At 65.9% G+C, this 55,278-nt stretch carries 54 protein-coding genes (2 of these 54 cut by a window edge); 25 read left to right on the top strand and 29 right to left on the bottom strand.

The genetic code is table 11. The features are described from left to right. Both BIWAKO_RS10760 and BIWAKO_RS37315 read right to left on the bottom strand, forming a co-directional pair. Positions 1-277 carry the 5' end (the start) of a MaoC family dehydratase gene (locus BIWAKO_RS10760; RefSeq protein ID WP_069878684.1) on the bottom strand. It extends 797 nt beyond the left edge of the window, so the window shows 277 of its 1,074 coding nt (coding positions 1-277); it begins with the start codon at positions 275-277; its stop codon lies beyond the left edge, outside the window. Positions 278-454: 177 nt separating this feature from the next. Beyond that, a complete protein-coding gene (locus BIWAKO_RS37315) occupies positions 455-2,167 on the bottom strand; it encodes a serine/threonine dehydratase (RefSeq protein ID WP_084651251.1) in 1,713 nt (570 codons plus the stop codon). A 100-nt stretch (positions 2,168-2,267) separates the two neighbouring features. On the opposite strand from BIWAKO_RS37315, the gene BIWAKO_RS10750 reads away from it, so the two are divergent. Continuing rightward, the gene (locus tag BIWAKO_RS10750) at positions 2,268-3,143 is read left to right on the top strand and encodes an HpcH/HpaI aldolase/citrate lyase family protein (RefSeq protein ID WP_069878683.1); all 876 of its coding nucleotides are present in this window, start codon (positions 2,268-2,270) and stop codon (positions 3,141-3,143) included. A gap of 104 nt (positions 3,144-3,247) precedes the next feature. Here BIWAKO_RS10750 and ppa read toward each other — a convergent pair whose 3' ends face one another. Further along, positions 3,248-3,784: an inorganic diphosphatase gene (ppa, locus tag BIWAKO_RS10745; RefSeq protein ID WP_069878682.1), complete on the bottom strand. Its 537-nt coding sequence runs from the start codon at positions 3,782-3,784 to the stop codon at positions 3,248-3,250. A 154-nt stretch (positions 3,785-3,938) separates the two neighbouring features. On the opposite strand from ppa, the gene BIWAKO_RS10740 reads away from it, so the two are divergent. Continuing rightward, the gene (locus BIWAKO_RS10740; RefSeq protein ID WP_371331922.1) at positions 3,939-4,661 is read left to right on the top strand and encodes a fused DSP-PTPase phosphatase/NAD kinase-like protein; all 723 of its coding nucleotides are present in this window, start codon (positions 3,939-3,941) and stop codon (positions 4,659-4,661) included. A 6-nt stretch (positions 4,662-4,667) separates the two neighbouring features. Here the strand turns inward: BIWAKO_RS10740 and BIWAKO_RS10735 are convergent, their stop codons facing one another. Then, positions 4,668-6,110 carry a lipopolysaccharide biosynthesis protein gene (locus BIWAKO_RS10735; RefSeq protein ID WP_069878681.1) on the bottom strand — a complete coding sequence of 481 codons (1,443 nt, stop codon included), beginning with the start codon at positions 6,108-6,110 and terminating at the stop codon, positions 4,668-4,670. 219 nt (positions 6,111-6,329) lie between these two features. Here BIWAKO_RS10735 and BIWAKO_RS10730 point away from each other — a divergent pair, with 219 nt between their 5' ends. Continuing rightward, on the top strand, positions 6,330-7,337 hold the full coding sequence (locus BIWAKO_RS10730; RefSeq protein WP_069882356.1) for an ornithine cyclodeaminase family protein: 1,008 nt from the start codon (positions 6,330-6,332) through the stop codon (positions 7,335-7,337). A 38-nt stretch (positions 7,338-7,375) separates the two neighbouring features. Beyond that, positions 7,376-8,158: a phosphate/phosphite/phosphonate ABC transporter substrate-binding protein gene (locus BIWAKO_RS10725; protein ID WP_069882355.1), complete on the top strand. Its 783-nt coding sequence runs from the start codon at positions 7,376-7,378 to the stop codon at positions 8,156-8,158. Here the strand turns inward: BIWAKO_RS10725 and BIWAKO_RS10720 are convergent. The 9 genes from BIWAKO_RS10720 to BIWAKO_RS10680 form a co-directional block, all read right to left on the bottom strand. Continuing rightward, a complete protein-coding gene (locus BIWAKO_RS10720; RefSeq protein ID WP_069878680.1) occupies positions 8,155-9,111 on the bottom strand; it encodes an ABC transporter ATP-binding protein in 957 nt (318 codons plus the stop codon). The two genes, BIWAKO_RS10725 and BIWAKO_RS10720, sit on opposite strands and share 4 nt — an antisense overlap. Further along, positions 9,111-9,743 (bottom strand): ABC transporter permease, encoded by a 633-nt coding sequence (locus BIWAKO_RS10715; protein ID WP_069878679.1) that lies wholly within the window; start codon positions 9,741-9,743, stop codon positions 9,111-9,113. The genes BIWAKO_RS10720 and BIWAKO_RS10715 overlap by 1 nt, the downstream gene beginning before the upstream one ends. After that, entirely contained in the window at positions 9,743-10,372 is a 630-nt protein-coding gene (locus tag BIWAKO_RS10710; protein WP_069878678.1) for an ABC transporter permease, read from the bottom strand. Before BIWAKO_RS10710 ends, BIWAKO_RS10715 begins: the two co-directional genes overlap by 1 nt. After that, a complete protein-coding gene (locus BIWAKO_RS10705) occupies positions 10,369-11,901 on the bottom strand; it encodes an HAL/PAL/TAL family ammonia-lyase (protein WP_069878677.1) in 1,533 nt (510 codons plus the stop codon). Before BIWAKO_RS10705 ends, BIWAKO_RS10710 begins: the two co-directional genes overlap by 4 nt. Before the next feature lie 16 nt (positions 11,902-11,917). Continuing rightward, positions 11,918-12,817 (bottom strand): glycine betaine ABC transporter substrate-binding protein, encoded by a 900-nt coding sequence (locus tag BIWAKO_RS10700; protein ID WP_371331920.1) that lies wholly within the window; start codon positions 12,815-12,817, stop codon positions 11,918-11,920. A gap of 129 nt (positions 12,818-12,946) precedes the next feature. Continuing rightward, positions 12,947-13,630, bottom strand: a complete 684-nt coding sequence (locus BIWAKO_RS10695) for a DUF1684 domain-containing protein (protein ID WP_244523409.1) — start codon at positions 13,628-13,630, stop codon at positions 12,947-12,949. A 251-nt stretch (positions 13,631-13,881) separates the two neighbouring features. Then, the gene (hutX, locus tag BIWAKO_RS10690) at positions 13,882-14,424 is read right to left on the bottom strand and encodes a heme utilization cystosolic carrier protein HutX (protein WP_371331918.1); all 543 of its coding nucleotides are present in this window, start codon (positions 14,422-14,424) and stop codon (positions 13,882-13,884) included. Between the two features lie 11 nt (positions 14,425-14,435). Then, entirely contained in the window at positions 14,436-14,783 is a 348-nt protein-coding gene (hmuQ, locus tag BIWAKO_RS10685; protein ID WP_069878676.1) for a heme-degrading protein HmuQ, read from the bottom strand. Between the two features lie 78 nt (positions 14,784-14,861). Further along, complete coding sequence (locus BIWAKO_RS10680; RefSeq protein ID WP_069878675.1) at positions 14,862-16,934, bottom strand: TonB-dependent hemoglobin/transferrin/lactoferrin family receptor; 2,073 nt, start codon at positions 16,932-16,934, stop codon at positions 14,862-14,864. A 300-nt stretch (positions 16,935-17,234) separates the two neighbouring features. Between BIWAKO_RS10680 and BIWAKO_RS10675 the strand changes: the two genes are divergently transcribed. The 6 genes from BIWAKO_RS10675 to BIWAKO_RS10650 all read left to right on the top strand — a co-directional run bounded on the left by BIWAKO_RS10675 (position 17,235) and on the right by BIWAKO_RS10650 (position 23,095). Further along, a complete protein-coding gene (locus BIWAKO_RS10675; protein ID WP_084652201.1) occupies positions 17,235-18,191 on the top strand; it encodes a heme/hemin ABC transporter substrate-binding protein in 957 nt (318 codons plus the stop codon). Beyond that, positions 18,188-19,297 (top strand): FecCD family ABC transporter permease, encoded by a 1,110-nt coding sequence (locus tag BIWAKO_RS10670; protein WP_069878674.1) that lies wholly within the window; start codon positions 18,188-18,190, stop codon positions 19,295-19,297. Before BIWAKO_RS10675 ends, BIWAKO_RS10670 begins: the two co-directional genes overlap by 4 nt. Beyond that, positions 19,290-20,123: a heme ABC transporter ATP-binding protein gene (locus BIWAKO_RS10665; protein WP_069882350.1), complete on the top strand. Its 834-nt coding sequence runs from the start codon at positions 19,290-19,292 to the stop codon at positions 20,121-20,123. Before BIWAKO_RS10670 ends, BIWAKO_RS10665 begins: the two co-directional genes overlap by 8 nt. Positions 20,124-20,181: 58 nt before the next feature. Beyond that, entirely contained in the window at positions 20,182-21,258 is a 1,077-nt protein-coding gene (locus BIWAKO_RS10660) for a tryptophan 2,3-dioxygenase family protein (RefSeq protein ID WP_069878673.1), read from the top strand. Then, positions 21,258-22,436, top strand: coding sequence for an aminotransferase class V-fold PLP-dependent enzyme (locus tag BIWAKO_RS10655; RefSeq protein WP_069878672.1), 1,179 nt, complete (start codon positions 21,258-21,260; stop codon positions 22,434-22,436). The genes BIWAKO_RS10660 and BIWAKO_RS10655 overlap by 1 nt, the downstream gene beginning before the upstream one ends. A gap of 173 nt (positions 22,437-22,609) precedes the next feature. Next, positions 22,610-23,095: a L,D-transpeptidase gene (locus tag BIWAKO_RS10650; RefSeq protein WP_069882349.1), complete on the top strand. Its 486-nt coding sequence runs from the start codon at positions 22,610-22,612 to the stop codon at positions 23,093-23,095. Between the two features lie 64 nt (positions 23,096-23,159). On the opposite strand, the gene BIWAKO_RS10645 is transcribed toward BIWAKO_RS10650, so the two are convergent. Continuing rightward, entirely contained in the window at positions 23,160-24,107 is a 948-nt protein-coding gene (locus BIWAKO_RS10645) for a 2-hydroxyacid dehydrogenase (protein ID WP_069882348.1), read from the bottom strand. Positions 24,108-24,345: 238 nt separating this feature from the next. Here BIWAKO_RS10645 and BIWAKO_RS10640 point away from each other — a divergent pair, with 238 nt between their 5' ends. Next, entirely contained in the window at positions 24,346-24,663 is a 318-nt protein-coding gene (locus tag BIWAKO_RS10640) for a DUF2853 family protein (protein WP_069878671.1), read from the top strand. Positions 24,664-24,778: 115 nt separating this feature from the next. Here the strand turns inward: BIWAKO_RS10640 and BIWAKO_RS10635 are convergent, their stop codons facing one another. Next, positions 24,779-26,080: a class I SAM-dependent methyltransferase gene (locus tag BIWAKO_RS10635; protein WP_069878670.1), complete on the bottom strand. Its 1,302-nt coding sequence runs from the start codon at positions 26,078-26,080 to the stop codon at positions 24,779-24,781. A 64-nt stretch (positions 26,081-26,144) separates the two neighbouring features. Beyond that, positions 26,145-26,396 carry a DUF1674 domain-containing protein gene (locus BIWAKO_RS10630; protein WP_084652199.1) on the bottom strand — a complete coding sequence of 84 codons (252 nt, stop codon included), beginning with the start codon at positions 26,394-26,396 and terminating at the stop codon, positions 26,145-26,147. 113 nt (positions 26,397-26,509) lie between these two features. Here BIWAKO_RS10630 and htpX point away from each other — a divergent pair, with 113 nt between their 5' ends. The 7 genes from htpX (at position 26,510) to BIWAKO_RS10595 (ending at position 34,293) form a co-directional block, all read left to right on the top strand. Further along, positions 26,510-27,433, top strand: coding sequence for a zinc metalloprotease HtpX (htpX, locus tag BIWAKO_RS10625; protein WP_069878669.1), 924 nt, complete (start codon positions 26,510-26,512; stop codon positions 27,431-27,433). A gap of 1 nt (position 27,434) precedes the next feature. Further along, the gene (locus BIWAKO_RS10620; RefSeq protein WP_084651249.1) at positions 27,435-28,796 is read left to right on the top strand and encodes an RsmB/NOP family class I SAM-dependent RNA methyltransferase; all 1,362 of its coding nucleotides are present in this window, start codon (positions 27,435-27,437) and stop codon (positions 28,794-28,796) included. Between the two features lie 72 nt (positions 28,797-28,868). Then, on the top strand, positions 28,869-30,596 hold the full coding sequence (locus BIWAKO_RS10615) for a heparinase II/III family protein (RefSeq protein WP_084651248.1): 1,728 nt from the start codon (positions 28,869-28,871) through the stop codon (positions 30,594-30,596). A 100-nt stretch (positions 30,597-30,696) separates the two neighbouring features. Continuing rightward, on the top strand, positions 30,697-32,289 hold the full coding sequence (purH, locus tag BIWAKO_RS10610) for a bifunctional phosphoribosylaminoimidazolecarboxamide formyltransferase/IMP cyclohydrolase (protein WP_069878668.1): 1,593 nt from the start codon (positions 30,697-30,699) through the stop codon (positions 32,287-32,289). 79 nt (positions 32,290-32,368) lie between these two features. After that, on the top strand, positions 32,369-33,547 hold the full coding sequence (locus BIWAKO_RS10605) for a low temperature requirement protein A (RefSeq protein WP_069878667.1): 1,179 nt from the start codon (positions 32,369-32,371) through the stop codon (positions 33,545-33,547). A 3-nt stretch (positions 33,548-33,550) separates the two neighbouring features. Beyond that, positions 33,551-33,829 (top strand): hypothetical protein, encoded by a 279-nt coding sequence (locus BIWAKO_RS10600; RefSeq protein ID WP_043242153.1) that lies wholly within the window; start codon positions 33,551-33,553, stop codon positions 33,827-33,829. After that, entirely contained in the window at positions 33,826-34,293 is a 468-nt protein-coding gene (locus BIWAKO_RS10595) for a YbaK/EbsC family protein (protein WP_069878666.1), read from the top strand. The genes BIWAKO_RS10600 and BIWAKO_RS10595 overlap by 4 nt, the downstream gene beginning before the upstream one ends. 6 nt (positions 34,294-34,299) lie before the next feature. Here BIWAKO_RS10595 and BIWAKO_RS10590 read toward each other — a convergent pair whose 3' ends face one another. The 4 genes from BIWAKO_RS10590 to BIWAKO_RS10575 form a co-directional block, all read right to left on the bottom strand. Further along, complete coding sequence (locus BIWAKO_RS10590) at positions 34,300-35,115, bottom strand: DUF72 domain-containing protein (protein WP_069882344.1); 816 nt, start codon at positions 35,113-35,115, stop codon at positions 34,300-34,302. Between the two features lie 150 nt (positions 35,116-35,265). Beyond that, a complete protein-coding gene (locus tag BIWAKO_RS10585; protein ID WP_069878665.1) occupies positions 35,266-36,333 on the bottom strand; it encodes an NAD/NADP-dependent octopine/nopaline dehydrogenase family protein in 1,068 nt (355 codons plus the stop codon). A 29-nt stretch (positions 36,334-36,362) separates the two neighbouring features. Then, entirely contained in the window at positions 36,363-36,938 is a 576-nt protein-coding gene (locus BIWAKO_RS10580; RefSeq protein WP_069878664.1) for a peroxidase-related enzyme, read from the bottom strand. Next, on the bottom strand, positions 36,935-37,438 hold the full coding sequence (locus BIWAKO_RS10575) for a CMD domain protein (RefSeq protein WP_244523408.1): 504 nt from the start codon (positions 37,436-37,438) through the stop codon (positions 36,935-36,937). The genes BIWAKO_RS10580 and BIWAKO_RS10575 overlap by 4 nt, the downstream gene beginning before the upstream one ends. Positions 37,439-37,540: 102 nt before the next feature. On the opposite strand from BIWAKO_RS10575, the gene BIWAKO_RS10570 reads away from it, so the two are divergent. The 7 genes from BIWAKO_RS10570 to BIWAKO_RS10540 all read left to right on the top strand — a co-directional run bounded on the left by BIWAKO_RS10570 (position 37,541) and on the right by BIWAKO_RS10540 (position 48,117). Further along, a complete protein-coding gene (locus tag BIWAKO_RS10570; protein ID WP_069878662.1) occupies positions 37,541-38,914 on the top strand; it encodes an ABC transporter substrate-binding protein in 1,374 nt (457 codons plus the stop codon). Continuing rightward, the gene (locus BIWAKO_RS10565; protein ID WP_069878661.1) at positions 38,911-40,854 is read left to right on the top strand and encodes an ATP-binding protein; all 1,944 of its coding nucleotides are present in this window, start codon (positions 38,911-38,913) and stop codon (positions 40,852-40,854) included. Before BIWAKO_RS10570 ends, BIWAKO_RS10565 begins: the two co-directional genes overlap by 4 nt. After that, complete coding sequence (locus BIWAKO_RS10560; protein WP_069878660.1) at positions 40,851-42,203, top strand: sigma-54-dependent transcriptional regulator; 1,353 nt, start codon at positions 40,851-40,853, stop codon at positions 42,201-42,203. The genes BIWAKO_RS10565 and BIWAKO_RS10560 overlap by 4 nt, the downstream gene beginning before the upstream one ends. 194 nt (positions 42,204-42,397) lie before the next feature. Then, complete coding sequence (locus BIWAKO_RS10555) at positions 42,398-43,735, top strand: ABC transporter substrate-binding protein (protein ID WP_069878659.1); 1,338 nt, start codon at positions 42,398-42,400, stop codon at positions 43,733-43,735. A 159-nt stretch (positions 43,736-43,894) separates the two neighbouring features. After that, positions 43,895-45,607 carry an ABC transporter permease gene (locus BIWAKO_RS10550; RefSeq protein ID WP_069878658.1) on the top strand — a complete coding sequence of 571 codons (1,713 nt, stop codon included), beginning with the start codon at positions 43,895-43,897 and terminating at the stop codon, positions 45,605-45,607. A 2-nt stretch (positions 45,608-45,609) separates the two neighbouring features. Beyond that, a complete protein-coding gene (locus tag BIWAKO_RS10545; RefSeq protein ID WP_069878657.1) occupies positions 45,610-46,707 on the top strand; it encodes an ABC transporter ATP-binding protein in 1,098 nt (365 codons plus the stop codon). A gap of 165 nt (positions 46,708-46,872) precedes the next feature. Next, positions 46,873-48,117: a Zn-dependent hydrolase gene (locus BIWAKO_RS10540; protein ID WP_069878656.1), complete on the top strand. Its 1,245-nt coding sequence runs from the start codon at positions 46,873-46,875 to the stop codon at positions 48,115-48,117. Between the two features lie 30 nt (positions 48,118-48,147). Here BIWAKO_RS10540 and BIWAKO_RS10535 read toward each other — a convergent pair whose 3' ends face one another. The 9 genes from BIWAKO_RS10535 to BIWAKO_RS10495 all read right to left on the bottom strand — a co-directional run. Further along, complete coding sequence (locus BIWAKO_RS10535) at positions 48,148-48,618, bottom strand: aminoacyl-tRNA deacylase (protein WP_069878655.1); 471 nt, start codon at positions 48,616-48,618, stop codon at positions 48,148-48,150. 202 nt (positions 48,619-48,820) lie between these two features. Beyond that, positions 48,821-50,056, bottom strand: a complete 1,236-nt coding sequence (locus BIWAKO_RS10530; protein ID WP_069878654.1) for a metal-dependent hydrolase family protein — start codon at positions 50,054-50,056, stop codon at positions 48,821-48,823. Positions 50,057-50,083: 27 nt separating this feature from the next. Beyond that, complete coding sequence (locus BIWAKO_RS10525; RefSeq protein ID WP_069878653.1) at positions 50,084-50,572, bottom strand: GAF domain-containing protein; 489 nt, start codon at positions 50,570-50,572, stop codon at positions 50,084-50,086. A gap of 15 nt (positions 50,573-50,587) precedes the next feature. Beyond that, positions 50,588-51,502 (bottom strand): branched-chain amino acid ABC transporter permease, encoded by a 915-nt coding sequence (locus BIWAKO_RS10520; protein ID WP_069878652.1) that lies wholly within the window; start codon positions 51,500-51,502, stop codon positions 50,588-50,590. After that, positions 51,502-52,365 carry a branched-chain amino acid ABC transporter permease gene (locus tag BIWAKO_RS10515; protein WP_244523407.1) on the bottom strand — a complete coding sequence of 288 codons (864 nt, stop codon included), beginning with the start codon at positions 52,363-52,365 and terminating at the stop codon, positions 51,502-51,504. The genes BIWAKO_RS10520 and BIWAKO_RS10515 overlap by 1 nt, the downstream gene beginning before the upstream one ends. A 17-nt stretch (positions 52,366-52,382) precedes the next feature. Further along, positions 52,383-53,588 (bottom strand): ABC transporter substrate-binding protein, encoded by a 1,206-nt coding sequence (locus BIWAKO_RS10510; RefSeq protein WP_069878651.1) that lies wholly within the window; start codon positions 53,586-53,588, stop codon positions 52,383-52,385. 41 nt (positions 53,589-53,629) lie between these two features. Beyond that, positions 53,630-54,355 carry an ABC transporter ATP-binding protein gene (locus BIWAKO_RS10505; protein WP_244523406.1) on the bottom strand — a complete coding sequence of 242 codons (726 nt, stop codon included), beginning with the start codon at positions 54,353-54,355 and terminating at the stop codon, positions 53,630-53,632. Continuing rightward, a complete protein-coding gene (locus BIWAKO_RS10500; protein WP_069878650.1) occupies positions 54,352-55,116 on the bottom strand; it encodes an ABC transporter ATP-binding protein in 765 nt (254 codons plus the stop codon). The genes BIWAKO_RS10505 and BIWAKO_RS10500 overlap by 4 nt, the downstream gene beginning before the upstream one ends. Next, a protein-coding gene (locus BIWAKO_RS10495) for a TetR/AcrR family transcriptional regulator (RefSeq protein ID WP_084652197.1) crosses the window boundary here: on the bottom strand, positions 55,113-55,278 show its 3' end. It continues 425 nt past the right edge of the window; the window shows 166 of its 591 coding nt (coding positions 426-591); the start codon falls outside the window, past its right edge; it ends in the stop codon at positions 55,113-55,115. The genes BIWAKO_RS10500 and BIWAKO_RS10495 overlap by 4 nt, the downstream gene beginning before the upstream one ends.

The following is a 55,278-nucleotide window of genomic DNA, read 5'->3' as shown; positions in this document are numbered from 1 at the left end:
CGACGGCGTTCAGCGAAACGTCCGGCACCGTCTTGCCGAAGACGATATGGAAGACCAGCAGATCGTCGACCGGCGCCGCGGGGTAACCGACCGCGCGTGCAAAGCTGTCCGACGACTGCACGGCGAAACGCGACCCATAGAGCGCCGTATAGAGCGAGACATCACCACTGGTCACGGTCCGTGGCGTGGCATGGACGATCGTCTCGCCCAGCCGGAAATCCTCGAAAAAGCGGCCGGGGCTGGTCTTGGAAGCGGGCAGCGTCGCGGTCTGGGACATCGGCGTCTCGCGTCTGGTCAGGCAGGCGATTGTGCGCTGCCGTGAGACCCTGCGTCCAGCCCCGCGCCGCTGCGACGATGGGGTAAGGCGCAGGCCCGGAAGGGCCGGCCGAGCGCCGACCAGACTTCGAATGAGCCTCGGCTCTCCGCCGCGCCGCGACAGGAAGAGGCGCGAAGGCTAAGCTACAATCGCCTGCAGCTTGGCGAGATCGACATTCGCGCCGCAGACCAGAACGCCCAGGCGCTCGCCCGGCGCCGGCTTGTAGGCTCCCGAGATCAGCGCGCCGAAAGCGGCCGCGCCACCGGGCTCGACGGCCAGACGGAAATCGCGCCAGAGCTGCGCCTGCGCCTCGGTAATGGCGGCATCCGGCACGAGCGCAACGTGATCGACCGTGTCCTTGCAGGCGTCATAGACCAGTTGGCCGACATTGCGGGCGCCGAGCGAATCCGCGGCCACCGAGGCGACATCGACCGCGACCGGTCCCTTGGCTTCGAGCGCCGCCTGCAAGGCGCGCGAGCCCGCGGGTTCGACGCCGACCACCTTGACCTTCGATCCCGCAAACCACGAGGCGATTCCCGAGATCAACCCGCCGCCACCGACCGCGACCAGCACGGTATCGAGATCGGGCTCCTGCAAATCCCATTCGCGTCCGAGCGTGCCCTGACCGGCGATGGTCTCGACCGCGGCGAAGGGATGGATTTTGAGCGCGCCGGTTTCCGCGACGAAGCGATCGCAGGCAGCCTGCGCATCGTCATATTGCGCGCCGCCGACCACGGCCTCCGCGCCGAAGCGCCGGATCGCCTCGATCTTGGCCGCGGGCGAAATCTCCGGCACGAAGATCGTCGCCTTCACGCCGCGTTCGCGCGCCGCATAGGCCACCGCTGCGCCGTGGTTGCCCCCGGATGCCGCAGAAACCCCGGCAGCAGGCACCGGCAGGGACAGCAGGTTGTTGAAGGCGCCGCGCGTCTTGAACGAGCCCGCATGTTGCAGGCATTCGAGCTTGAGCGAAATGTCCCCCGCGGATCCGAGCGCCCCCTTGCCCAAGCGCATGATCGGCGTCACGCGAGCATGGCCGGCTATGCGCGCGGCAGCCGCCTCGATCATGGAATGGGACACCGGACGGTCGGACATGGCGCGATCCTGATAGGCTGGGCGATCCGGCGCGAAGGTCCAGATCGCGATGGGAAGCCCGTGGCTATCGCGTCCCGGCGGATCGGGGAAGGGCTTTCCACGCCCGCCCCGGATGTGTCCGGCGACGATCAGCGCCGCCAGCGCATCCAGCATGTCGTCTGCTGCAGCTCCCCGCGGCGGCCGTGCGTGGACGCTCTCGGCTGGCAGGCCTGCCGCGACCAGCAGGACCCGTCGTTCGGCCATACCATCGGGATTGATCGCGCCCCTGACCTTCTTCGGGCTCAGAAGAGGAGCCCCGCGCATCGTCCGAAAGGCAAGTTCGGGATGGGTTTCATAGACGCGCTCGCGCCACAGCGGCTGATGCCGCAACAAGCCGTCGATCTCCCGGATCTTCGGGAACAGAAAGAAGCCCTGCTTGGAGACCTTGCGGGGCGGCTGGGAGGTCGCGGCGGCGACGCCGCAGGCCTCCCGATACTCCGCAGCCTGGACGGCGGAGCGCGAAGGAATGGAAAACACCGAGGATTGGCGCTCACCGAGCAGGCCGCGCACCGCCTGCTCGGGACCGCGTCCGGAGCCGACGATCCGGTCCGGCAGGCCGATCGGCATGTCGACTGCCACGAGATCAGGCGGTTCAGGTTCGTCGAAGAGCGCGGAGAAATGCGTGACCACGCGCAATTGCGGGCGCGCGGGCGCAGCGTCGTCGAGGATCGCAACGATCCAGCCCGCCTTGCAGCCGTCGACGCCGGCGATCCAGCCCATCTGTCCCCCTCTTCACCTTTCGATGAACTGTCGTTGCATTGCGGTCGCGTCTAGTGTGCATTGCAGCGAAGTCAGATCAGCCTTCGTCAAGGAGTATCCCATGACAGCGATCCGCCCACGCCGCAGTGTCCTTTATATGCCCGGTTCGAACGCCCGTGCGCTCGAAAAAGCCCGTGAGATTGCCGCCGATGCGCTGATTCTCGATCTGGAAGACGCGGTGGCCCCAGATTCAAAGGACATGGCGCGCGAGCAGGTCTGCGCCGCGGTGAAGGCCGGTGGCTACGGTCGGCGCGAACTGGTCATTCGCGTCAACGGCGTCGAGACGCCCTGGTTCGAAGCGGATCTTGCCGCAGCGACCGAGGCCAAGCCCGATGCGATCTTGATCCCGAAAGTGTCGGCCCCTGAAACCCTGATCGAGATCGGCCACAAACTGACCGGCCTCTGGGCCGATCCGGCGGTTCGAATCTGGGCGATGATCGAGACACCGCTCGCCATCCTGGACGCCGCGCGCATTGCCGCGGCGGCGAAGGACCCCTCGACGCGGCTCGCCTGCTTCGTGATGGGCACGAATGACCTCGCCAAGGAAACCCGCGCCCGCTTCGTGCCGGGCCGTGCGCCGATGCTGCCTTGGCTGGTGACGGCCATCCTCGCGGCTCGTGCCCATGGCATCGACATCGTCGACGGCGTCTACAACGATCTCAAGAACGAGGATGGTTTTGCGGCCGAATGCGAGCAGGGCCGCGATCTCGGTTTCGACGGCAAGACCCTGATCCACCCCGCCCAGGTCGCCGCGGCCAATGCCGCTTTCGCGCCGGACGATCATGAGCTTGCCCGCGCCAAGGCGATCATCACCGCCTTCGAGCAGCCGGAGAATGCCGACAAGGGCGCGATCCAGCTCGACGGCCGCATGGTCGAGCGGCTTCATGCCGAGATGGCGAGGCGCGTCGTGGCGCTGAGCGAGGCAATCGCGGCGTAACCTGCGCGATGCCCGGCCTGGCGCCGAGGGCCCGTCTTGATCGGGGTAACGGGACGAGATCATGGCCGGAAAGGGCCCGGCCATGATGGTGCTGAGCGCTGGCCTCAGTCCTTGGCCTTCTTCGCCCGCTCCATGGCCTCGACGATGAGCTGCTTTGCCTTTGTGGCGTCACCCCAGCCGGTGAGCTTCACCCATTTGCCGGGCTCGAGATCCTTGTAGTGCTCGAAAAAGTGCTGGATCTGATCGAGTGTGATCTGCGGCAGGTCGGTGTAGTTGTGGACGTTCTCGTAGCGCTTGGTGAGCTTGGGCACCGGGACTGCGATGATCTTCTCGTCGCCGCCGCCCTCGTCCTCCATCATCATCACGCCGATCGGGCGGACCGCGATGTACGAGCCCGGAATCAGGGGGCGTGTATTGGCGACCAGCACATCGCAGGGGTCGCCATCTTCCGACAGCGTATGCGGAATGAAACCGTAGTTCCCGGGATAACGCATCGGAGTGTAGAGAAAGCGATCGACGAAGAGCGTGCCGGCTTCCTTGTCCATCTCGTACTTGATCGGCTCGCCACCGATGGCCACCTCGATGACCACATTGACTTCGTCAGGCGGATTCTTGCCGATGGAGATGGCATCTAAGCGCATGGTTCTTACCTGTTGAGACAAAAAACTGGCGCGCCTTATGCGCGCTGTAGCGCAAAAGTCCAAGCCCGACCTTTAGGCGGACGTGGCCTGTGGGTTTGCGCGGAGCCTTCGCCACTGATATCGGGCTGCAGATGATCAAGCATGGAATTTTGTGGTGTTGAACCTGCTGCGCCGCAACGATCAGCGTTATGCGCGGCGAATGGCCCGCATCGCGCGCTGGGACCGACCGCTTTCCGGCCGGGCCGACCGACTGCGCGCCTGGGCCAATATGCTGCTGGTCGATCACGGCATCTTCCGCCTGGCCTATCTCAACGCCCACCGGGTCACGCCGCGCCTCTGGCGCGCCGCCCAGCCCGCGCCCACCGACATCGCCTGGTTCGCGCGTCAGGGCGTCAAGACGATCGTCAATCTGCGCGGTGGCCGCGAGCACGGCGCCTGGCCGCTGCAGCGCGAAGCCTGCGAACGCCACGGCATCGCACTGGTCGAGTTCGTCCTGCGTTCGCGCGGCGCACCTGACCGCGAGACGATCCTCGGCTCCAGGGCCTTCTTCGAAGGCCTGAAGGAACCGGCGCTGGTGCATTGCAAATCGGGCGCGGACAGGGCCGGGTTTTTCTCGGCGCTCTATCTGCTGGTGCATGAGAACCGCCCGCTCGACGAAGCCATGAAACAGCTTTCGTTGCGGTATGGCCATTTCCGCTTCGCCAAGACCGGGATTCTCGACGCGTTCTTCGAAACCTATGCCCGCGAGGGCGAGGCCAAGGGCATCGCCTTCCTCGACTGGGTCGAGCGCAGCTACGATCCCGAGGCGCTCGAGAGAGACTTCAAGACCGGTTTTCTGTCGTCGCTGATCGCCGACCGGCTGATCCGGCGCGAATAGACACGCTCAACGCGCAGCGCGCGGCAGTTCTGGCGGGGTACCCATCCGCGTCCAGGCAAACTGGATATGCGCCAGCATGCGCGCGAAGGAAACGCAGCCGGTCGCGGTGAGCAGCGCCAGGGACAACGTCCCGAACCACCACACCACCAGCACCGCGCCGGCAAGCGCAACCGCATTCGTCATCATCTGCCGACGCGGATACAGCGACAATGAGCCGATCTCGTGCAGCGGTCCGACCAGGGTGCTGCAGCCATAGAACAGCGAGAGCAGCGCCATGATCTCGCCGACGCCTTCCCATTGCGTGCCTTCGAGCACGTAGTCGGCCCCGAACGCGGCGATGGCGACTCCGGTGAAGAGCACGACGACGATCGCCACCATGCCCATGGTGATCCGACGGGCCCAATGTTGCCGATCGGCGCCCTCGCGCTTGCGCAGATCATTCATCGCCAGCGGAGTGACCGCTGCGTTGAACAATTGCATCGGCATTTCCAGAAGGCGCATGGCGAGCGCGACATGCGCCGCCAGAAGAGCGTTCCCGGCAAAGGGCAAAGCCAGCAGCGGCGCCACCATGAAACCGAAGGACAGCAGCGCCGAGGGCAGCAGATAGGTCGGCGCCGTGCGCCAGCGTATCGCCGATTCGACCAGTTCTCGCTGCGACCAGTAAACCAGCCTCACGAAGCCGATCAGCGCCTTGCGACGGCGCCAGAACAGATAGCTTGCAGCCACCGCATGGCCGAAGGCATCGGCAGCGAACAGCGCGAGCGCCGTTGGGCCGAGCGGCCAGATCAGCAGGATCATCATGATAGGCTGGACGATCGCCTGAACGACATTGCTGTTGCCGATCGTCGCGAAATCGCCTTCGGCAGTCGCCTCGGCGGTGATCAGCCTGATAGCCGCGCGGCTGGCCAGCGAAATCAGGAAGAGCGCACCAAAGCCACGCAGCACCCAGCCCGCGGATGCTGCGAACAGGATCGCAGCAGTCATGCCGGCCAGGAAAACCGTCCCCACAGCGAGGGCCAGTCGAAACGCCCGGCCGAGACGCACCCTGTCATTGCTTTGAAAGAACACGGCCTCGAAGCGCAGCAGAACCGCAATCGAGACGAAATTGGCCAGCGCCGAAAAGATCGCGAAATCCGCGAAAACCTTGGGCGGGCACAGGGCCGCTGCGAAAAGCAGGCCCCATACCGAGAGAATCCGCGCTTGAACGAAGCGCAGCGCCAGCATCAAGCCGTTGCGAAGACCTGTGCGCCTGACGGGGGAGCCATCGGCCGCGATCGGCTCGGCCGGAACGGGCGCCGAGGCGGCCGCGGCAAAGCCGCCCCTGTCCAGTGCGAGTTGCGCAGCCATATCCACGTCCCCGGTCGGGATGTCGGGCAGATCGTCTTCGCTCGACCCGGGGCCGTGGCGCTCGCCTGCCGGAGCTCGCTCGCGATCAACCCCTTCGATCACGTCGCTTCACTCCGCAAGCTGCACGCTGCGCCGGTATGATTAACGCAAGGTAAATTTGCAGCACTTTCGCTGGTCGCGCCGGGGAGGGTTCTCGCTACCACGCAGGCTGTGGCGGAAAAGTGGCAAAATCCGGCATTTATCAGCGTTCTAACTGAGCTCCATTGTCATCTGCGGACGTCCCGGTCAGTGTTTCCCTCGCAGATCGAGAGGCTTGATCCCATGACGCGCGCCCCCATCCACCTCGATTTCCTGAATGCGCTGGACGTCGAGGCCCTTCGGTTGACCGACCCGGAGATCATTTCGGCAGTGGAGGCCGGATTGGCGGCGCAGGGACGCGGGGAAACCGTGATCGAACCACGCATGCACCTCATTCCAGGCGGCAGCAGCGGTCATTTCAACGTGCTGAGGGGCGCATTTCGTGCGCCGATCAACCTGGCTGGCGTCAAGGTGATCGGGGACTTCGTCGACAACTACAAGGAGGGCCTGCCCTCGGAGCTCGGCCTGCTCCTGTTGATGGACCCGTCCAATGGCGTGCCCAGGGCCATTATCGACGGAAGCCATCTCACCGATATGCGCACCGGCGCGGTCACCGCGATCGGCGCGAAATACCTTGCGCGCAAGGGTGCCAGGGTGCTCGGGCATATCGGCGCACGCGGCACGGCCTACTGGAACGTACGCCTGCTCGACTCGCTGTTCGACTTCGACGAAATCCGGGTGCATTCCCGCCGGAGGGAAAGCCGCGAGGCTTTCGGAACACGGCTCACAGCTGATCTCGGCAAGCCCGTCACCGTGACCCAGGACTGGCGTTCCTGCGTCGAGGGCGCCGATATCATTGTCGAGGCCTCGCGCCTCGATGCTCCCGAGCCGCTGCTGAGGACGGACTGGATCAAGCCGGGCGCCTTCGTCGTGCCTTATGGCACGATGAGCGCCGTCGAGCTTTCGCTGACCGATATCATGAGCAAGCTCGTCGTCGACGACTGGGGCCAGTGCCGATCGGGCCAGTTCGGGGCGCTCCGTGCCCATGTCGAGGCCGGCAAGCTCTCGGAGGCGACCCTTCATGCCGAGATGGGCGAAATCGTCGCCGGCCTGAAACCCGGTCGCGAGAGCGACGACGAGACGATCCTGTTCTGGCATCGCGGGCTCTCGCTCTCCGACATCGCTCTTGGCCATTTCATGCTGGAGAAGGCCCGCCACATGGGGATTGGCCAGAGGCTGCGTTACGCGTGACGAACCCTGCCAGGCCGCACCTTGTCGCGAATGCGCGGATGTATGCCGTCAACGCGGCGGTTCGGGCTGCCTGGGCCGATCTGTTCGCCTGGATCTCCAACCACTCGGGGGTTCCGCTGACAGTCGTCGACCACGCCGCACCGGCTCCATTGGAGGACCTCTGGCAACGCGGCGATCTCGGCCTCGCCTTCATCTGCGGCTACCCCTTCGCTAGCGGTCGCTTTCCCGTGCAGCCGATCGCGGCCCCGATCCGGGCCGCGGCGCTCGCGGGCGGACGGCCCTTCTACGCAACTCATCTCGTCACCCGTGCCGAAAGCCCGATCGCCACGCTCGCCGGGAGCTTCGGCCAGCGCCTTGGCTGGACGGTCGAGCACTCCCAGTCCGGCTTCAACGCGTTGCGCAGCCACCTGCTCCCCCATTGGAAGGCCGGGCCACTGTACCGGCAAAGCATCGGCCCGCTTCTGACGCCGCGCCGGGTCATTGCCGCGCTGCTGAACGACGAAATCGATATTGGTCCGCTCGACTCGTATTTTCACGACCTGTTGCTCGCGCATGAGCCTGAAACCGCTGCACGGCTGCGGATCATCGAGACCACGCTCCCAAGGCCGATGCCGCTCCTGGTCGCCTCGGACACGCTGGAAGCGGCTCCACTTGCAAACCTTCGCGATGCGCTGCTCGACGCTGCAGTCCAGCCGCGGGCGCAGGTTTTGCTGGCTCGCCTGAAGCTCTCCGGTTTCGCAGCCATAGAACGCGGCACCTATGACGTGCTGCTCGAGGATGCACGCAGGGCGGAAGCCGCCGGGTATGGGCAGCCAGGCTAGGATTCGGCCGGGCGCCCGGCACTGCGCGCCCGGATCGCCGCAAGCGTGATGCGCCCCAGCGGCCGGCTGTCGCCATCGACGATGGTCGCCCCGTCTCGCCCCTCGGTCAGAAGCGCAGAGAGCACGTTGCGCAGATTGGCCGATGCCGGAAGCCGCAGGTCGGAAACCTGTGGCGCTCCCTCTTCGACCGCATCTGCAGCGCTGACCAGAGAGAGACGCCGCAACGCGGCGTCAGCACCGACAAAATCGGCGACGAATGCGTCGGCCGGAGCCGCCAGCAGGCGGTCGGGTGTGTCATACTGCACCAGGCGGCCGTCCTTCATGATGGCGACGATGTCGCCCATCCGGATCGCTTCATCGATGTCATGGGTGACGAAGATCACTGTCTTCTTCAGCCGGCGCAGGATCGCGACGAACTCCTCCTGCAAGCGTCCTCGCACCACCGGATCGACCGCACCGAACGGCTCGTCCATGAGCATAACAGGCGGGTCGGCGGCCAAGGCGCGCGCCACCCCGACACGCTGGCGCTGCCCGCCGGAAAGATGGCGCGGGTAACGCGAAAGGAACTGCGCGGGCTCCAATCCGACCAGGGCCAGCATCTCCTCCGAGCGCGACTTGATCTTCTCGGCCGGCCAGCCCAGCAGTTTGGGCACCGTCGCGACATTCTCGGCGATGGTCATGTGCGGGAACAGGCCGACCTGCTGAATGACATAGCCGATGCGGCGACGAAGCAGCACGGGATCGGCCTGGGTTACATCCTCGCCCTCGACGATAATCCGGCCGGAACTCGGCTCGATCAGCCGGTTCACCATCCGCATTGTCGTGGTCTTGCCGCAGCCGGACGGGCCGATCAGCACGCAGGTCCGGCCTTCGGGCACCGAAAGATCGAGGCTGTCGACGGCCGGGCGCGCGATGCCCGCGAACAGCTTGCTGACATTCTCGAGACGGATCATCAGGCCCCCATTCGCGCGGAACGCGTCATGGCGTGCTCGACGCTCGCAAAACCGATCTCGACCAGCAGCGCGAGCAAGGCCACCGCCACCGCTCCGGCAATCAGCTGCGGAAAATTGAAATTCGCCATTCCGGCAGTGATCAGCTCGCCGAGACCGCCGCCACCGATGAAGGCCGCGAGCGTCGCCGCCGAAACGACCTGCACCGCAGCCGTGCGGATGCCCGCAAAGATCACCGGGAGCGCCAGCGGGATCTCGATCCGCGTCATCACCTGCGCATCCGAAAGTCCCTGCCCGCGCGCCGCCTCGACGATGTCGCGGTCGACTTCACTCAGGCCCGTATAGGTGTTGAGCAGCAGAGCCGGCAGGCCATAGAGTGTCAGCGCCACCACTGACGGCAGGAAGCCGGTGCCGAGCAGGGGCAGCATGATGACGAGCAAGGCGAGGCTCGGCACGGTGCGCAGGATGTTGACGATCGCGATCGTCGAATTGGCGAGGCTGCGATGACGCGTCAGCGCAAGCCCGAGCGGCAGCGCGATCAGCACCACGGCGAGAAGTGCGACGCCCGAAAGCCAGAGGTGGTTCTCGACCGCTGTCCAGAAGATGCGGGGATTGGCGGTGATCCAGCCAAGCATCAGGCGCCCTCCGCCTGGGCCGCCCGCAGGCCGAGCTCGAGCCGGCGCAAGCTCTCGTCGCAGGCGATGGCAAGCAGCGAAGTCATGATCGCACCGACCACGACCTTCTCACCGAAATCCTGGGTGATGCCCTGGAAAATGATGTCGCCAAGACCGCCGGCATTGATGAAGGCGGCCACGGTCGCGACCGAGACCATCGTGACGACCGTGATGCGGATGCCAGCGATGATCACCGGCAGCGCCAGCGGGAGCTCGATCGCGAAAAGCCGGCGCCAACGGCCATAGCCCATGCCGTCGGCAGCATCCAGGATCTCGGGCGCGATCTCGCGCAGACCCGTTGCCGTGTTCCGGATGATGATCAGCAAGGCATACATCACCAGCGCAACGATCGCCGGACCGAAGCCGAGCCCGAGGATGGGAATCAACAGCGCAAAGATCGCCAGTGCCGGCACCGTGTAGAGGGCGCCCGAAATCAACAGCACGACGAGGTAGAAGCTCGGCCGCCGCGCCGAGATGATCCCGAGCGGCAGGCCGATGACGAGCGAGATCGCGAGCCCGATGCCGACGAGCTGGATATGCTCCCAGAGCGCGATCAGCAGGCGGTCGTAATTCTCAATGATCCAGGTCATGCTGGCGGGTCCGAAAGCGTTGCAGCAAGCTCTCCCGCCGCCAGGCGTTCGGCCAGCACCTCGAACTCGCGCCCCATCGGCCGGTCATCGTCGAGCCGGGCGACATGGGCGCGGACGAAGCCATGCGCGAGCATGGTGCCGACGCCGAGCCTGATGCCGTCACGCTGATCGGCGGCCTCGGCCGCCACGACGAGTTCGATCGCAGCAAGCCGCGCCAGGTGCTCGGCGATCACGGCTGTCTTTGCGACAATGCGCGGCGTCATCGGCGCGTAATCCTCGACACCATCGGCAACCGGCATGGTCGTCGGGCCGAGTGGCAGGGCGAGATGGCGGATCTCCGCTTCCAGGGCTGCTGTCGTCTTCTGCGTGGTCGCAAACCCCGCATGCGTGCCACCATGGCGGGTCAGGAAGCGCGGCAGCCCGCTGGACGCAGGCGACATCAGCTTGATGATACGGAACGCCGAGATCGTCGCGGCGTGGGCGACTGCCAGCCCGAGCCCCTCGAGCGCAAGTGCAAGCGCCGTCGTGTCGAAATTGACGGTCGAACGCAGGACATCCTCCGTGATGAGCACCGCCGGGCTGTCGCCGGCCCCGTTGAGCTCGACTTCAACGAGCGCGCGCGCCGTATCGAGCGCGGCGCATGCGGCGCCGTTCACGGGCGCCAGGCAGCGAAAGGACAGTGGGTCCTGCACGCGGCTGGCAGCGCCTTCATCAAGGAGATCGCTCCCAGCCAGGAGTTCGCGCAACTTTGCCGCGCCAGTGACATGGCTCGGCACCGGCCGAAGCGCGACCAGATTGCTGGCGATGGGCGAGAGATTGGCGCGGTAAGCCTCCAGCGAGAGTGCACCTGCTGCCGTCAGCGCCTGCAGCGCCAGTGCCATGGTGCGAAGCGCGAGCGCAGCCAGGCCGGCGCTCTCGGCATTGGCATTGAGCAATGCGAGCCCATCCTTCGGCCCAAGGGCCGGAAGCGCTATGCCGGCCAAGCACATGGCCTCGCGACCGGGGCGAATCTTTCCGTCGAATTCGGCCTCACCCTCTCCTGTCAGCGGCAAGAAGAGCTGGGCCAGCGAGCTGAGATCGGCCTCCCCCAGCGAGCCGATGCGTCGCACGACAGGATGAAGCCCGGAATTCAGCATCGCAGCGAGCGTCCCGACAAGGCCCGGCGAGATGCCCGACGCGCCCTGCGCAAGACCGGCAAGCCGCGCCAGCAGCATGGCCCGCACCTCGCCCCGCGACAGGCAAGGCCCGACGCCGACAGCCCGGGCCTGAACGGCCCGCTGTTGGAAGGCAGCGATCTGATCCGCCGCCAGTCGCGTGTCCACAGCAGCCCCGAGGCCGGTCGTCAAACCATAGACGGCCTCGCCACGTTCGAGACTGCGCTCGACCACCGCGCGAGCCCCGCTCAGCCGCTCCAGCAGTGCGGGAACCAGCACGACCCGCACAGACCCATGCGCGACGGCATGGACCTGTTCGATCGAAAGCAGCCCCGCTCCGATGACGACGGCAGGGGCCGGTTGCACCAGCTCCATTCGCAGATCGCCCGCCTTAGCGGACAAGACCCTTGGCTTTCAGGAAGGCGGCGGCGACGACACGCGGCTCCTTCTTGTCAACCTCGACCTGTCGGTTCAGCTCCTGCATCGTCGCATTGTCGAGCACTGCCCCGACCTTCTCGAGGATCTCGACGACCTTGGCGTTGCCGGCAATCTCCTGACGCACGACCGGGGCGAGGAAATAGGGCGGGAACAGCGACTTGTCGTCGTCCAGCGCCACGAACTTCTCCGCCGCAATCTGCCAGTCGGTGGAGAAGCCGTTGGCGATGTCGACCTGCTTCTGGTTCAGCGCCTCGTAGCGCAGCCGCAGCGCCGCGAACTGCTTGAACTCGGCAAACTCGGCGCCATAGACCTCCTTGAGGCCCGCGATGCCATCACGGCGATCGACGAACTCGGTGCCGGCGCCGAGCCGAAGCTTGGACGAGACCTTGCCGAGATCGGTCAGGGTCTTGAGGTTGTATTCCTTCGCGGTCTCCGGCCGCACCACGATGGCATAGCCGTTATTGATACCGGAGGGCTTCAGCCAGGTCAGGTTGAATTCCTTCTCGTAGAAGGCCTTGACCATGCCGCGCACCTTCTCCGGGTCGGTCTCGGTCACACCCTGCGCCTTCATCACGGCGTTGAGGCCAGTCCCGGTATATTCCGGATAAAGGTCGATCGCGCCGCTTTTCAGCGCCTCATGCGCCACCAGCGTGCCGCCGAGATTGATCTTGCGTTCGACCTTGAAGCCCGCGCCCTCCAGGGCAGCGGCATAAAGCTCGGCAACGATGAACTGCTCGGTGAAATTCTTGGAACCGATCTTGATCGTCTGGGCCGCTGCCGCCGACAGCCCGACCACGATCATCGCGGCAACAGTACAGACCGTCTTCGCGAAGCGCATGCTGATGAGTTTCATGGCCGCCTCCTGTGATGGCTCAAGGGGTTAGCTAACGAGGGATCGAACAACGATGCAAGTTTTGGGCGCACGAAGGAAAAACGCGCCGTCGCAATTCCGGTGCGGGGAACGAACGCGCCGGGCAAGCGCTCAACTGAGGGGATTTCGTTCGCCCGCACGGATCGCGGCGGGCAGGCGATTCTCGATGGGCGACAATGGGCAGACCCAGGCCTCGGAATAGGCGCAGGACGGGTAATAGGCGAAATTGAAGTCGAGGATCGTCCGCCCCTCCGATGTCACGCCGAGATCGGCGCTTTTGATCGTATCGAGCAGGTAGCGGCTGCCGGCAAAGGTCTCCTCGCCATTGCTCGCATCGCCAAAGGGCAGGAAGGTCCCGCCACCATAACCCTCGATCCAGTAAAGCGTCAGCTCCCGACCGAGCGCGCCCTCCAGCCCGTCGGTCAGTGCGTAGGGCCTGAGCACCATGGCGCCGTCCTTTCCGGCTTCGACCCGGATGGTTTCGCGCCCGACGGCCGGCCGCAAGCCGACCTCGAAGCGCAGCGCCGGATCATAGGAGAAATAGCGGATGCCCCGGAAGCTTTGCCGCCGGGCGGCCGCAAGCGGCGACTGCCGGTGCTCGCGAAACAGCCGGTCGCGCACATCGCGCCACTGTCCCCAGCCCGCTTCCGCCGGCATGGCCCGGACCGCCGCGTAGAGATCGGCCACCTGCCGACGCCAGTCCTGGAGCGAGGCCGCGTTCTCGAGCATCGCATTCGCAGACAGACGAGCCCCTGGTCTGGTGGATGCGGCCCCGGCAATGATCTGGTTCTTCATGGTGCGCAGCCTTCGGTTCGACTGAACGAGATCGCCTCGGCGTGAGAACCACCGCCGCCGGTCAACGCATCGGCGACGCAGGCGTTCCCCCATCGCTCATTGTGCCGATCATGCTGTCAGGCCGTGTCAGCGTTCGCAGCAACACCGGCGAAAATCATCGCGTCCGGGCCCAAAGCCAAGGCAAATGAAGAACGCCGCCGTCACGAGATCGCGACGACGGCGTTGAACTCGTGGATCTGAGCCCCGAGCTGTCAGGAAAATTGCGTCTTCAGGCCTTCGAAATGCGCCACCTGCTCGGCAATCAGCTCCCGCTTCTCGTCGCGCCGTACGAAGACCTTGAACATCGCTTCGCCAGCAGCATTGAAGAACTGGACCGAGCACGAGCGGCGGCCATGGAACTGCCGATCGACCAGATAGATCGCCGTGCAGTTGCCAGCCTTGATATGTCCGCCGATCGGGCTGTCGCCATGGATGTTGTAATAGCCGTGGCCGAAGGAGCCGACGGGCAGCGAGCCTTCACATTCCAGCACGATATCGGCGGTGTGGACGATGAAGAGCACATCGCCCCAGGTCGAGAGCGCCTGCCACAGCGCCTCGAAGCGCTCGGCTGCAATGAAATGGCGTTGATCGGCCGGTGCTGCCTCCAGCACCGCGAGCGTCGGCACGCCGACCTCGCGGGCGATGGCCTCGATCACGCCATCCGGCTTGGCTGCCAGCGCCTGCCTGACGCGCTCCATCGGGTCTACCGTTGACGGGTCCTGGACCGCCGCGGCACTCGCCTGCGAGATCGACATACCGTCCTCCCTCACTCTGCCGCCTGGCGGGGCAAATGCGGATTGGCCTCGCTCAGCACCGTCTCGAAGCCCTCGAACTCGGGATGGCCGAGATACATCGGCGTCGCGCGGGGCTGACCGGCATTGCGGTGCGATTCACGGAACTGGTCGGACTTCGTCCAGGCCGTGAAATCCTCCTTCGAGGCCCAGGTCGTGTGCGAGGAATAGAGGGTATGGTCCTCCTTCTCCGGCCCCTTGAGCAAACGGAAGGCGATGAAGCCGTTCATCTCGTCGAGGCGGGTCTTGCGCGAGGACCAGACCGTCTCAAACGCGGCCTCCTCTCCCTTGACGACCTTGAAGCGATTCATGGCGATGAACATGGTGTTTTCCTCAGTTGGCTGGCTGTTGGCTGGCTTGGTTGAACGGGAAATGGGCAATGCCGGACGGCATTGCCGTCCTCATGTGCCGAAGCGCGTCGAGAAGCCGATCTTGCCGACGAAGCCCGGGCTGTTGTCACCGTCGCGGTAGCGGCGATAGCGAACGTCGCCGACATTCTCGAGCGTGACATAGGCGCGGGCATCGGGCGTGATCTTGTAGTCGGCGTAAAGATCGACCAGCGCATAGGCCTTGCTCGCGATCACCTGCGCACCAGGCGGCAGGCGCTTCTGATCGTCGACCAGCGTCAGCCTCGCGCCGACCGTGAGCTTCTCCTCGAAGAAGCGCAATCCGCTGCTGAGGATCAGCTTGTCCGGATAGATCGACTGCAGCGGCTGGTTCAGCGTCCTGTTGTCCCCGCGAGTGGTCGAGCCGGCAAGGGTCATGAACCAGCGCTTCGCGTCGTAGCCGAGTTCGGCTTCGAAGCCGGTGATGCGCGCCTTGGCGACGTTTTCATAGGTGAAGAACGCGTCGTTGCAGGCGCCGGGGACCGGTGCGCCGCAGGGTGCGCCGGGATCGACGAAGACGCCGTCGATATAGTTCTTCACGTCGTTCCTGTAGACCGCGAGCTTGCCGCGGAAGCGGTCGCCTTCGCTCAGGATGTTGTCGTATTTCAGATTGACGCCGGCCTCGAGCGTCTTGCCGACTTCCGGCTTCAGGTTCGGGTTCGGCCGGAAGATGAAGCTGGCCGGTGCCGGATGCGGTCCGTCGACCAGGGTTTCGGTCACCGACGGCGCCCGATAGCCCTCGGCATAGGTGCCGTAGACCTGCAAGCCCTGCAGCGGCGTGACGCCGAGCGTCAGCTTGGGCGAGATGCGGTTGCCATCCGAAGAGGTCCGGCCGCCGCTGAGTTCATAGGCGTCGTAGCGCAGCGCACCGATCAGATCGAAGATCGAATACTTGACGTGGCTCTGCACGAACCCGCCATAGACGCTGCGCTTGCCGGACGGCGTCGTCTCGTCGCCATTGCCGACCGGGTCGCTGGTCCGGACACGATCCTCGAACCAGTCGGCGCCATAGCTCAGGTTCAGCGCCGCCGCGCCAAGATCGAACTTCATCGTGTTGTGGATGTCGAACCCGTTGGTCTCGACCTTGAAATAGCGCTTCGCGCCAAGAGCCGCGCCCGTACCGGAAATCTGGGTCTGGTCGGTGTCCGTCGAGGTCGAATAGGCGCTGATGTTCAGGTTCAGCCACGGGATATCGGGTCGCGAGAAGCTGTAGCGTGCCGTGTAATTCTGCGTCGTGACCTCGTTGTCGCGGCGCGGTGCCGTCGAGGTGCCGACGCCATTGGAGAAATCGTAACGCTGGTACTGGCCACCGAGCTTGAGTTCCTGGCCTTCGCCGGGCGTGATCACAATCTTGCCGAGACCTGAAACCAGGTCCTGCCCGCTATCGGCAATCTTCGTACCGCCGCCGTCGCGATAGGGATTGAGCGAGCGGAATGAAAGCCCGACGAGGCCTTCGACGACATCATTGGGCCGGAAAGCCCCGATGGCATTGCCGAAGGCGCCGGACTGGCGGGCGAACACGCCGGTCCCACCGATCTCGACCGCGGCGCGCTCGCCGGGCCGGAGAATATCCTTGGGGTCGACCGTCTCGAAGGACACGACACCGCCGATCGCGCCTGAACCGTAGACGTTGGCAACCGGGCCGCGCGTCACGTCGATGACGCGCACGAAGGAGGGATCGAGGAAGAAGGCGCCATTGGCATTATGGCCGGAACGCTGGAAATTCTGGCGCGCCCCGTCGATCGTCACCGCGACGCGGCCAAAGTCCTGCAGACCGCGAATATTGATCGCGGTTGCCGGATCGTTCGGGTTTTCCTGCGTCGAAACGCTGGGCATCTGGTTGAGGAGGGTGCCGAGCCTTTGCGGCTGCTGCGACCGGATCTCGTTGCGCGTCATCACCGAGACCGAGGCGAGCGCATCGATCGCGCGCTCTTCCTGCTTGCTCGCCGTCACCGTGATCTCGTCCAATGCGATCGGCGTAGCAGCGGAGGCTGGCGCCGGCTGGGATTGAGCATGAGCGCCAAGCGACCATAGCGCGATGGCAGCCACGGAAACGGAAGCGCGCAACAGCGCGGCGTGAGAATTCATACGTCCAGCCCCGAACCTGACCTGAAGATTTTGCAGCGACTGGCTGGCTGGACGCGGGCTGCGTGTGGCTGGCTGGCGCGGGCAGTCGCACCGTCTCGGCGCGCCGCTCTTGACCCTTTGTAGTAAAGCTGAATATCACCGTCAACAACGCTTAAGCTTTATCCTTCTTAGAATAATTAAAAACTGACATCTGCTTTAGATCACCTTCAGACGACGAGATGTCGCGCGCTCTTGGCTAGACGAGATCGATTCCGATCCCATCTTCCATTGGCGCGCAACCCGGGAAGCGGAGAGACCATCATGCCAAGCCCCCTTGCGCCTTCGAGGCCGCTCGGCGCACGGCCGCATCGACGCGAGCTGGGTGCCGCGATCGGACTGACCTTTCTGGCCGCCGCCGGCCTCCTTGCCCCGTCCATGCTCCCGGGCCCGGCCCAGGCACAGACTCCGGATCGCATCGTTGCTGTCGGCGGCGTGATCACCGAAGTGCTCTACGCTCTGGGCCTGCAGGACCGGATCGTCGGTGTCGACACCACCAGCCAGTTCCCGCCCGAAGCCCTGCGCGACAAGGCCAGCGTCGGCTATGTCCGTGCACTTTCGGCCGAAGGCGTGCTCTCCCTGAAGCCCTCGCTGGTCATTGCCCTCGAGGGCGCAGGGCCTCCCGGGGCGGTCTCGCTGCTCAACGAAGCCGGGCTGCGCCTCGCCAGCATCCCGGAAGACAACTCGCCCGATGGCGTCGTCACCAAGATCCAGGCGATTGGCGCCGTTGCAGGTGCCGCCGAACCCGCGGCACGCCTTGCGCAGCAGACGAAGCTGCGTTTCGACGAACTTCAGGCGCTACGCTCCAGCCTGCCGGCCAAGAAACGCGTGCTCTTCGTCCTGTCGCTCCAGAACGGCCGCGTGCTGGTCGGCGGTCGCAACAGCTCTGCCGATGCGATCATCCAGATGGCCGGCGGCGTCAACGCCGCGACCGCGGTCGAGGGCTTCAAGCCCCTGAACGACGAGGCCATCATCGCCGCCGCGCCCGACGTGATCCTGATGATGCGCAACAGCAACAGCCACAATGCATCGCCTGACGATGTGTTCGCCATGCCGACCTTCTCGCAGACTCCGGCCGCGGCGAAGATGGCGCTCATCAGGATGGATGGCCTCTACCTGCTCGGTTTCGGGCCGCGCACACCGGCAGCAGCCCGCGACCTGATGGCCGCGCTCTACCCCGAGGCCGCGATCCCGCCGCTCAAGACCGCCGCTGCGCCATGACGCTCGCCGTCCGTCCGGCCGGCGCAATGGCCACGACCGCGCTCGCCAGCTTCGCGGCCAGACAACGGCGGCAGGCCGCTCTGGTCATTGCCGGCCTTGTTCTGCTGTGCGGCCTGCTGATGCTTGTGGCCGTAGGGCAAGGCGCGTTCTCGATTCCGCCCGGCCGGGTCGCCGAGATCCTCTGGGCCAGGCTGACGGGCGAGACCGCCCTGCTGGACGGGCGAGACGCGCTCGTCGTCCTCAATATCCGCCTGCCGCGCGTGCTGCTCGGGGCACTCGTCGGGGCTGCACTCGCGATTTCCGGAGCTCTGATGCAAGGGCTCTTCCGCAATCCGCTTGCAGATCCCGGCCTCGTCGGCGTCTCGGCGGGCTCCGGCCTGGCAGCGGCTGCGACCATCGTGCTCGGTGACCGGCTCCTCGCCGGCCTGACGATGAAGCTGCCCTTTGCAGCGCTTCCGTTCGGCGCCTTCTGCGGTGGCCTGATCTCGACCCTGACCCTCTATCTGATTGCGACCCGTCAGGGCCGCACTTCGGTCGCAACCATGCTGCTCGCCGGTGTCGCGCTCGGTGCGCTCGCCGGCGCGCTGACCGGCGTCCTCGCCTTCATTTCCGATGACCGGCAGCTGCGCGACCTGACCTTCTGGTCGCTCGGCAGCCTTGGGGGCGCGAGCTGGACGAAGCTCGTGGTCATCGCGCCCATCGTCCTGCCGCTTCTCCTGGCCGTGCCGCTGCTGGCACGCGGACTGAACGCCTTGATGCTCGGAGAGGCGGAAGCCTATCATCTCGGCATCCCGGTCCAGCGCATCAAGGCGCTGGCGATCCTGTTGGTGGCCCTTGCCGTCGGCGCCAGTGTCGCCTCGGCCGGCGTGATCGGCTTCGTCGGTATCGTCGTGCCGCATCTGATCCGCCTCGCCATCGGCCCCGACCACCGGTTGCTGCTCCCCCTCTCGGCGCTCGGCGGCGCAACGCTTCTCGTCGCCGCCGACATCGTCGCCCGCCTGATCGTCGCCCCGGCCGAATTGCCGATCGGTATCGTCACCGCAGCACTCGGCGCCCCGTTCTTCCTCTGGCTCCTGCTGCGCCGCGCGGATGGTCTCGATGTCTGACCCAATCAATGGCGAGCCGATCCTGTCGGGCCGTTCCCTGAGCTTCATGGTCGGCGGGCGGGCGTTGGTCAGCGAGGCTTCGTTCGATCTCAAGCCGGGCAAGACCACAATCCTGATCGGCCCCAACGGCGCCGGCAAATCGACCCTGCTCAAGCTGGTCACCGGCGAATTGAAGCCTGCCAATGGCGAGGTCCTGCTCGACGGCGAGCGCCTCTCCGGCATCCCGTCCTGGCGCCTGGCCTGCCAGCGCGCTGTGATGGCGCAGCACACGCGGCTCGCCTTTCCCTTCAGCGTTTACGAGGTCGCGCGCCTCGGCGTGGACGGTGTCGGGCGCGCCTTGTCGCGTCAGCGCCGCGAAGCCCTCGTCGGCGAATGCCTGGCCTCGGCCGGCGTCGCCGAGCTCGCAGCGCGCCGCTATCAGACCTTGTCGGGTGGCGAGCAGCAGCGCGTGCAGTTCGCGCGCGTGCTCTGTCAGCTCGAGGCCGGTCGCAGCGTCGCTGCGCGGCAGACCCTCTTCCTCGACGAGCCGATCGCCAGCCTCGATCTCTGCCATCAACTCGCCCTGCTCGATATGGCCCGCGCGATTGCGGCGCGCGGCGTGGCGGTGCTGATCGTGCTCCACGATATCAATCTCGCCGTGACCTATGCCGACCACCTCGTCGTGATGGACCGCGGCCACATCGTCGCCCAGGGGGCGCCCGCAGCAACGCTGGATGACGCCTTGCTGCGCAATGTCTTCAAGGTCGACCTCAGTTTCAGCCGCGCGCCCGCCGCCGGCCTGCCCTTCCTCCTGCCCCAGCAGCACCGCCCCAACGCAGCCGCTTGATCCCCCGGATCAGTTATTTTAAGCTTGAAATAACTGCTCCGAACCGGGGTCCGCGATCATGGCCGCTTCACCGCGCAGATTGTCCTACGGACGTTATCTTCAGGTCGACGATCTGCTGGCCTGCCAGACCCTGGAGAGCGTGAAGGCCGGCACTCCGGCCCATGACGAGATGCTCTTCATCATCGTCCATCAGGCCTATGAGCTCTGGTTCAAGCAGATCCTGCATGAGCTCGACCGCATCCAGCTCGATTTCTCGGCGAGCCCGGTCGCCGACGAGAATCTTGGCCGCATCGTCGCGGGCCTCGGCCGCATTCACGAGATCCTGAAGCTTCTGGTCGGCCAGCTCGACGTCCTGGAGACGATGACGCCTGCCGGCTTCCTCGAATTCCGCGACCTGCTGACTCCGGCCTCGGGCTTCCAGTCCGTGCAGTTCCGGCTGATCGAGAGCCGTCTCGGCCTAGCGGACACGCTGCGCCTCCGGATCGACGATCAAAGCATGCGCGAACGCCTGGCGCCCGAGGATCGCGCCAGGCTCGACGCCGAGCATAAACCGTCCCTGCTGTCCCAGCTTGACGTCTGGCTCGCACGCACGCCCTTCGTCGCCCTTGGCGACTACAATTTCCGCGAGAGCTATCGTGCCGCCGTGACCGCGGCCCTTCAGCGCGATGCGCGCAGCGTCGGCGCCGACCCGTCCTTGCCGGAAGCGCAGCGCCAGGCCGATGCCACCGCGATCGAAAAGGCGCTTGCCCGCTTCCAGGCCCTGTTCGAGCCGGATGCCACCGGCACGACCTGGCACATGTCGGCGCGCGCGATCGAAGCAGCCCTGTTCATCGCGCTCTATCGCGACATGCCGGTGCTGCAGCTGCCCTTCCGGCTCCTGCAGAACCTGATGGACATCGACGAAAGCCTGACGCTCTGGCGCCTGCGCCATGCGCTGATGGTCGAGCGCATGATCGGCGTCCGGCCCGGCACCGGCGGCTCCTCGGGCTCGGGTTATTTGCGCGCCACGGCCGAGAAACACCGCATCTTCATCGACCTCTTCCATCTCTCCAGCTATCTGCTGGCCGCCCGGGACCTGCCGGCTCTGCCCGAGGGGGTACGCCGGCGCATGGGCTTCAGCTACGGGGCGGCCTGATGCACGGCGACTGGACAGCTCATTTCAGCCGTTTCCGCAACGCGGCACCGGAGCGGATCAACCTCGCGGCGCATAGCCATCACGACTGGCCCGATGTCAGTTTCGCGGCGCAGGAGCAGGCCTGGACCGACGCCGCCCGCCTCGCAGGCCATAAATGGAGCCTCGTCTTCGGCGAGCTGATTCCGGCCGTTCAGGCCGGCATCGCCCGTGAGCTCCGGCTTCCCGATCCGTCGAGCATCGCCTTTGCGCCGAACACCCACGAATTCCTGCGCCGCCTCCTCTCCTGCCTGCCAACCGACCGCACCCCTCGCGTACTGACGACGAGCGCCGAATTCCACACAGCTCGGCGGCAGCTCGCGCGACTGGCGGAAGAGCGGCTGATCCGGCTCGATGAAATCGCCGCAGAGCCCTTCGCAACATTTCACGAGCGCCTCCGGACGGCGATCATCGCCGGTGGCCACGACCTGATCTATGTCAGCCAGGTCCTGTTCAATTCGGGAGCGACCTCAGGCGATCTCGCAACGCTTGCCGGCGCAGTACCGTCCGAGGAAACCCTGGTCGCGATCGACGGCTATCACGGCTACCTCGCCCTGCCGACCGACCTTTCCGCGATTGCGGACCGCGCCTTCTACATCGCGGGAGGCTATAAATACGCGATGGCCGGCGAGGGCTGCTGCTTCATGCACTGCCCGCCAGGTTATGGCCCGCGCCCGCGCGATACCGGCTGGTTTGCAGCCTTCGGCGCGCTCGCGGCTCCACCCGGCAGCAATGTCGGCTACTCCGCCGATGGCGGCCGCTTCCTCGGCGCCACCTTCGATCCCAGCGGGCTCTATCGCATGCGAGCCGTGCTGGCATGGCTGCAGGTCAACGGCCTCGCTGCGCATCACGTCCACGAGCACGCCATCTCCCTGATGCGGCAGTTCCTCTCCGGTCTCGATGCGGCGACGATTCCCTGGCTATCCCCGGCGCACCTGATCACGCCCTTTGGCAATCCCTCGGCACATGGCAATTTCCTCGCCTTCCGCACACCCGAGGCCGGAGCGCTGGAGGCGGCATTGGCGAAGCACGGCATTGCCACGGACCATCGCGGCGACGTGCTGCGCTTTGGCTTTGGCCTGGCGCTGTCGGCAGGAGATGTGGCCGCGGCTCTCGATCGGATGAAAGCCTTGAACGCCTGATCGAAATCATTGGAGCGATCGATCTTACGCCGGATTCATCGTGAATCCAGGCTTCACCATATCGCTCAACCGCTGGTTCACGGTCGCGGCGCCACATCTCCCGCAGAACCCGAAGCGGGAGATGAACCGTGACCAGACGCCTCGCCCCCATCGACCTGCTGCTTGCAGGCGCGATGTCCCTGCTGGCCCTTGCCTTCGCCGGCCGCCCCGCGCTCGCCCGCGAGCTCGTCCAGTTCCAGGACCAGCGCTACTACCCGGGCACGATCGTGATCCGCACCGGCCAGCGCAGCCTCTATTTCGTCACCGCCCCCGGTGAAGCGATCCGCTACCAGATCGCCGTCGGCAAAGCCGGCAAACAATGGCGCGGCGTCAAATATGTCGAGGAACTCGCAGTCGAACCAGCCTGGAGCCCCCCGACCGAGGTCAAGCGCGCCCAGCCGAACCTGCCCAACGTCATCGCCGGCGGCTCGCCCCGCAATCCGATGGGGGCCCGCGTCATCGGTCTCGGGCCAGGTGGCGAATATGCCATCCACGGCACCAACGCACCGGGCACGATCGGAACGGCGGCTTCCTTTGGCTGTTTCCGGATGCACAACCCCGACGTGATCGATCTCTATGCCCGGGTCCGCATGGGCACGCCCGTGGTGGTCCTGCCTTAGATCATCTTTGGCGATGACATCGGCTGCCCCCGACAACCGCAATCCACTTTTTCGAGCCGATGCTTCAGAGGGCAACCGGCGACAATAATGGCCGTCCGGAGAAGAAGGCCGCGAGGTTGCCGATGAGCAGATCCTGCTGGGCATGCTGCGCCGATTCCGCATTGGCGCCGATATGGGGCGTCAGCACCGCATTCTCGCAGGCCCGCAACCGCTCGGAGACATGCGGCTCGTTCTCGTAGACATCGAGCGCCGCACCCGCGATCAAGCCCGTCTCGAGCGCGTCGCATAGCGCTGACTCATCGACGGCGATGCCGCGCGAGATATTGACGAGATGCCCTTGCGGGCCAAGCGCCTTCAGCACCTCCGCGTTGATCGCGTAGCGGTTCTCGGCACTGGCGCGGACGGCAACGACCAGCAGGTCCGCCCAGTGAGCCAGCCCGAGTAGGCTGTCATGATAGAGATAGGGCAGGTCTGCGCGCAGCGAACGGTTATGGTAGCCGATCGTCATGTCGAAGGCCGCGGCGCGACTGGCAATGCGGGCGCCAATGGCGCCAAGTCCGTAAATGCCCAGCTTGTGACCAGCCAGTCCAGGCACATGCGCCATCCGCGCAACCGCATTGCCCTGCCATCGTCCGGCGCGCAGGAACCGGTCTCCGCTATTGATCTGCCGCGCGCTGGCCAGAAGCAGACCCATGGCAAATTCCGCGACGCTTGTCGCGTTGCTGTCGGCGGCATTGCTCAGCTGGATGCCGCGCTCCTTGGCGCGCACCCGGTCGACCCCCTCGAAACCCGTGCCGTAGCACGCGATCAAGCGCAGCTTCGGCAGGGCATCGATCAAGGCCGCATCCGTCTTGTGGCTGCCGATGGTCAGGAGAGCCTGAACCTCCTCGGCCCCTGCTGGCAACGCGTCCGGAGCTGAGCGCGCCATCGGGCCAAGCAATGTGTAGCTTTCGTTCAGACGCGCGACGAGCCGATCAGGCAGACGCGGCACCATGAGGATGGTCGGTTTCATCAGGAATCGAGCTCCATGGCGGTGTTGCATCGCAACATCGAACAGCAGCCTGCTCAACCCATTTCGGAGCGGGGACCGCCATCTCGCCGACGCAATGCAACCGCTCTGACGCCCCGCCGAAAAAGGGCAACATCGCCTAGCGTAACCTCTCGCCTGCGACAAAGAAGCGCGTTAACGTTTGCTTGCACGACTTCAATCGCGCTCGGGCCTGAAGCACCGAGCCCAACAGGGGCTATCGATGGATCATCTCGCCGACGTCAAGAAATACGCCAGGAAGGCCGTCAACGAAGCTGCCTTTGCCGGTATGTCCAAATCTTACGCGCTCGTCATGGGCAAGCCCGACACCCGCTTCGTCGCCTGCACGGATCCGGCCGAACTGGAGCGTGTTCGCGAGAACTTCCTGAAGAAGAAACTCGGTCTCAAGAGCGCCGATCTCGACGCATCCATCAAGGCAACCTGCGAGCATATGAAGGACGACAAGACCAAGTCGCGCCTGACCTTCTATTACCTGCTCGCCGAGCATTACGGTAAGCTCGATCTCTTCGTGAAGAAGTAGCCGCGCTCTGCGCGCATGCCCGGGCTCTACCCGGGCATCCCTGGATTACATTCTCATTCCGAGACGAGATGGTCGGCTCCAGGCCGACCATGTCTGTGTTTCGCCTCTGCCGGGCTCAGCGATAGAGGTCTGCGCGCGTCAGCGGCAGTCCGGATGGTCCCTTGCGCCGCTTCGAGACCAGCGTCTGGTTGATCAGCGCGCCACCGCGCTCGAAGGCGAGCGAACAGCCAGCGAGATAGAGCAGCCACATCCGCGTCCGCTCGGGACCGATCTCCGCCTCGGCCTCGGCCTTGCGTGCATTCAGCCGCTCGAACCATAGCCGCGTCGTGCGCTGGTAATGCTCGCGCCAACCCTCGACATCGTGCACCTCGAAGCCATGGCGCTCGAGATTGGCGATCGACATGCCGAGATGGTCGAGTTCACCCCCCGGGAAGATGTAGCGCACCAACGCCCGGTACTCAGCCGGCATCTTGTTGAAGGCGCGCTCGGTCTTCTTGGCTCGCCGCGAGATCGTATGGTGTAAATAGAGACCGCGCGGCTTGAGCAGCCGGTTCACCGCCTGGAAATAGGCCGGGTGATTGCGGATGCCGACATGCTCGAACATGCCGATCGAGGAAATCTTGTCGAAGACCCCCTCCATCTCCGTGAAATCCTTGAGATGCAGCGTGACCTTGTCCTGAAGGCCGAGTCGCTCGACCTTCTCGCGAGCCAGCGCGAGCTGCTCCTCAGCAAGAGTCACGCCATGCGCCTCGACGCCATAATGCTGCGCCGCATGGCAGATCAGCGCGCCCCAGCCGCACCCGATATCGAGCAGCTTCTCACCGGGCTGCAGGCGTAGCTTGCGGCAGATCATGTCGAGCTTGTCGTGCTGCGCCCGCTCGAGATCGGTATGATCCTCGGTAAAATAGGCGCAGGTGTAGACCATCTCCTCATCGAGGAAGAGCCGATAGAACGCGTTCGAAACGTCGTAGTGATAGGCGATATTGGCCTTGTTGGTGGCAGGGGCGCCATCGCGGGCGGCCTTGTCGCCCTGCAGGTGATCGACGGCTTGCGGCGCGGCGCCGGGCGCGAGCAGGAAACGCCTCACCACATCGAACACCGCCGACTTCGGGATACCGCGCGCCAGCCGCGCGACCTTGCCCTCCGGGCGCGCCGCCGCGAGATCGAAGATCGTTCCGTTCACGATCGCGATCCGGTCGGTGACATGCAGATGCAGCAGCGTATCGAGCTTTGGCTTGCGGAGCAGCGCCGCGACGGCGCCGGAGTCGCGGATCGCGATCGCAAGGCCGTCCTGAGGCCACTCGGAAGGGACGCGGCTGCCGTCCCACAATGCGAAGCCAAGCTTCAATCCAAGTTTCTGGTGTGCCTCGGTCAGAAGTCGCCGCAAGGCGGCGAGGCGTTTGGTGTCGCGATCCATGCGTGGCCGATCCATCCCCGTCCCGACCTGTTTGACGGCAGGCGTGGGGCTTGGCAACCACCGGTCAGAAATCGCTCGCGATTCCCTTCACCTCCCAGTCGTCGTAACGCACCGGATCGAGACCACCGCGGCCGTTGAGTTCCTTGTCACGCTTTGTCGCCGCCGCCTTGGCGTCGATCTCGGCGCGTCGCGCCTGTGCTTCGGCCAATGCGCGCTGCGCCACCGGCGAAAGGCTCCTGGCCCGATCGGTCTCGCTCGTCGGAACCGAGGCTTGATCCTTGGCCGAGGCTTGATCCTTGGCAATGTCGTTTGGCATTGGCACAGCGCTCTCTTGCGGGATCGGCATGGTCTTCACCACATAAGGCCGAAATCCGCATTCCGGGAGAGCCAATTCGCCATCCCGGACTGCAGCAGACGAAGGGGACCAAGATGAACTACGTCCGCACCGGCATTCTGATGGCCGGCCTCACCGCGCTCTTCGCCATGGTCGGCTATCTGCTCGGCGGCGCGGGCGGTATGCTGATCGCGCTCGGCATCGCCGCCGCGACCAATCTCTACAGCTACTGGAATTCGGATCGGCTCGCGCTCGCCTCCCACAATGCCCATGAGGTCGACGAGCGCAGTGCGCCCGAGCTCTATGGCATGGTGCGCGACCTTGCCGCGCGCGCCAACATGCCGATGCCGAGGGTCTATCTGATCGACGAGGAGCAGCCCAACGCCTTCGCCACCGGGCGGAACCCACAGAACGCAGCCGTCGCCGCGACCACCGGCATCCTGCGCACGCTGAGCTACGATGAGCTCGCCGGCGTGATGGCCCATGAGCTTGCCCACATCAAAAATCACGACACCCTGACGATGACCATCACCGCGACCATGGCGGGCGCAATCTCCTCGCTCACCACCTTTGGCATGTTCTTCGGCTCGCGCGAGAACCGGCCGGGACTGCTGGTGCAGATTCTGATTTCGGTACTCGCACCGATGGCCGCGATGGTGATCCAGATGGCGATCTCGCGTTCCCGCGAATACGAGGCGGACCGGCTCGGCGGCGAAATCTGCGGCAATCCGGTCGCGCTCGCCGACGCGCTTGCCAAGATCGCCGGGGGAGTCTCGCATATTCCGAACGAGACGGCGGAGGCCAAGCCTGCTACGGCCCACATGTTCATCATCAATCCCCTGAGCGGACGCGGCATGGATTTTCTGTTTTCGACCCACCCCGACACCGGCAATCGCATCGCCGCCCTGATGGAGCAGGCGCGCGCCATGGGTATCGGCGGTCGCAATGCCGGCGGCTTCAGCAGCCAGGCCACACAGAGCCCGTGGAACGGCTCCCACAAGCCCGGCCCGTGGGGCTGAGATGACTGAACAGGACAATTCACGCCGCAAACCAGCACCGGCTCCCGCTCGGCCAGCCGATGATGCACCGGGCCTGCCCGCGCGCCGCCTTGCAGCGAACCTGATCGACGAGGTGCTGCGGGCCGGCACCGCGCTCGACGAAACCTATGAGCGCATGAGCCCGGCCTTCGGGCTCGACGCGGCCGACGCAGCGCTGGCGCGCGCGATCGCCATCACCGCCTTCCGACGGCTCGGCACGATCCAGCACGCCATCAATGCGCGGCTCGAACGCGGCAGCCCGAAGAATTCGGGTCCGTTCGAGCCCATTCTGGTCGCCGCTGCGGCCCAGATCCTGTTCCTCGACGTACCGGATCATGCCGCCGTCGATCTCGCGATCCGCCATCTCCACGAGGATGCGCGTTCGGCCCGCTATGTCGCGCTGGGCAATGCGTTGCTGCGCCGGCTTGCCCGCGAGCGCGACGCGATCCTGAACGGAAGCGCCGCCCCCTTTGCCGACACCCCACCCTGGCTCGCCGAAAGCTGGCGCAGCGCCTATGGCGATGAAACGGCCGCCGCCATCGCAGCAAGCCACGCCGACGAGCCGCCGCTCGATCTGAGCGTGAAGGGTGACGCTGCAGGCTGGGCCGAGAAACTCGGCGGCATCGTGCTGCCGACCGGATCGGTACGTCTGCGCGAACGCTCGCCGGTGCCGAGCCTTCCCGGCTTCGCGGAAGGCGAATGGTGGGTGCAGGACGCCGCCGCGGCACTGCCCGCGCTGCTGCTGGCGCCCAAGCCGGGCGAACGCATCGCCGATCTCTGTGCCGCCCCGGGGGGAAAGACGGCACAGCTCGCGGCAGCCGGCGCCGCCGTCACCGCAGTCGATCGTTCGGCGCCGCGCTTGCGCCGCCTGCGCGCCAATCTGGAACGGCTCGGGCTCACGGCCGAGATTCTGGCGACCGACGCAGCAAACTGGCAGGCCGAGCCCTTCGACGCGGTTCTGCTCGACGCCCCCTGCAGCGCCACGGGCACGATCCGCCGCCATCCCGATGTCGCCTGGACCAAGACCCCCGAGGATCGCGACAAGCTCGCCGCACTCCAGGCCCGGCTGCTCGACGCGGCGGCGCGCCTGACGCGGCCCGGCGGCCGCCTCGTCTACTGCACCTGTTCGCTTGAACCGGAAGAGGGCGAAAACCAGATCGAAGCCTTCCTCGCCGCGAACCCGGACTTTGCGCGCCTGCCGATCAAGCCCGAGGAAATCGGTGGTCTCCCTGAGGCGATCAACGCCGCCGGCGACCTTCGTACCCTGCCGCATCAGCTTCGCGGCGAAAGCCCGCGGCTCTCGGGATGGACAGGATTTTACGCAAGCCGTCTGATCAGGTTATGACGAAACCGGGATTCGCAGGGCGCGACCACGTCCTCCGGGACGATTCGCATCGGGACGGGGTGAGCGGGGGCATTGAACGGCTGGACTGAGCGTAGGGGGCTTGCCCAGGCGGCGATCGGTCGGGCTGCGCGGCGGACGCGTGGCCAGTTCGTCGGCGCCGCGCGGAAGCTCTGGCCTTTCGGCCATGTCCAGGCGACCCGCCTGCTCTTTGCTCCGCATGATTTGCGCACGGCCGATCCGACCACGGCCGGCGATATCTATTCCGGGTATTATGCCTTCGCCGGGCGCACGCTGAGAACCCACGGCGAATCGCCCTTCGACTGTCAGCCGCCGAGCGAGGGCTGGTCCGAGGCCCTGTACGGCTTCTCATGGCTTCGGCATATGCGCGCCGCCGATACCGCGATCGCCCGTGCCAATGCGCGCGCGCTGGTCGATGAGTTCATCGACAGGCGGTACGACCGCAGCGAGATCGCAAGGCAGCCGGCAGTCGCCGCGCGTCGACTGATCTCCTTCCTGTCACATTCGCCGCTCCTTCTCGAGGGCGCAGATCACGCCTTCTACGAGCGCTTCATCCGCCATGTCGCGCGGCTGACGGAGCGGCTGACGCTGGCGCTGTCCGGCGCGGTCGATGGCGCAGCGCGGCTGCAATGCCTGATCGCGGTGACCTTCGCCGCGATCAGCCTGGACGGCCAGGAGCGACGGCTGAGGCGCGCCGAGGCAACCCTGTCCGACGAGCTCGACGTCCAGATCCTGCCCGATGGCGGCCATCTCAGCCGCAATCCCCGGCTGATCATCGAGTTGCTGCTCGATCTCCTGCCCCTGCGCGAAACATTCGTCGCGCGCGGGCTGGAACCGCCGCGCAGCGTCCTCATGGCGATCGAGCGGATGATGCCGCATCTGCGGCTGTTCCGGCATGGCGACGGCTCGCTCGCCCTCTTCAACGGCATGGGCATTACCCCGCCCGATCTGATGGCTACGCTCGCGGCCTATGATGATGCCCGCGCCCGGCCGATCGAGCATGCCGCCTATTCCGGCTATGATCGGCTCGGCGGCGGCCGCAGCACCGTGGTGGTCGATGCCGGCGCGGCGCCGCGAGGGGCCAACTCGGTCGAGGCCCATGCAGGCTGCCTGTCCTTCGAGTTCTCCAGCGGCAGCCAGCGCATCATCGTCAATTGCGGCGCCAGCCGTTTCGGGCCGCCCGAGCTCCGGTTGGCGGCGCGCAGCACCGCAGCCCATTCCACGGTGGTCCTGGCGGAGCGCTCCAGCGCCTCCTTCGGCCTCGTACTCGGTGAACACCGCATCACCGCCGGCCCCTCCGACGTGCGCGTCGCGCGGCAGGACAGCGAGGCTGGCCATGAATGGGTCGCGAGCCATGATGGCTACCACCGCCATCTCGGCGCCCTGCACACCCGCCGGCTGCTGCTCAGCAATGACGGTACGACGCTGACAGGCGAAGACGAGATCGCCCTGCCCAAGGGAACCGAAACCCTGCCGGCCGTGGCACGCTTCCACCTGCACCCCGGTATCCGTCCGAGTCTGATCCGCGAGGGTGATGGCGCCCTGCTCGCGCTGCCCTCCGGCGAAATCTGGGAGTTCGAAGCCTCCGGCCGCGCCATCGCGATCGAGGAAAGCATCTTCCTAGCCGCTGCCGACGGCAAACGGCGAACCGAGCAGCTGACGATCAGCTTCGACGCTGCCGTGACGCCGCAGGTCACCTGGCGCTTGACCCGCATCGGCACGGCGCCGCGGGCAACGCGGTCGCATGAACGGGGCGGACCCGAGGCACAACTGCCGCTTTGACGGCGGGGCAGCGCTCCGGACACCGCCCTTTGCATCCAGGGCCCGGCATGATACGGCCCCGCCAAGCCGCCTTCATTGCACTGCACACCGGATTGTCCCGATGCCGACTGAGCTTCGCCGCGTCGAACGCGCCCTTCTTTCCGTCTCCGACAAGACGGGGCTGATCGAATTCGCGCGCGCCCTTCACCGTCTTGGCATCGCGCTGGTTTCGACCGGCGGCACCGCCAAGGCGATCGCCGAGGCCGGCCTGCCCGTCACCGATGTCTCCGATCTCACCGGTTTCCCGGAAATGATGGACGGTCGCGTCAAGACGCTGCACCCCAAGGTGCATGGCGGCCTTCTCGCCATCCGCTCGCATCCCGAGCATCAGGCCTCGATGCTCGGCCACGGCATCGCGCCGATCGACCTGCTCGTCGTCAATCTCTATCCGTTCGAGGCGACCGTCGCCGCCGGCCGCGCCTATGACGACTGCATCGAGAACATCGATATCGGCGGCCCCGCGATGATCCGCGCCGCCGCCAAGAACCACAACGACGTTGCCGTCGTGGTGGACGCGTCGGACTATGCCGCCGTGCTCGGGGAACTCGAGAGCCAGAAGGGCGCGACCACGCGGACGCTGCGCCGCAAGCTCGCCCAGAAGGCCTATGCCCGCACCGCCGCCTACGACGCCGCGATCTCGAACTGGTTCGCCAACGAACTGGCGGAGACATCTCCGGCCTACCGCGCCCTCGGTGGCGGCCTGGCCGAGACGCTGCGCTATGGCGAGAACCCGCATCAATGGGCTGCGTTCTACCGCACCCCCGAACAGCGCCCAGGCGTCGCGACCGCCCGCCAGGTCCAGGGCAAGCAGCTGTCCTACAACAACATCAACGACACCGACGCCGCCTTCGAATGCGTCGCCGAGTTCGACCCGGCCGTCTCGGCCGCCTGCGTCATCGTCAAGCACGCCAATCCCTGCGGCGTCGCCAGCGGCAGCTCGCTGCTCGAGGCCTACGAGAAGGCGCTGGCCTGCGACCCGGTCTCGGCCTTCGGCGGCATCGTCGCGCTCAACCGCAGGCTCGATGCGCAGGCCGCGCGAAAGATCGTCGAGGTCTTCACCGAAGTGATCATCGCGCCCGAGGCCGATGACGAGGCGATCGCGATGATCGCCGCCAAGAAGAACCTGCGGCTGCTCCTGACCGGCGGCCTGCCTGATCCGCGCGGCGGCGGGCTGTCGCTGCGCACCGTTTCCGGCGGCTTCCTCGCACAGGCCCGGGACAACGCCGTCGTCGACGACATGGAACTGCGGGTCGTGACCAAGCGCGCCCCGAGCGAGGCCGAGCTCGCCGATCTTCGCTTCGCCTTCCGCGTCGCAAAGCACGTCAAGTCTAACGCCATCGTCTACGTGAAGGGTCAGGCGACTGTCGGCATCGGCGCGGGCCAGATGAGCCGCGTCGATTCCTCGCGCATCGCTGCCTGGAAGGCGAGCGAGGCTGCGAAAGCCGCTGGCGTTGCCGAGAGCCTCGCCAAGGGCTCGGTCGTGGCCTCCGATGCTTTCTTCCCCTTCGCCGACGGCTTGCTTGCCGCGGCCGAGGCCGGCGCCACAGCGGTGATCCAGCCCGGCGGCTCGATGCGCGACGACGAAGTGATCAAGGCGGCCGATGAGGCCGGCCTCGCCATGGTCTTCACCGGCCATCGCCACTTCCGCCACTGAGGCGCGGACGCCGCAAGGGCCGCTCTCGACCACAGGAGCGGCTTGGTCCTATTCTGCCGGCGTCGCGAGCGAGGCCGGCATGACGCAGACCCTTCAGCGGCGCACGCCCTTGCGGACGCGCGTTGCACACGAGCATGCCAAGGTCAGCTTCGTCGAGCTGTTCTTCGACCTCGTCTTCGTCTTCGCGATCACGCAGATCTCGCACACGTTGCTCGAGCATTTCTCGCTGCTTGGGCTCGCCCAGGCCGCCCTGCTGCTCGGCGCGGTCTGGTGGGCCTGGGTCTGCACGAGCTGGGTGACCAACTGGCTCGACCCCGACTCGACGCCGGTCCGTCTGATGCTGTTCGTGCTGATGTTCATCGGCCTGGCGCTCACGACCTCGCTGCCGGGCGCATTCGAGGATCGCGGCCTGATCTTCGCCTGCGCCTATGTCGCGATTCAGCTTGGACGCAGCGTCTTCACGCTGATCAGCCTGCGGGGCCGCAGCCCCGCCAACTACCGGAACTTCCAACGCATATGCCTCTGGTTCGCGCTGTCCGGCGTGTTCTGGATCATCGGCGGATTGGCCGATGGCGGTCTCCGCTTCGGGTTCTGGACGCTCGCGCTTGCGCTTGAATATGGCGCGCCCTGGATCGGCTTCAGGGTGCCGGGCCTCGGCCGCTCCAGCACCGCCGAATGGGATATCGAAGGCGCGCATCTTGCCGAACGGTGCGCGCTCTTCATCATTATCGCGCTCGGTGAATCCGTACTGGTGACGGGCGCCACCGCAGCGAAGCTCGCAGCAACGCTGCCCAATTCGCTCGCCTTCGCCAATGCCTTTCTCGGCTCCGTCGCGATGTGGTGGTTGTATTTTCATGTCGGCGCCGAGCGCGGCAGCCAGCGCATCTCCACGGCAGAAGATCCCGGCTCGCTGGCTCGCAGCGCCTATACCTTCATCCCTCTGCCCCTCGTCGCCGGAATCATCCTGGTCGCCGTCGGCGACGAGTTCGTGCTAGCGCACCCGGCCGGCCACACCGAACTCAAGGTGGCGATCGCCGTCATCGTGGGGCCGATCTTCTACGTGATCGGAAATCTGCTCTTCAAGAAGGCCACGGCAGGATGGTATCCGCTATCCCACCTCGTCGGGCTCGGACTGCTGATCCTCTGGGCTCCGACGGCCGCGATCCTGCCGCCGCTCGCGCTGAGCTTCGGTGCAACGCTCATCCTGGTCCTGGTCGCGGCCTGGGAAACGCTCTCGCTTCGGCCGAAGGAGGCCTGACGCATGCATACGATGAAGATGCTCTCGGCCGGCTTTGCGCTGCTCGGCCTGCTGCTGTTCCTGGCGCCGCGGTTGAACCGCAGCAGCGCGCACCCCATCGCCTATGCGGTCAAACTGTTCATTCCGCTCTGGCTCGCCGTTTCGCTGATCAATCTCGTCGTTGGCGTGACCCGCGCCGGCTACACGGTTCTCGAGGAGGCTCCGATCCTGCTCATCGTCTTCGGCATCCCGATGGCGATCGCGCTGCTGCTACGCTGGTTCTTTGGAAAGGCCTCGGCATGAGTCTCGAATCGGTTCGCTCGTTCTTCGCCGAGCACGCGCCGGACATCGCCATCATCGAGACTGCAGAGAGCAGTGCGACGGTCTCCCTGGCTGCGGCGGCTCATGGCGTCGAGCCGGCGCAGATCGCCAAGACGCTCTCGCTGCGGATCGGCGAACGGGTCGTGCTGGTCGTCGCGCGCGGCGATGCACGGCTGGACAACCGCAAGGCCAAGGCGGCCTTTGGCGGCAAGCCGCGCATGCTCGATGCCGGCGAGGTCACCGAGATCACCGGCCATCCGGTCGGAGGCGTCTGCCCGTTCGGGCTCGCCTCCCCGCTGCCGGTCTATTGCGACATCACGCTGAGAGCTTTCGACGAAGTCGTGCCAGCGGCCGGATCCACCCAGAGCGCGCTCCGCATCAGCCCGCAACGCATGGTCGAGCTGACCAAGGCCGAATGGGTCGATGTCTGCCAGGAGCCGGCCTGACGGGCCTCAGCCCTTGCCGCCGACGCGCTCGATCAAGGCCATTGCGGCAGCCGGGTTGCGGATCTTGTCCCCGCTGATGACATATAAAAAGACATCGCGGCCGCCCTGCGCTCCCGCGGGGGTCGCGACCATATCGAGATCCTTCGGCACCTCGCCTTCCGCCCAGCGACGGGCGCGCTCGGCCCAGGCGTCGAGGTCTGTGGCCGAATAGCCGTTTGGTTCGGCCTCTTGCGTGCCCATGATGCGGCTATAGACGAAAGGGGCCGTCGGATCGGCGATCTGCGTGTACTTGGAATCCGCCGCGGTGACGACCGCAACGCCGTATTCGCGCAGCAGCGCGACGAAGTCCGGCGAGCGAAAGCTGTCATGGCGAACCTCGACGGCGTGGCGCAGCGCACGACCTTCGACGGATTTCGGCAGAAGCTTCAGGAAAGCCTCGAAATCCACCGGGTCGAAGGCCTTGGTCGGCATGAACTGCCAGTTGATCGGGCCGAGCTTCTCCCTGAGCTCCAGCACGCCGCCCGTGATGAATTTCTCGATCGAGGGGCCAGCTTCCGCAAGCACGCGCCGGTTGGTGATGTAGCGTGAACCCTTCAACGAGAAGACGAAGCCGTCCGGCGTCTCCTCGCGCCATTTGGCGAAGCTTTCGGGCTTCTGCGAGCCGTAATAGGTGCCGTTGATCTCGAGCGAAGACAGCTTGCTGCTGGCATATTCGAGCTCGCGCTTCTGGGAGAGACCGTCCGGGTAGAAGCTGCCGCGCCAAGGCTCGAAAACCCAGCCTCCGATGCCGATCCTGATGGCGCCCTTTGCTGCTGCGGACATGACGGCTCCTCGTTCAAGCTGGCTGGCGGCATTCTTGTCGCAAACGGGCATTGAGACCACCCGCTTTCGGAGAGCGGTCTTAGCCCGTCTCGTATTATCGTGGCCAACCAGCTTGTCAGCGCCTGTCAGCAGAGGTTCGACGACCCGGCCTCAGCCGTCGCGCAACCGCTTGTGCAGACCGGCGGCGTCCAGGCCGCCCAGATCCAGCAATGGCAGGAGATCGTTCTCCGCTCTGAAATCCCGCGCGCAGATCGCATTGAACAGCGCGATGCCGGCCTGATGCAACGGCACTGCCACGCCTGTGACGGCGCCAAGCAGTTCGAGCGGAACGAGCCCGAAAGGCACGTCCTCGGTGATGAAGCGGGTATCGAGCGTCTTCGGCCCCATCAGCTCCGGACGCATGGCATGGACCGCGGCGGCCATCTCGCCGACGGGGCCAGGCGTAACGCCGAATGACAGGGCGTAGTGATCCTGCACGCTGCGCACCGCGAGTCCGAAGGCCGCCGCAAGCATGAGCCGCTCCTCGTCCATCGCATCGATGATGCGGCCGACGCCCCGCGTCGTGCTCCCGTAATTCGGCCAATCCTCGCCTTGTTCCGCGCGGGTCAGATTGCACAGCATGCTCGCCATATGCCCGGGCGGATTGAGGTTGCTCAGCATGATGGCGAGCAGGTCCTCACGGGGCTCGAACCGATCCCCGAACAACGCCTGGCAGATCGAGTGCCCCTCCTCTGCGAAGCGTCGCGGCAAGGTCGCAACGTCGAGCCGGGCACGGATGCCGGAGATGTTGACGCTGCGCGGCCCCGTCTTGCGCGCGGTCAGCGCAGTCGTCGCCCAGGCGGCAATCGGCAGCGTAATCCCTCGCTCCGCCAGCAGATCATGCAGATAGAGTGCCGCAAAGGAGCTATGCGCGCTGATGACCACGCTCTGGCCCTGCTGCAGATGCTCCGAAAGCGTTTCCAGCACGGTTCGGAAGCCATTGGCCGGCACCGCCACGATGACGGTTTCGGCTCCCGCCACGGCGTCCGCGCAGCTCTGCGCGACCGGGATGGGCAGGGATGCGACGATCGTCCCGGTCACCGCCAGTTCCGCGCCCCCGGCGAAATCGGAGAGGGCCACTCCGCTCGGCGACCACAGCACCGGCTGATGCCCCTGCCGCGTCAGATAGGCGGCATAGCCTCGGCCGATACCGCCGGAGCCGATGATGGCGACACGCATATTCGATGGGCCCTTGCTGTGCGGACGGCTCAGTCGCGAACCGGTTCGCCGAGCGTATGCATCAGCCGGTTGGCCCAGCCGAAGATCGAGGCGGAAAGGATCAGGTCGAGGATTTCAAGCTTCGACAGTCCGAGATCGCGCAACGCAGCAATATCCGCTTGTGTCGCCTCGGACGGCGTCTTCGAGAGCCTGACCGCGAAATCGAAGATAACCTGCTGGTGTTCCTCCAGCTCGGCATCGACGCCATCGGCGAAGATCGCTTCGATCACGTCTGTCCGCTTCGTCAACTGGTTGAAGCGCGAGGCATGCACTGCCGCACAATAGACGCAGCGATTGACGATCGAGGCGCCGACTGCGCCAAGCTCCCGTTCGGCCGGGGACAGCCCGCCCTTGCCATACATGATCGCGTTGAAGAGCGGCGAGCGCACCTTCAGGGATTCGGGATCATGCGCGAGCGTCAGGACATAGGCCGAAACCTTCTTGTTCGACGGCGTGATCTGAAGCGCATCGAGCTGCTCCGGAGTCGCGTCCTCAAGCGTGACCGGCGTGACATAGGGCGACCAGCGCGGCACGTCGGCCGTGAACTCGTGGACCGGAACGCTCACAGGACCTCCTCCAGCAGCCGCAGGCCGGCAATCACACGGACCTGGTAATTGACGAAGGCAGCAAGCTCTGCGAGCCGGACGATGTCGGGCTCCGCGATGCCTGCCGCCTTGAGCGCCTCGATATCCGCCCGCGTCGCGTCCTTGACCGTCTTCGTCAGGATGTCGACATGACGCGTAACGGCGACGAGCCGCGCATCCGCGCCGAGCTGCTCAAGGGCCGCGCCCGAAGCGATCGCCGCCAGCGCGGAGGTCTCGCCGGCTTGTCCGAGCAGTTCCCGATAGTGGGCGGCCAGCCCGGAATCCCCGTTCCATCGGGCCATCCTGACCGCCAGCGCCGCACGTTCGGCATGGCTCAGCCCGCCCGGCTCGCGCGGCAGCAGGACCGCGTCATGGCTGGCCTGGCTCATCTCCATGATCCCGGAGCGCTCTGATACGGCATCCGCAAGTTGGGAGCCCGCCTTCAACCCCGCCAGGCTCTCGATCAGATTCGTCCCGCTCAATCCCATCTCCCCTCGCTGCGACAAGCGATGTTTAGGATCGGCGACGGCGAAGGTCCACCCGTCGATCTATGCGGGTCCGATTGCCGGCTATATGACAGATTCATGATCCGACGCGCGGCTCGTCTCTGCCTTGCCCTTGCGGCTTTCACCTGGCTTGCCGCCGGCCCGGCAGAAGCTCGCCGCGTCCAGATCATCACCTCGTTCCCGCCGGCCTTCTTCGAGCCCTTCCGGGCGGCCTTTCGCAACCGACACCCGGACATCGCGGTGGAGGTCGTGCAGCGCAAGACCACCGCAGCCGTTGCGGATATCCGGACACAGCAGCGTCAGGAGGCCGATCTGTTCTGGGCCTCCGCCCCCGACGCCTTCGAGTTGCTGAAGCGGACGAAGCTGCTGGCTCCGCTGCAGGCCCGGCCGACCGGCGCCCCCGAGACCATCGCGGGCTATCCCGTCAACGATCCGGATGGGCACTATCTCGGCTTTGCCGTCTCGGGCTACGGGCTGGTCTACAATCCGTCCTATCTTGCGGCGCGGGGGCTCCCGGTACCGCGGAACTGGGCCGACCTTGCCGCCCCCGCCTATGCCGGCCATATCGGCCTGACCTCGCCAGCCCGCTCCGGCACGACGCACCTGATGGTCGAAGCCCTGCTGCAATCGCTCGGCTGGGAACGTGGCTGGGCGCTCTGGTCCGAGATCGGCGGCAATCTCGCCACCATCACGGCGCGCAGTTTCGGGGTGACGGCGGGTGTGGCGCGCGGTCGGTTCGGCATCGGTATCTCGATCGATTTCCTGGCAGAAACCGCCGGTGCGGAGGGCGAGACCAGCCGCTTCCTGCTGCCGGAGGAGACGCTTTTCGCACCAGCCAGCATCGCACGGCTGGCAACGTCACCCAATCCGAAGGAGGCCGAACTCTTCATCGACTTCGTGCTCTCGCCCGAGGGCCAGAAGCTACTGCGCGAGCCGCGGATCGGCCGGCTTGCGGTCTCACCGGCTGCCTATGGCGCCGACGAGGCGCCGCCGCATCTTTCGGACCTGTCGGGCCTCTTCAACCGGACACGCTTCGATGCCGGGCTGTCGGCCGGCCGCTACGAACTGGTCAACATCATCTTCGACGAGTGGATCACCTTCCGCCGCGCGGAGCATGCCCGGCTCTGGCGCAGCCTCCAGGGACTGGAGGCCGCGCTTCTCGCCTATCCCGACGGGCAGGCCGCCCGCCTCCTGACCGAAGCGCGCGGAGCGCTGGCGCGGCCGCCCATCCCAGCCTCGGAACTCGGCCAGCCCGAACGTTTTCGCGATCTTGTGCGTGTGCCTCGGGGCCTGGCAGTTCCCGAGGCGCAGGCGCGTATCGAAGCCGAGATCCGCAACGCAATCGCGGCCCAGGCCGCGGACGCCGCCATCAGGTTGCGCCAGGCCGCCGAGCGTCTCGCGGCCGCAGGGTGGACCAATTCGGATGACGGGCTGGCCGGAGGGCTGCCATGAGGCGCCTCTGGCGAGACCGACGTTTCGGCATCGGCGAACGCCTGATCGCCGCCTTTCTCGGCGTCGGTCTGTTCGCCGTCGGCGCCGGCATCGTCGGCGTCATATCCTATGAGCGACTGAGCACGGAGCTGGCGGCCATCGCCCGCGATCATCTCCCGGGCCTTGCCTCTTCTGCGAGGCTTGCCGAAGCCAGCGCGCGCGTCATCGCCAGCATGCCCGAGCTTGCCAATGCCGAGCGACGCGATGCCTATGAGCGCGGCCGGCGGCTTGTCGGGGAGCGACTGGATGAGCTCGACCGGGTCCTGGCCGAACGGGCCGAGGGCGGGTTCGCCTCGCCTGCCCTGGCCGCGGTAGCGACCGAGATCCGCAGCAATCTCAAAGCCATCGATGCGGTCTCTGAGCGGCGCTTCCCGCTTGGCGAGCGCAACCGTGCCATCGGCGAGGAGCTACGTTGGCTCCAGGCCGATCTCCTCGACGAAATCGAGCCACTCACCGACGATGCCCGCTTCAATATCGAGACGGCGCTCGGTCAGGCCGGAACCGAAGCATCAGGCGCAGCCAAGCCGAATGCCATTCGCGAGGAGACGCGCAAGAGCGCGGCGTTGATGACGCTGAATGCCCAGGCGAACCTGATCGTCGGCCTCTATGGGCGGCTCGGCGCGGTCCGCTCCCGCGAGGATATGGAGCAGACCGGCCATGTCATCGGCGAGGCGGTCGACCAGCTCGAAATCGAGGCCAGGGCGCTGAACGGCTGGCCCGATACCATCACCGTCAGGCAGATTGCCCAGCGGCTGATCGGACTTGCCGATGCCGGCACCGGATTGGCCGCCATCAAGCGCGCGGAGCTGGCAGCCCAGACGGACGCGCAACGACTGATCACGGAAAGCCGGCGGCTGGTCAGCGAGCTCGGCACCCTGGTCTCCCAGGAGGTTCAGAGAACGGAAGCAACCGCGAAAGCTGCGGCCGAGCGTTCCGCCACAGCGATCAGGCTCGGCCGCAACCTGCTCCTGGCGATCGCCGCCGCCTCGCTGATCGGAGCCCTCCTGATCGGCTGGTTCTATGTTCGCCGTCATCTCGTCGCGCGGCTGCGCGTGCTCACCGAAGCCGCGACCAGCATCGCCAGCGGGCAGTCCTCGGCTGTTTTGCCCCATGCGGGCAATGACGAGCTCGGCGACCTCGCCCGGGCGCTCGCCGTCTTCCGGCAGACCCGGGACGACCTGATCCAGGCGGCCAAGCTCGCCGCGCTCGGCCAGATGGCGGCCGGCCTCAGCCACGAACTCAACCAGCCGCTGGCAGCGATTCGCTCGCATGCCCATAACGGGGTGCTGCTGCTGGAGCGCGAGCGGCCCGACGAGGCCCGCCACGCCATCATGCGCATCCAGGCGCTGACAACCCGCGCCGCCGAGTTGATTGCTCACCTCAGGCGCTTCGCCCGCAAGCCGGGCGTGACGCTTTCTCCCGTCGAGGTCGGCGGCGTGGTCGAGACGGCGCTGTCGCTCTTCAGTCCGCGCCTCGATGCCGGGCAGGTGACGCTGAAGCAGGACATGCCAGGCGAAAGGCTCTATGTCCGCGCCGAGGAAATCCGGCTGGAGCAGGTCCTGGTCAACCTCATCGCCAATGCCCTCGATGCCATCGCCGGTCGGCCGGACCCGACACTCGCGATCGGCGCGGCCCAACGCGGCAAGGCCGTCGAGATCTGGGTCGAGGATAACGGGCCCGGCATCGACCGCGCGCATCTGGAGCGAATCTTCGACCCGTTCTTCACGACCAAGCCGGTCGGTTCGGGGCTCGGCCTCGGCCTCTCGCTCTCCTACAACATCATCAAGGACCTTGGCGGCACGCTCGCCGTCGCAAGCTCCGGTCCCGCCGGCACACGCTTTCTGATTATGCTCGAAGCCCTGCCGAACCGCGCAATGGCTGCCATGGAAATTGACGCATGAATGCGCCAAGGATTGTTCTCGTCGACGACGACGCCGAGGTTCTCGAGGCCTGCCGGCTGACCTTGGAGCTCGAAGGCTTCGAGGTCGCGGCAAAGCGCTCGGCCGACGCAGCCCTGCCCCTGCTGACCCGCGACAGCCCCGTCGTTCTGGTCAGCGATGTCCGGATGCCCGGCCGCGACGGCTTCGGCCTGCTGGCGGCGGTCAGGGCGATCGACCCGGAAATTCCGGTCGTGCTCGTCACCGGCCATGCCGACGTCCCCATGGCGGTGAAGGCGATCCGCGACGGTGCCTGGGATTTCGTCGAGAAGCCGGCCGATCCCGTGCTCCTCACCGAGACCGTCCGCCGGGCGAGCGATTACCGCCGGCTGATCATCGAGAACCGACAGCTGCGTGCCGGAGCCACCCCCGACGACCCGTGGGTCGCGCGGCTTGTCGGCGCCTCGCCGGCGATCGTCCGTTTGCGGCAGCGGCTGACCCTCATGGCCGACGCCGATGCCGACGTGCTGCTCTTCGGCGAAACCGGGACCGGCAAGGAGGTCGCGGCGCGCGCGCTGCACGATCTCGGCAAGCGCCGCAGCGGGCGCTTCGTCGCGGTGAACTGCGGCGCAATTCCCGAAACCATGATCGAGAGCGAGCTTTTCGGCCATGAGGCCGGCGCCTTCACCGGTGCACGCGAGCGGCGCATCGGCAAGATCGAGCATGCCAGCGGCGGCACGCTCTTTCTCGACGAGATCGAGTCGATGCCGATGGCCGCGCAGGTCCGGCTGCTGCGCGCGCTCCAGGAGCGACGCATCGAACGCCTCGGCTCCAACCGCGAGATCGCGGTCGATATCCGCATCGTCGCGGCAACAAAGGCGGACCTCGCAGCATTGGCCAAGGCCGGCGGATTTAGAGAAGACCTGGTCTATCGCCTCAATGTCGTGACGCTCCGCCTGCCGCCCCTGCGCGATCGGCGCGAGGACATTCCATTGCTGTTCCAGCACTTCCTCGGGCTCGCCGCCGCTCGCGTCGGCCGCTCCGCCCCGCCGCTCGGCCGCGATCTGCTGCAGCGCCTGTCACGGCAGGACTGGCCCGGCAACGTGCGCGAATTGCGCAACGCCGCCGAACGCAGCCTGCTCGGGATGGACGAGGATTTCGATGATCATGAGACCGTCGCCGGACCATCGAGTGCCGAACTGACGCTCGACGAACAGATCGCGCTCGCCGAAGCCGAGGTGATCGGTGCGGCGTTGAAACGCCATGGCGGCCGGATCGGCGTCACAGCAGCCGCCCTCGGCATCACCCGCAAGACCCTTTACCTCAAGATGCGCCGCTACGGTTTGAGTGGCGCGGCAGCACTTCCCGACTGACGTCGCGATGTTACCGTCCTGACCCATCCTCTCGACGCGACGGTTACCGCAACGACCCGCAGAGAGCGCGAACTGCGCACTGAACCCGGGATTTCCTCAACACAATCAACACGACGCCCGGTTGGCATCGTCGTTGCTGACAGATGTGCATCGGCCTCGACGCCGGGTGAGCAAAAATTGTCTTGGAGGAAATCATGGTCAATCGCAGGGTCGCACTCGCGGCCGCCCTCGGCCTGTCGCTCAGCACGTCATTCGCAACCATCGCCCTCGCCCAGGCTCCGGCCGGCAAGGTCACCGTTGTCACCTCCTTTTCCAAGGACGTGACCGACCCGATCAAGAAGGCCTTCGAGAAGGCGGTTCCGGGCGTCACGCTCGAAGTTCAGAACCGCAACACCAATGCCGGTGTGAAATATGTCGAGGAGACCAAGGCCAACAACCAGGTCGATCTCTTCTGGGCGTCGGCTCCTGACGCCTTCGAAGTGCTCAAAGGCAAGAAGCTGCTGACGCCCTACAAGCCCAAGGCGACCGGCATCCCCGAGAAGATCGGCTCCTATCCGATCAATGATCCGCAGGGCTTCTATTTCGGCTTCGCGGCCTCGGGCTACGGCATCATGTGGAATGATCGCTACGCCAAGGCCAACAAGCTGCCGGAACCGAAGGACTGGCAGGATCTCGCCAAGCCGGCCTTCTACGACCATGTCTCGATCGCCTCGCCGGCCCGCTCCGGCACGACGCACCTGACCGTCGAGACCATCCTTCAGGGCGAAGGCTGGGACAAGGGCTGGCGCACGCTCAAGGAGATGTCGGGCAATTTCCGCTCGATCACGGAACGTTCGTTCGGTGTGCCGGAAGCGGTGAACTCCGGACAGGTCGGCGTCGGCATCGTCATCGACTTCTTCGCCTTCTCGGCACAGGCGTCCGGATTCCCGGTCAAGTTCGTCTATCCGACCGTGACCACCGTCGTGCCTGCCAATGTCGGCATCATCGCGAACCCACCGAACAAGGCGGCGGCCGAGGCCTTCGTCGAGTTCCTGCTCTCGCCGACCGGCCAGGAAGTCCTGCTCGATCCCGGCATCCGCCGCCTGCCGGTCAATCCGGCCGTCTATGCCAAGGCCGGCGCCGATTATCCCAACCCCTTCACCGATCCGCGCTTCCAGAAGATGATCGGCTTCGACGTCGACAAATCCGAAGCCCGGACCGCTGTCGTCGACACTCTGTTCGACCAGCTGATCTCCTTCCAGCTCGATGCGCTGAAGGGCGTCACCAAGACGCTGCACGAGGTCGACGCCGCGCTGGCGAAGAAGCCCAACGCCCAGGCCAAGGCTGCAGCCGATGAGGCGCGCAACCTGATCGCAGCCATGCCGGTCACCGAAGCGCAGGCTGCAAGCGCAGAACTCCGCGGCGCCTTTACCGGCGGCAAGGAGAAGGGCGCCAGACAGGCCGAGCTCGAGAGCCAGTGGGCCAATGCTGCCCGCGAGAATTACGCCAAGGCCAAGACCAAGGCCGAGGAAGCCCTCAAGCTCGCGCGCTGAGCCGTCGCCGCGGCCGTCATCCCTGCCGTAGCGAAGTGAAGAGCCGGGATCCATGCCGACCTCCCCGTTGGAGGCTCGGGCATGGATCGCGGATCTCCGCACGGCCGCCTGGCATGACGGTGCAGGCCTTATCGATCGAGCCTCTTTCGGGAACTCCCCATGACCGCCGTCCCCGCGCTCTCGCGCCCCAAACGCATGTCGGCGACCCCTGGCCAGATCGCGCTCGCGCTGGCCATTGCAGCCTTCCTGCTGTTCTTCCTCGTGCTGCCGGTGGCAACGGTGATCTATGTCGCCTTCACCGAGAAGGGCACGAACAGCTTCACGCTGATCAATTTCTACGACTTCTTCCGGACCGAGCTATTCATCCGGTCGTTCTGGAACTCGGTCTATGTCTCGGCCATGTCGGTGGTCTGGGCGTCGGTCTTCGCGCTGCCGCTGGCCTATCTGACGACGCGTTTCGTCTTCCGCGGCGCTGCGGTCGTCCAAACGCTGGGTTTCCTGCCCCTGATCATGCCACCCTTCGTCGGCGCCGTGGCGATGCAGCTCTTGTTCGGCCGCAACGGCTCGATCAACCTGCTGCTGGATGATTGGTTCGGCTTCAAGATCGGCTTCATGGAAGGGCTGAACGGCGTCATTTTCGTCCAGTCGGTCCATTATTTCCCGTTCATCCTGATCAATCTCTCGGCAGCGCTGCGCAATATCGACCGGGCCATGGAAGAGGCCGCGCAGAATCTCGGCTCCTCCGGCTTCCGCCTTTTTCGCCGCATCGTCTTCCCGCTCGCCATGCCGGGCTATCTCGCCGGCGCCTCGCTCGTCTTCGTCAAGGTCTTCGACGATCTGGCGACCCCGCTCCTGCTCAACGTCAAGGACATGCTGGCGCCGCAGGCCTATCTGCGCGTGACCTCGATCGGGATTGCCGACCCGATGGGCTATGTCATCTCGGTCGTCCTGATCATCGCCTCGGTCGTTGCCATGTGGCTGTCGGCGCTGGCGCTGAAGGGCCGCGACTACGCCACGACCCAACGCGGCGGCGGCGGCCTCGCCAAGCGTGTGATGTCACCGATGGAGGCCATCTTCGGCTATGGCGTCGTCATCCTGATCCTGGCGCTGGTGCTCGCGCCGCATCTGGGGCTGCTGCTGCTCTCCTTTGCGACGATCTGGTCCTATTCGCCGCTGCCGGACGCCTTCACGGTCGCCCATTACGCCCGCGTCTTCGGCGAGAGCTCGGTCTACATCAAGAACACACTGATCTATGCCAGCATCGCAGGCGGGATCGACATCGTGCTCGGTGTGGCCATCGCCTATCTCGTGCTGCGGACGAAGCTGGTCGGCCGCGAATGGCTCGACTGGACGGCGTCGGCGGCACTGGCGATCCCGGGCGTCGTGCTCGGCATCGGCTATCTCCGGACCTTCTACGGTATCACCTTGCCGGACGGCACGCCGCTCGCCTCGCTCTGGATCACCCTCGTGCTGGCGCTCGCGATCCGGCGCCTGCCCTATGCGCTGCGCGCCTGCCACGCGGCGCTGCAGCAGATCTCGGTCTCGCTCGAGGAGGCGGCGGAGAATCTCGGCGCCACCAAATCCCGGACCGTGCGCCGCGTCGTCGTCCCGCTGATGGCAGGCGGCATTCTCGCCGGCTTCGTCACCAGCTTCTCGACCGCGGCGGTCGAGCTCTCGGCCACACTGATGCTGGTGCAGTCCAACTCCGACGCGCCACTGGCCTATGGGCTCTATGTCTTCATGCAGTCCGCCGCCGGACGTGGGCCTGGTGCGGCGCTCGGCGTCGTCGCGGTCATCCTCGTCGCGGCCTGCACCTTCCTCTCCCATCTCATCATCGAACGCAGCCAGAAGGCCAAGGGAATGGGCCACTGATCATGAACGCCATCACACCGCTCGCTACCAAAGCCGTCGCCGTCGATATCGAGGGCATCAATCTCTCCTACGGCACCAATCATGTGCTGAAGAATGTCGACCTCGCCATCCGGCCCGGTGAATTCTTCGCCTTTCTCGGACCGTCGGGCTGCGGCAAGACCACGCTGCTCCGCCTCATCGCCGGCTTCAACCAGGCCGATACCGGCCAGGTCCGGATCGGCGGCCCGGACATTTCCACCCTGCCGCCCTGGAAGCGCGATGTCGGCATGGTCTTCCAGTCCTATGCACTCTGGCCGCATATGACTGTCCGCAAGAACGTCGCCTTCGGTCTTGAGGAGCGCGGCGTCGCCCGCGCCGAGATCGAGCGGCGCGTCGGGGTCGCGCTCGACCTGGTCGGGCTCGGCCATCTCGGCGACAGGCGCCCATCCCAGCTCTCCGGCGGCCAGCAGCAGCGCGTCGCGGTCGCGCGCACCGTCGCGGTCGAACCGAAAGTCTTGCTGCTCGATGAGCCTCTCTCCAATCTCGACGCCAAGCTGCGTGTGCAGGTGCGGCGCGAGCTGCGCGATCTGCAGCAGCGCCTCGGCCTGACGACGATCTTCGTCACCCACGACCAGGAGGAGGCCAACACGATCTGCGACCGCATCGCGGTGATGAACGAGGGTATCGTCCAGCAGGTCGGCACCCCGATGGAACTTTACGAGCGCCCGGCCAATCTCTTCGTCGCGAACTTCCTTGGTACCGCCAATATCCTCGAGGGCACGGTTGTCGGCAGCGGCACCGAACGCGCCTTCGAGGTCAAGGGCGGCGCGAAGCTGCCGATCCCGGGCGATGTTGCCGTCCCCACCGGCGCCAAGCTGGTCTTTCGTCCCCAGCATGCGACTCTCGGCGCCGCAGGCGCCACGCATGCCGGGCAAGTCGCGTTGCCGGGCAGGATCGCGCATCGCGAGTTCCTGGGATCGAGCATGCGCTACGGCGTCACGATCGGCGAAACCGAGGTCTCGGTCGACCTGCCCTTCCAGTCGGGCGGCGACCTGCATGAGGTCGCGGCCCCCGTCAGCCTGTCGCTGTCGCCGAGAACCGCGCTCTGGCTGGAGCGTTAGGACTGGCGAGAATCACGACCAATGCGCGGCGCCGGGCGAGGCCATGACGAATATCCATTTGCCAGAACGGTGCCGCGCCGCTCAGAGTTGGTGCATCCCGCGATGCCGTGACGGCTATTTGCTTGCACGGCATCGCTCGCCGACCTTGCGCAAGAGACCTTCGCCATGAGCCCCCCTGCCGCCGCCCGCATCGACATCGAGCGCTTCTGGACGACAATCGAACGGTCGGGCGAGATCGGTCCGGGCCGGCCGGGCGGTCTCTCCAGGCTTGCCCTGTCGGACGCCGACAAGCAGGTCCGCGACGAGTTCGTCGGCTGGTGCCGGGAGGCCGGCCTCAGCGTCCGCATCGACGGAATCGGCAATATCTTCGCCCGGCGTCAGGGCCGCGACGACACACTGCCTCCCGTCGTGATGGGAAGCCATCTCGACACGCAGGTGAATGGCGGCCGCTTCGACGGCATCGCCGGCGTGCTCGGCGCGCTCGAAGTCTGCCGCACGCTCGATGCCATCGGCCATCGCACGCGCCGCCCGCTGGAGATCGTGAACTGGACCAATGAGGAGGGCGGTCGCTTCTCCCCGCCGATGGTCGGCTCGGGCTGCTTCACCGGCACCTACACTCTGGACTGGGCCCGCGGTCGCACCGACGATGACGGAATCAGCCTCGGCGAGGAACTGCAGCGCATCGGCTATCTCGGTGAGATGGAGGCAAGCCCGCACGCCTTCGACGCCTATTTCGAGTTCCATATCGAACAGGGCCCGATCCTCGACCGCGAGCGCATGCAGGTCGGCGTCGTTACCGGCGGCTACCCCAGTTGCGGCATGCTCGTCGAATTCCGAGGCGAAACCGCCCATACCGGACCCTGGCCGATGGAGCGGCGCAAGAATGCCCTGGTGGCCGGCGCGCGCCTGCTCACTGCGGTCGACGATATCGGCTGGGAGAACGCCGGCACGGGCGGCAAGGCGACAGGTTCGCGGCTCGTCGCCTGGCCGAACAAGCCTGGCATCCTGTCGGACTGGGCACAGGCGGTTTGCGACGTCCGCCATCCCGACGCAGAGACCACCCTGGTCATGGCCGAGCGCGTGCGCCGCGCCATTGGCGAAGCCGCTGCACGCGGCGGCTGCACGGCCGAAATCCTCGACACCTGGAACTGGGGCGGGCGGATTTTCTCGGACGAGCTGATCGAGGGCATCCGCTCTGTCTCGCTCGGACTCGGCTACCGGACGCAGGATATCCTGAGCCAGGCCGGGCACGACGCCTATTTCGTCGCCCGCCATGCTCCGACGGCGATGATCTTCGCGCCGTGCAAAAACGGCATCACCCATAACAACCTGGAACTCTGCACGCGCGAGGATCTGGAGCCCGGACTGAATGTCCTGTTGCGCTCCGTGGTCGCGCGGGCCGATCGATAAGGGCTCTGTCGCCCCGCGCGATGGCGATGTCTAGGACGGGTGGCTGAAGCGGGCGACCCGCGCATCCTTCATGAGGTTACGAAAATCGGGCCCGCTGACGCGCACCAGCGTCTTGTGGTCGCCACCCTCGAAATAGACGTCTCTGGCGTCATGAAGGCTTTCATCGAGGATCACCGGTACGTCATAGGCTGATCCGATCGGCGGAACCGCGCCCAGGTCGCAATCGACGAACAGCGAGCTCACCTCATCCTCCGAGGCGAGACCGAGCCGTCGGTGTATCACATCCTGCAAGGTCGAGAGCTCGATGCGGTGTGTGCTGGGAACAACGGCCAGGACATACCCCGCCTCGTGGTGCACGACCACGGATTTGGCCATCCTGCTGCCTGGGACATGGGCGGCCTGCGCCGATTGACTGCTGGTCGCCGTACGGTGATGCGCGACGGTGTCATAGGCGATGCCTTCACCGTCGATATAGGCCTGGAGTTTCTTTGCGATTGTCATCGGAGGCGCCCCTTTGTTGCCTGGCGACGCGTCAGGACGACATCCTCCTCTCCTCCTCCGCGAAGTCAACGGCGAATGGGCTGCCAGGCCCGGGACACAGGCTCCGCCCGGCGAGCCTTTGACACACGGCTGTGGAACCGGGTTCCGGGCCTCGGCTGACCGATCGTCCCGGAACCACTCGCTTGTCTGCCCGCCAGCGGGCTCAGCTCAGGCTTGAGCGCTTCATGAACGCGCCGCCCTTCATGATCAGCGGCATATGCCGGCCCTGGCGGGTCAGCAACGCCAGGTCCTTCAGCGGATCGCCGTCGACGACGATCAGGTCGGCATGGGCGCCCGGCGCGACCGTCCCGATCTTGCCTTCGAGCCCGAGCAGCTTCGCCGCGACATGAGTGGCAGCACTGATCACCTCATGCGCCGGCAGGGCGCGGCCGCGAATGACGAACTCCTCGGACTGGTGCCGATGCATCTCGCCGAGAAGATCGCTGCCATAGGCCATGGGCAGGCCCGCCTTCCTCATGATGGCGAGCGAATCCATGCCGGCGACACGGACATTCTCGACCTTGTCGATGGAATCCGGCGGGAAGCCGAGCTTGCCTCCTTCGCTGGCGAGCTTGTCATAGGTCACCAGGGTCGGCACGGCGACGGCGCCCTTCGCGGCGGCGAGCTTGGCTGTGTCCGCCTGGATCAGGTTGCAATGTTCGAGCGAGTGGACGCCCGCCTCGACGCAGCGGCGGATCGCGTCGTCCGTATAGACATGGGCCGAGACATAAGTGCCGGCCATCCGGGCTTCCTCGACTATTGCCTCGAGTTCGCTCACGGAATAGCCGAGGAAATGGATCGGATCGGTCGGAGAGGCACAGCCGCCATTGGCCATGATCTTGATGAAATCGGCTCCGCCCTTGAGCTCCTCGCGGGCCGCGCGGCGCACCTGGTCGATGCCGTCGCAAATGCGGCCGAGAGCGCCGAGCCGATGGCGGGTCGCCACCGCCTCGCGATCGTCATAGCGGCCGCGGAAATCGGCATGGCCGCCGGTCTGGCTCAGCGCCTTGCCGGAAATGACGAGGCGCGGTGTCGGGTAATGCCCCTCCTCGGTCGCGACCTTCAGCCCGAAATCGGCGCCGCCGACATCACGTACTGTGGTGAAGCCGCGCAGCAGCATCTCGCGCATGATCACGAGGGAGCGCACCGTCACGAGGGAGTCCGGCAGCGCCGCATTGCGCCCGAGATCGGCGACGCCCGCGATGACATGCACATGCGCGTCGATCAGCCCGGGCATCAAGGTCCGGCCCGCCAGATCGATCACCTTCGCCTTGCCGGCGGACACGGTCTTGCCGACCTCGCGGATCGTCCCGCCCTCGACCAGGACTGAGACCGGTGCACCGCGCTCTTGCGCGGTGCCGTCGACGATGCGGGCATTGGTGAAGAGGGTGGAAGCCACGGCATTTCTCCAGTCGGATGAGAGCTGTCAGACAGCGCGCGCTTCTGCGCGGGCAGCCAGGAATGCGGGAACCAGCAGAGGCGCCAGCCGCTCGACCAGCGGCACATGCTCCTCGCGATAGAAGCCTTCCGGCGCGAGCAGGTTGATCGTGCCGACGACCTTGCCGTCATAGAGCGCAGGCACGTTGATGACCGAGCCGAGGCCCATGCTCTCGATCAGCACGTGATCGAAGAAGGCCCAGCGGATTCCGGCCTTGTCGCGCCCGAGATAGGGCTTGCGCCCCTTGAGGACATGGTCGCCCCAGGGCGTCGGCCCCATCGTCTTGCGGCCCGAGACCGGATATTCGGCCGGGCGGTTCGAATAGATCCGCGCGACCTCCTCGCCATCGACATAGAGCAGGGTGAAGAGCTCATGCCCGACGAGCTGCTTGGTCGCAGCCTCGAAGGCCTTGAACAGCGTGTCCGGCTGGCCGGGCTCTGCAAGCAGGCGCGACAGGACGGCAAGATCATCGGACATCGTGAACTCCGGGATTCAGGCTTTGAAAGGGGCGGGCTTGGGGGCCCGTGGAATGCGTTCGGGCAGGAGTCCCTGTGGCCGCAGGTGCAGGACGAGGATCAGCGCGAGCCCAACCAGGATCTCGCGCAGTGCCGCGACCTGGACAGGCTGCAGACCCGGCACCCATTCGGTGGCGAAGCGCGTGGCCTCGAGGAAGATCACGACGAGATAAGCGCCGACGACAGCGCCGCTCGGGCGACCGACACCGCCGGCAGTCACCGCCAGGAAGATGTAGATCGTGATCAGCGGCTGGAAATGGTCAGGCGACACATAAGACTGGAAATGCGCATACAGCGCACCGGCCAATGCCGCGATGGCAGCTGAGAGCGCGAAGGCCTGGAGCTTGAAACGCAGCACCGTCTTTCCAGCGAAGGCCGCAAGCTGCTGATCCTCGCGGATCGCCTTCATCGCCCTTCCATAGGGCGAGCCGTCGAGCCGTCGCAGCAGCAGCCAGACGCCGGCCACGATCAGCGTGACCAGACCGAGATAGAAGAGGTTGAAGCCCATGAGGCCGAGCTCGGCCTTGAGAGGCGCCTTGATCCCGGAAATGCCGTCGGATCCCTTGGTGAGCCAGCGTTCGTTCAATGCAACGAGCCGGATCACCTCGGCAAAGCCGAGGGTGACGATGGCGAGATAGTCGTCGCGCAGCCGCAAGGTCGCGAATGTGACGACAAGCCCGACCACCGCGCCGACCGCGAGCGCTGCGGTCCAGCCGATGAGCACCGGCGCCCCTGCCCCGGTCGCCAGCGCGGAAGCATAGGCTCCGACCGCAAAGAACCCGGCGAGACCGAGATTGACCAGTCCGACGCCGCCCCAGATCAGGTTCAGGCTGAGCGCGAGCAGCGCGTAGATGCCGCAGAGCGTCAGGGTGAAGATGACATAGGACAACATCAGACCGCCCTCTCGCCCAGGATGCCGCGCGGGCGGAAGGTCAGCATGATCAGGATCGCGATGAAGCCGACGGCGGTGCGATAGGTTGCGGGCACCGCGATCAACGCCAGTTCCTCGGCGATGCCGAGCGCAAGCGCTCCAACCACAGCGCCAGGGATCGAGCCGAGCCCGCCGAGCACCGCTGCGGCGAAGACCGACAGCAACACGCGATAGCCGGTGAGCGGGTCGATCGAGGTATCGAGGCCGATCAGCACGCCGCCGACACCGGTGAGCCCCGCGCCCAGGAAGACGGTGACGATGGCGATCCGGGCCGGATCGATGCCCTTCAGCCGGGCGAGATCGGGATTGTCGGCGACTGCGCGCATGGCCTTGCCGAAGCGCGTATAGCGCAGGAAGGCAAACATCCCCGCCATGATCACGACCGCCAGCGCGAGGCTTTGCAGCTGCTGCGGGCCGATCCGCAGATCGCCGAAGCGCATGTCGCGCATCAGGGGCAGGTCATAGCCGCGCATGTCGTTGCCGAAGATGAAGCGGACGATATTCTCGAGCACGAGATTGAGCGCGATCGAGGCGATGGCGACGATGAGCGCCCCGTTCCCGCGCAGGCGGCTGAGCGCACTCTCCTCCGCGACCACGCCGACGGCTCCGGCGATTGCAAACGCAATCACGAGAGCCGGAATGATCGGCAGCCCCAGCACCACATTCGCCCACCATGCGGCAAAGGCACCAATGGTGGCATAGGATGCGATGGCGAAGTTGGGATAGCGCAGCACGGCGAAAATGGCCGAGAAGCCGACAGCCGGGACGGCGATCAGCGCCCCGGTCATCAGCCCGTTCATGAGCGCCTGCAGGAAAAGGGTCACGCGCGGGTCTTTCGGGATCAGGCGATCTTGATCAGGACGATCTTCCCGCCCTGGACCTGCTCGTAGCGGAACTTCGAGTCGCTGATATCGCCAGTCTCGGTGAAGTCGCACGGGCCGCTGGCGCCGTCATAGTCGACAGGCTGCTTGGCTGCGATCGCCTTCAGACCGTCAATGGCGTTGTCGATCTTGGCACCGCCCGGCGCCTGGCTGGCCTTGCGGATCGTATCCTTGATCGCCGTGCCGGAGGCATCGCCGGCCAGCGCGATCGCCATCAGAACCAGGTTGATCTGATCATAGATCTGCGTGGTGTAGGGATCGGGCGAAGGCACGCCGATCAACTTGACCAGGCGCTCATAGGCCTTCGAGCCTTCCGCCGACGAGGGCGAGATCGTGTAGGTCTTGTCGACGACATCGGCCGGAACGCTGTCGACCAGCTTCTGGTTCACCGAATAGCCGAAGGCGACTTTCAGGCCGCCGAAGCCGGCGCGGAACAGGTCCTTCAGCATCACGGCTGTGTCGGGCGTATAGCCGCCGAACACGACCGCGTCAGGCTTGAAGCGCAGCACCTCGTCGATCTCGGTGCGGTAGGCCGGCTTCTTGTCGTCATAGATCAGGGATGCCGTCTCGCCGCCGCCCTTCTTCACCGCCTCGGTGATGTTGTCGAACTGGCTCTTGGCGAAGGGCGTCTGCGGCGACAAGAAGAAGACGCGCTTGGCCTTCTCGGCGATGACGAACTCGCCGAACTTGCGGCCCTGCAGGGTCGTCGTCGGCTGCGTGCGGATCAGATAGCCCTGATGCGGCAACTGCGTGATCGAATCCGCGCCCGAGACGGTCGCAAGGAAGGTCTTCGATTCCCAGCAGAGCGGCGCGACCGCGGTCGTGACCGAGGAGGCCCAGGTGCCGAGAATGGCCGAGACCTTGTCGACGTCGATCAGCTTGCGCGCCGCACGGACGCCGGCTTCCGGATTGGTCTGATCGTCCTCCGAGATCAGCTCGATCTTGCGCCCGAGCACGCCACCTGCCGCATTAACCTCATCGATGACGGCCTTGACCGCCTTGACCATCACCGGGCCATAGGGACCGCCCGAGCCGGTCAACGGCGTCAGGGTGCCGATCCTGATCGGCGCGCCCTGGGCGAGCGCGAGCTTCGGTAGCGCGCCGATGCCGGCAAGCGCGGCGGCACCCGTCAGGAGCGTCCGGCGGTTCGTCATGAATTCGGCCATGGTGATCCCCTTATGTTTCTTGAACTGCGTCGGCGTCGGCTTCAGCCGCCCAGGAAGAGGCGGCGGATATCGGGGTCGGCGGCGAGGGCAGGTCCCGCCCCCTCTCGGCTGTTGCGTCCGGAAACGAGGACATAGCCCCGCGTCGAGATTTCAAGCGCCTCGAGCGCGTGCTGCTCGACCATCAGGATCGGCAACCCGCCCTTGTTCAGGGCGACGATCGCCTCGAACAGTTCATCAGCCGCCTTGGGCGAGAGCCCGGCGGTCGGCTCGTCGAGCAGCAGCAGGCTCGGCGCATTCATAAGCCCCATCGCCATCGCCAGGATCTGTCGCTGCCCGCCCGAGAGCGTACGCGCCAGCGCGCGCCGCTTGTCCGCCAGCATCGGATAGCGCTGGTACATCTCGTCGCTGCGCGTCCTGACGCCGCCAGGATCCTGGAAACCGCTGATCTCCAGATTCTCGGCAACCGTCATCGCTCCAAAGACATTGCGTTCCTGCGGTACGAAGCCGATGCCGGCCCGCGCCCGGCCAAGCGCATTCGCAGCCGTGATATCCGCGCCGTTCAGGCTGATCTGACCCTTGCGCGCCGCAACCAGCCCGGCGACGGTCTTGAGCAAGGTCGATTTACCGGCTCCGTTCGGCCCGATGATCGAAACGATCTCGCCTGGTGCAACTGTGAGCGACGTGCCCTTGAGAATTTCTTCGGCCGCGCCATAGCCGGCGACAACACCTTCGACCGAGAGCAGGGCGGCGCCCGCCGCGACGTTCAATGCCGCCTCCCGAGATAGGCTTCCTGCACTCGGATGTCGGCGGCAACCTCCTCGAACGACCCCTGGGTCAGGGTCCTGCCCTCGGCCATGACGACGACCGGTTGGCAGAGGCGCTTGATCAGCGCCATGTCGTGCTCGATCAGGCAGATCGTCAGGCCTTCACGGTTGAGCCCGACGAGATGCTCGGCGATCTCGTCGGCCAGGCTCGGATTGACGCCCGCCATCGGCTCGTCGAGCAGCAGGATCTTTGGCCTGGCCATCAGGGCTCGCCCGATCTCGACCAGTTTCTTCTGGCCGCCGGACAGCGCCGTGACCGGATTATCGAGCACGTGGTCGAGCTTCAGCCGGCGCGCAATCTCGAAGGCGCGCTCGGCCAGCTCGGCTTCGCGGCGGCGCGCGGCAGAAGAGCCGAATAACCCCGCGAGCAGATTCTCGCCGGGCTGATCCGCGCCATAGAGCATCAGATGTTGGAAGACGCTGAGCTTGGGGAAGCCCCGTGCCAGCTGAAAGGTCCGCACAAGCCCCGCCGCGACGAGTTCTTCCGGTGCCAGGCCCGTTGCATCCTTTGGCCCCAGCGCGACGGTGCCGCCCTTGGGCCGGTACAGTCCCGATACAGCATTGAACAAGGTCGACTTGCCGGCACCGTTGGGGCCGATCAGGCCGGTAAAGCTTCCGGCCGGCACGGCGAGATCAACACCGCGCAGCACATGCACGCCGTAGAAGTCGAGCTTCAGGCCCGTGACCGTCAGCAGCGGCGTCATGAAGCGTGTACCCCCGCAACGGGCCGGCGTGAGGGCGATGTCTGTGTCGGAAAGTGCTCGCGGACCTGAAGCTTCCAGAAATTCAGCATCTCGACGTAATAGGCGGGGTCCTTCCGCAGCACGGTCTGGGCGATCATGCCGCGCACCAGGCACATCGTGGCG

It is taken from the genome of Bosea sp. BIWAKO-01 (genome assembly GCF_001748145.1).
Lineage (GTDB): Bacteria > Pseudomonadota > Alphaproteobacteria > Rhizobiales > Beijerinckiaceae > Allobosea.
The sequence above is the reverse complement of the archived record's forward strand: the minus strand, read 5'-3'. Positions and strand labels throughout refer to the sequence as shown.

What these genes read in the sequence shown, in the direction of transcription:
- BIWAKO_RS10655 (WP_069878672.1), top strand. Translation starts at nt 21,258, where the DNA reads ATGCACGGCGACTGGACAGCTCATTTCAGCCGTTTCCGCAACGCGGCA.
- BIWAKO_RS10710 (WP_069878678.1), bottom strand. Translation starts at nt 10,372, where the DNA reads ATGACCTGGATCATTGAGAATTACGACCGCCTGCTGATCGCGCTCTGG.
- BIWAKO_RS10570 (WP_069878662.1), top strand. Translation starts at nt 37,541, where the DNA reads ATGATCCGACGCGCGGCTCGTCTCTGCCTTGCCCTTGCGGCTTTCACC.
- ppa (WP_069878682.1), bottom strand. Translation starts at nt 3,784, where the DNA reads ATGCGCTTAGATGCCATCTCCATCGGCAAGAATCCGCCTGACGAAGTC.
- BIWAKO_RS10730 (WP_069882356.1), top strand. Translation starts at nt 6,330, where the DNA reads ATGACGCGCGCCCCCATCCACCTCGATTTCCTGAATGCGCTGGACGTC.
- BIWAKO_RS10715 (WP_069878679.1), bottom strand. Translation starts at nt 9,743, where the DNA reads ATGCTTGGCTGGATCACCGCCAATCCCCGCATCTTCTGGACAGCGGTC.
- BIWAKO_RS10620 (WP_084651249.1), top strand. Translation starts at nt 27,435, where the DNA reads ATGACTGAACAGGACAATTCACGCCGCAAACCAGCACCGGCTCCCGCT.
- BIWAKO_RS10535 (WP_069878655.1), bottom strand. Translation starts at nt 48,618, where the DNA reads ATGACAATCGCAAAGAAACTCCAGGCCTATATCGACGGTGAAGGCATC.
- BIWAKO_RS10555 (WP_069878659.1), top strand. Translation starts at nt 42,398, where the DNA reads ATGGTCAATCGCAGGGTCGCACTCGCGGCCGCCCTCGGCCTGTCGCTC.
- BIWAKO_RS10700 (WP_371331920.1), bottom strand. Translation starts at nt 12,817, where the DNA reads ATGAAACTCATCAGCATGCGCTTCGCGAAGACGGTCTGTACTGTTGCC.
- BIWAKO_RS10720 (WP_069878680.1), bottom strand. Translation starts at nt 9,111, where the DNA reads ATGATCCGTCTCGAGAATGTCAGCAAGCTGTTCGCGGGCATCGCGCGC.
- BIWAKO_RS10680 (WP_069878675.1), bottom strand. Translation starts at nt 16,934, where the DNA reads ATGAATTCTCACGCCGCGCTGTTGCGCGCTTCCGTTTCCGTGGCTGCC.
- BIWAKO_RS10635 (WP_069878670.1), bottom strand. Translation starts at nt 26,080, where the DNA reads ATGGATCGCGACACCAAACGCCTCGCCGCCTTGCGGCGACTTCTGACC.
- BIWAKO_RS10565 (WP_069878661.1), top strand. Translation starts at nt 38,911, where the DNA reads ATGAGGCGCCTCTGGCGAGACCGACGTTTCGGCATCGGCGAACGCCTG.
- BIWAKO_RS10605 (WP_069878667.1), top strand. Translation starts at nt 32,369, where the DNA reads ATGACGCAGACCCTTCAGCGGCGCACGCCCTTGCGGACGCGCGTTGCA.
- BIWAKO_RS37315 (WP_084651251.1), bottom strand. Translation starts at nt 2,167, where the DNA reads ATGGGCTGGATCGCCGGCGTCGACGGCTGCAAGGCGGGCTGGATCGTT.
- BIWAKO_RS10520 (WP_069878652.1), bottom strand. Translation starts at nt 51,502, where the DNA reads ATGTTGTCCTATGTCATCTTCACCCTGACGCTCTGCGGCATCTACGCG.
- BIWAKO_RS10695 (WP_244523409.1), bottom strand. Translation starts at nt 13,630, where the DNA reads ATGAAGAACCAGATCATTGCCGGGGCCGCATCCACCAGACCAGGGGCT.
- BIWAKO_RS10500 (WP_069878650.1), bottom strand. Translation starts at nt 55,116, where the DNA reads ATGACGCCGCTGCTGACGGTCACGGGCCTGAAGCTCGACTTCTACGGC.
- BIWAKO_RS10750 (WP_069878683.1), top strand. Translation starts at nt 2,268, where the DNA reads ATGACAGCGATCCGCCCACGCCGCAGTGTCCTTTATATGCCCGGTTCG.
- BIWAKO_RS10525 (WP_069878653.1), bottom strand. Translation starts at nt 50,572, where the DNA reads ATGTCCGATGATCTTGCCGTCCTGTCGCGCCTGCTTGCAGAGCCCGGC.
- BIWAKO_RS10590 (WP_069882344.1), bottom strand. Translation starts at nt 35,115, where the DNA reads ATGTCCGCAGCAGCAAAGGGCGCCATCAGGATCGGCATCGGAGGCTGG.
- BIWAKO_RS10595 (WP_069878666.1), top strand. Translation starts at nt 33,826, where the DNA reads ATGAGTCTCGAATCGGTTCGCTCGTTCTTCGCCGAGCACGCGCCGGAC.
- BIWAKO_RS10645 (WP_069882348.1), bottom strand. Translation starts at nt 24,107, where the DNA reads ATGAAACCGACCATCCTCATGGTGCCGCGTCTGCCTGATCGGCTCGTC.
- BIWAKO_RS10670 (WP_069878674.1), top strand. Translation starts at nt 18,188, where the DNA reads ATGACGCTCGCCGTCCGTCCGGCCGGCGCAATGGCCACGACCGCGCTC.
- hmuQ (WP_069878676.1), bottom strand. Translation starts at nt 14,783, where the DNA reads ATGTTCATCGCCATGAATCGCTTCAAGGTCGTCAAGGGAGAGGAGGCC.
- BIWAKO_RS10675 (WP_084652201.1), top strand. Translation starts at nt 17,235, where the DNA reads ATGCCAAGCCCCCTTGCGCCTTCGAGGCCGCTCGGCGCACGGCCGCAT.
- BIWAKO_RS10650 (WP_069882349.1), top strand. Translation starts at nt 22,610, where the DNA reads ATGTCCCTGCTGGCCCTTGCCTTCGCCGGCCGCCCCGCGCTCGCCCGC.
- BIWAKO_RS10585 (WP_069878665.1), bottom strand. Translation starts at nt 36,333, where the DNA reads ATGCGTGTCGCCATCATCGGCTCCGGCGGTATCGGCCGAGGCTATGCC.
- hutX (WP_371331918.1), bottom strand. Translation starts at nt 14,424, where the DNA reads ATGTCGATCTCGCAGGCGAGTGCCGCGGCGGTCCAGGACCCGTCAACG.
- purH (WP_069878668.1), top strand. Translation starts at nt 30,697, where the DNA reads ATGCCGACTGAGCTTCGCCGCGTCGAACGCGCCCTTCTTTCCGTCTCC.
- BIWAKO_RS10540 (WP_069878656.1), top strand. Translation starts at nt 46,873, where the DNA reads ATGAGCCCCCCTGCCGCCGCCCGCATCGACATCGAGCGCTTCTGGACG.
- htpX (WP_069878669.1), top strand. Translation starts at nt 26,510, where the DNA reads ATGAACTACGTCCGCACCGGCATTCTGATGGCCGGCCTCACCGCGCTC.
- BIWAKO_RS10600 (WP_043242153.1), top strand. Translation starts at nt 33,551, where the DNA reads ATGCATACGATGAAGATGCTCTCGGCCGGCTTTGCGCTGCTCGGCCTG.
- BIWAKO_RS10660 (WP_069878673.1), top strand. Translation starts at nt 20,182, where the DNA reads ATGGCCGCTTCACCGCGCAGATTGTCCTACGGACGTTATCTTCAGGTC.
- BIWAKO_RS10560 (WP_069878660.1), top strand. Translation starts at nt 40,851, where the DNA reads ATGAATGCGCCAAGGATTGTTCTCGTCGACGACGACGCCGAGGTTCTC.
- BIWAKO_RS10725 (WP_069882355.1), top strand. Translation starts at nt 7,376, where the DNA reads ATGTATGCCGTCAACGCGGCGGTTCGGGCTGCCTGGGCCGATCTGTTC.
- BIWAKO_RS10510 (WP_069878651.1), bottom strand. Translation starts at nt 53,588, where the DNA reads ATGGCCGAATTCATGACGAACCGCCGGACGCTCCTGACGGGTGCCGCC.
- BIWAKO_RS10550 (WP_069878658.1), top strand. Translation starts at nt 43,895, where the DNA reads ATGACCGCCGTCCCCGCGCTCTCGCGCCCCAAACGCATGTCGGCGACC.
- BIWAKO_RS10705 (WP_069878677.1), bottom strand. Translation starts at nt 11,901, where the DNA reads ATGGAGCTGGTGCAACCGGCCCCTGCCGTCGTCATCGGAGCGGGGCTG.
- BIWAKO_RS10545 (WP_069878657.1), top strand. Translation starts at nt 45,610, where the DNA reads ATGAACGCCATCACACCGCTCGCTACCAAAGCCGTCGCCGTCGATATC.
- BIWAKO_RS10640 (WP_069878671.1), top strand. Translation starts at nt 24,346, where the DNA reads ATGGATCATCTCGCCGACGTCAAGAAATACGCCAGGAAGGCCGTCAAC.
- BIWAKO_RS10665 (WP_069882350.1), top strand. Translation starts at nt 19,290, where the DNA reads ATGTCTGACCCAATCAATGGCGAGCCGATCCTGTCGGGCCGTTCCCTG.
- BIWAKO_RS10630 (WP_084652199.1), bottom strand. Translation starts at nt 26,396, where the DNA reads ATGCCAAACGACATTGCCAAGGATCAAGCCTCGGCCAAGGATCAAGCC.